The sequence below is a fragment of the Rhodopseudomonas rhenobacensis genome, assembly GCF_014203125.1.
Taxonomy (GTDB): domain Bacteria; phylum Pseudomonadota; class Alphaproteobacteria; order Rhizobiales; family Xanthobacteraceae; genus Rhodopseudomonas_A; species Rhodopseudomonas_A rhenobacensis.
This window is the reverse complement of the sequence record NZ_JACHIH010000030.1, coordinates 2,217-58,387: the sequence shown is the minus strand read 5'-3', so window position 1 is coordinate 58,387 and position 56,171 is coordinate 2,217. Positions and strand designations below refer to the sequence as shown.

53 protein-coding genes and 1 pseudogene (1 of these 54 only partly in view) are annotated in these 56,171 nt (G+C 65.7%); 28 read left to right on the top strand and 26 right to left on the bottom strand.

The annotated features are described in order from the left end of the window. From HNR60_RS19230 to HNR60_RS19180, 11 genes are all read left to right on the top strand, one after another. Window positions 1-810, top strand: the final stretch of a protein-coding gene (locus tag HNR60_RS19230; RefSeq protein WP_184260885.1) for an ATP-binding protein. The gene continues 942 nt to the left of window position 1, outside the view; 810 of the gene's 1,752 nt are visible here — the last part of the coding sequence; its start codon lies off the left edge, out of view; the stop codon is at window positions 808-810. 77 nt (window positions 811-887) lie between these two features. Then, entirely contained in the window at window positions 888-1,466 is a 579-nt protein-coding gene (locus HNR60_RS19225) for a peroxidase-related enzyme (RefSeq protein WP_184260881.1), read from the top strand. A 36-nt stretch (window positions 1,467-1,502) separates the two neighbouring features. Beyond that, window positions 1,503-2,024, top strand: a complete 522-nt coding sequence (locus tag HNR60_RS19220; RefSeq protein WP_184260878.1) for an MgtC/SapB family protein — start codon at window positions 1,503-1,505, stop codon at window positions 2,022-2,024. A 57-nt stretch (window positions 2,025-2,081) separates the two neighbouring features. Next, window positions 2,082-2,270, top strand: coding sequence for a hypothetical protein (locus HNR60_RS19215; protein ID WP_184260875.1), 189 nt, complete (start codon window positions 2,082-2,084; stop codon window positions 2,268-2,270). A gap of 27 nt (window positions 2,271-2,297) precedes the next feature. Next, entirely contained in the window at window positions 2,298-2,645 is a 348-nt protein-coding gene (locus HNR60_RS19210) for a hypothetical protein (protein WP_184260872.1), read from the top strand. A gap of 178 nt (window positions 2,646-2,823) precedes the next feature. Continuing rightward, window positions 2,824-3,105 (top strand): acyl carrier protein, encoded by a 282-nt coding sequence (locus tag HNR60_RS19205; RefSeq protein WP_011472564.1) that lies wholly within the window; start codon window positions 2,824-2,826, stop codon window positions 3,103-3,105. Between the two features lie 11 nt (window positions 3,106-3,116). Further along, window positions 3,117-3,590: a 3-hydroxyacyl-ACP dehydratase FabZ family protein gene (locus HNR60_RS19200; RefSeq protein ID WP_184260869.1), complete on the top strand. Its 474-nt coding sequence runs from the start codon at window positions 3,117-3,119 to the stop codon at window positions 3,588-3,590. Continuing rightward, entirely contained in the window at window positions 3,583-4,791 is a 1,209-nt protein-coding gene (locus tag HNR60_RS19195) for a beta-ketoacyl-ACP synthase (RefSeq protein WP_184260866.1), read from the top strand. The genes HNR60_RS19200 and HNR60_RS19195 overlap by 8 nt, the downstream gene beginning before the upstream one ends. A gap of 25 nt (window positions 4,792-4,816) precedes the next feature. Next, a complete protein-coding gene (locus tag HNR60_RS19190; protein WP_184260863.1) occupies window positions 4,817-6,097 on the top strand; it encodes a beta-ketoacyl-ACP synthase in 1,281 nt (426 codons plus the stop codon). A 292-nt stretch (window positions 6,098-6,389) separates the two neighbouring features. Continuing rightward, window positions 6,390-7,412, top strand: a complete 1,023-nt coding sequence (locus HNR60_RS19185; protein ID WP_184260860.1) for a zinc-binding dehydrogenase — start codon at window positions 6,390-6,392, stop codon at window positions 7,410-7,412. Then, window positions 7,412-8,344 carry a lipid A biosynthesis lauroyl acyltransferase gene (locus HNR60_RS19180; protein ID WP_184260856.1) on the top strand — a complete coding sequence of 311 codons (933 nt, stop codon included), beginning with the start codon at window positions 7,412-7,414 and terminating at the stop codon, window positions 8,342-8,344. The genes HNR60_RS19185 and HNR60_RS19180 overlap by 1 nt, the downstream gene beginning before the upstream one ends. Window positions 8,345-8,549: 205 nt before the next feature. On the opposite strand, the gene HNR60_RS19175 is transcribed toward HNR60_RS19180, so the two are convergent. From HNR60_RS19175 to HNR60_RS19150, 6 genes are all read right to left on the bottom strand, one after another. Then, entirely contained in the window at window positions 8,550-9,665 is a 1,116-nt protein-coding gene (locus HNR60_RS19175; protein ID WP_184260853.1) for a polyamine ABC transporter substrate-binding protein, read from the bottom strand. 10 nt (window positions 9,666-9,675) lie between these two features. Further along, window positions 9,676-10,830, bottom strand: coding sequence for an aminotransferase (locus HNR60_RS19170; protein WP_184260850.1), 1,155 nt, complete (start codon window positions 10,828-10,830; stop codon window positions 9,676-9,678). Between the two features lie 7 nt (window positions 10,831-10,837). Further along, the gene (locus HNR60_RS19165) at window positions 10,838-11,164 is read right to left on the bottom strand and encodes a rhodanese-like domain-containing protein (RefSeq protein ID WP_184260847.1); all 327 of its coding nucleotides are present in this window, start codon (window positions 11,162-11,164) and stop codon (window positions 10,838-10,840) included. 278 nt (window positions 11,165-11,442) lie between these two features. After that, window positions 11,443-13,335: a potassium transporter Kup gene (locus HNR60_RS19160; protein ID WP_184260844.1), complete on the bottom strand. Its 1,893-nt coding sequence runs from the start codon at window positions 13,333-13,335 to the stop codon at window positions 11,443-11,445. A 257-nt stretch (window positions 13,336-13,592) separates the two neighbouring features. Continuing rightward, window positions 13,593-14,420: an OmpA/MotB family protein gene (locus tag HNR60_RS19155; protein WP_184260842.1), complete on the bottom strand. Its 828-nt coding sequence runs from the start codon at window positions 14,418-14,420 to the stop codon at window positions 13,593-13,595. A 30-nt stretch (window positions 14,421-14,450) separates the two neighbouring features. Then, complete coding sequence (locus HNR60_RS19150; RefSeq protein WP_184260840.1) at window positions 14,451-15,224, bottom strand: motility protein A; 774 nt, start codon at window positions 15,222-15,224, stop codon at window positions 14,451-14,453. Between the two features lie 367 nt (window positions 15,225-15,591). On the opposite strand from HNR60_RS19150, the gene HNR60_RS19145 reads away from it, so the two are divergent. The 3 genes from HNR60_RS19145 to HNR60_RS19135 are packed head-to-tail and all read left to right on the top strand — an operon-like array spanning window position 15,592 to window position 18,628. Further along, window positions 15,592-16,746 (top strand): 8-amino-7-oxononanoate synthase, encoded by a 1,155-nt coding sequence (locus HNR60_RS19145; protein ID WP_184260838.1) that lies wholly within the window; start codon window positions 15,592-15,594, stop codon window positions 16,744-16,746. Next, window positions 16,743-17,369 (top strand): dethiobiotin synthase, encoded by a 627-nt coding sequence (bioD, locus tag HNR60_RS19140; protein WP_184260836.1) that lies wholly within the window; start codon window positions 16,743-16,745, stop codon window positions 17,367-17,369. The genes HNR60_RS19145 and bioD overlap by 4 nt, the downstream gene beginning before the upstream one ends. Then, complete coding sequence (locus tag HNR60_RS19135) at window positions 17,366-18,628, top strand: adenosylmethionine--8-amino-7-oxononanoate transaminase (RefSeq protein WP_184260834.1); 1,263 nt, start codon at window positions 17,366-17,368, stop codon at window positions 18,626-18,628. The genes bioD and HNR60_RS19135 overlap by 4 nt, the downstream gene beginning before the upstream one ends. Before the next feature lie 238 nt (window positions 18,629-18,866). On the opposite strand, the gene pssA is transcribed toward HNR60_RS19135, so the two are convergent. The 3 genes and pseudogenes from pssA to HNR60_RS19120 all read right to left on the bottom strand — a co-directional run bounded on the left by pssA (window position 18,867) and on the right by HNR60_RS19120 (window position 22,720). Further along, a complete protein-coding gene (gene pssA / locus HNR60_RS19130) occupies window positions 18,867-19,748 on the bottom strand; it encodes a CDP-diacylglycerol--serine O-phosphatidyltransferase (RefSeq protein ID WP_184260922.1) in 882 nt (293 codons plus the stop codon). A gap of 147 nt (window positions 19,749-19,895) precedes the next feature. Next, window positions 19,896-20,609, bottom strand: a pseudogene (locus HNR60_RS19125) (phosphatidylserine decarboxylase); the annotation flags it as partial. A gap of 128 nt (window positions 20,610-20,737) precedes the next feature. Then, a complete protein-coding gene (locus tag HNR60_RS19120; RefSeq protein ID WP_184260829.1) occupies window positions 20,738-22,720 on the bottom strand; it encodes an ABCB family ABC transporter ATP-binding protein/permease in 1,983 nt (660 codons plus the stop codon). A gap of 243 nt (window positions 22,721-22,963) precedes the next feature. Here HNR60_RS19120 and HNR60_RS19115 point away from each other — a divergent pair, with 243 nt between their 5' ends. Continuing rightward, on the top strand, window positions 22,964-23,569 hold the full coding sequence (locus HNR60_RS19115) for an LOG family protein (protein ID WP_184260827.1): 606 nt from the start codon (window positions 22,964-22,966) through the stop codon (window positions 23,567-23,569). A 250-nt stretch (window positions 23,570-23,819) separates the two neighbouring features. Here the strand turns inward: HNR60_RS19115 and HNR60_RS19110 are convergent, their stop codons facing one another. From HNR60_RS19110 to cysS, 5 genes are all read right to left on the bottom strand, one after another. Next, on the bottom strand, window positions 23,820-25,235 hold the full coding sequence (locus tag HNR60_RS19110) for an FAD-binding oxidoreductase (RefSeq protein WP_184260825.1): 1,416 nt from the start codon (window positions 25,233-25,235) through the stop codon (window positions 23,820-23,822). A gap of 10 nt (window positions 25,236-25,245) precedes the next feature. Next, the gene (locus HNR60_RS19105; RefSeq protein ID WP_184260823.1) at window positions 25,246-26,790 is read right to left on the bottom strand and encodes an acetolactate synthase large subunit; all 1,545 of its coding nucleotides are present in this window, start codon (window positions 26,788-26,790) and stop codon (window positions 25,246-25,248) included. Window positions 26,791-27,079: 289 nt separating this feature from the next. After that, window positions 27,080-28,678: a citramalate synthase gene (cimA, locus tag HNR60_RS19100; RefSeq protein WP_184260821.1), complete on the bottom strand. Its 1,599-nt coding sequence runs from the start codon at window positions 28,676-28,678 to the stop codon at window positions 27,080-27,082. After that, window positions 28,675-29,187, bottom strand: a complete 513-nt coding sequence (locus HNR60_RS19095) for a GNAT family N-acetyltransferase (protein ID WP_184260819.1) — start codon at window positions 29,185-29,187, stop codon at window positions 28,675-28,677. Before HNR60_RS19095 ends, cimA begins: the two co-directional genes overlap by 4 nt. Window positions 29,188-29,302: 115 nt before the next feature. Continuing rightward, window positions 29,303-30,721 (bottom strand): cysteine--tRNA ligase, encoded by a 1,419-nt coding sequence (cysS, locus tag HNR60_RS19090; RefSeq protein ID WP_184260817.1) that lies wholly within the window; start codon window positions 30,719-30,721, stop codon window positions 29,303-29,305. Between the two features lie 319 nt (window positions 30,722-31,040). Between cysS and HNR60_RS19085 the strand changes: the two genes are divergently transcribed. Both HNR60_RS19085 and HNR60_RS19080 read left to right on the top strand, forming a co-directional pair. Further along, window positions 31,041-31,349: a hypothetical protein gene (locus HNR60_RS19085; RefSeq protein WP_184260815.1), complete on the top strand. Its 309-nt coding sequence runs from the start codon at window positions 31,041-31,043 to the stop codon at window positions 31,347-31,349. A gap of 110 nt (window positions 31,350-31,459) precedes the next feature. Continuing rightward, complete coding sequence (locus HNR60_RS19080; protein ID WP_184260813.1) at window positions 31,460-32,641, top strand: DUF2865 domain-containing protein; 1,182 nt, start codon at window positions 31,460-31,462, stop codon at window positions 32,639-32,641. A gap of 186 nt (window positions 32,642-32,827) precedes the next feature. Here HNR60_RS19080 and HNR60_RS19075 read toward each other — a convergent pair whose 3' ends face one another. The 4 genes from HNR60_RS19075 to HNR60_RS19060 form a co-directional block, all read right to left on the bottom strand. Beyond that, entirely contained in the window at window positions 32,828-33,898 is a 1,071-nt protein-coding gene (locus HNR60_RS19075; protein WP_184260810.1) for an AI-2E family transporter, read from the bottom strand. A gap of 77 nt (window positions 33,899-33,975) precedes the next feature. After that, window positions 33,976-35,739 (bottom strand): NAD+ synthase, encoded by a 1,764-nt coding sequence (locus HNR60_RS19070; RefSeq protein ID WP_430694995.1) that lies wholly within the window; start codon window positions 35,737-35,739, stop codon window positions 33,976-33,978. A gap of 33 nt (window positions 35,740-35,772) precedes the next feature. Next, window positions 35,773-36,126, bottom strand: a complete 354-nt coding sequence (locus HNR60_RS19065; protein WP_184260804.1) for a diacylglycerol kinase — start codon at window positions 36,124-36,126, stop codon at window positions 35,773-35,775. A gap of 1 nt (window position 36,127) precedes the next feature. Further along, the gene (locus tag HNR60_RS19060) at window positions 36,128-37,516 is read right to left on the bottom strand and encodes a class II 3-deoxy-7-phosphoheptulonate synthase (RefSeq protein WP_184260801.1); all 1,389 of its coding nucleotides are present in this window, start codon (window positions 37,514-37,516) and stop codon (window positions 36,128-36,130) included. A 177-nt stretch (window positions 37,517-37,693) separates the two neighbouring features. Here HNR60_RS19060 and HNR60_RS19055 point away from each other — a divergent pair, with 177 nt between their 5' ends. Then, window positions 37,694-38,596, top strand: coding sequence for an alpha/beta hydrolase family protein (locus HNR60_RS19055; RefSeq protein WP_184260797.1), 903 nt, complete (start codon window positions 37,694-37,696; stop codon window positions 38,594-38,596). A gap of 198 nt (window positions 38,597-38,794) precedes the next feature. Here the strand turns inward: HNR60_RS19055 and gor are convergent, their stop codons facing one another. From gor to rpiA, 3 genes are all read right to left on the bottom strand, one after another. Further along, on the bottom strand, window positions 38,795-40,180 hold the full coding sequence (gor, locus tag HNR60_RS19050; protein ID WP_184260794.1) for a glutathione-disulfide reductase: 1,386 nt from the start codon (window positions 40,178-40,180) through the stop codon (window positions 38,795-38,797). A 100-nt stretch (window positions 40,181-40,280) separates the two neighbouring features. After that, window positions 40,281-40,802, bottom strand: a complete 522-nt coding sequence (locus HNR60_RS19045; RefSeq protein WP_184260790.1) for a DUF2059 domain-containing protein — start codon at window positions 40,800-40,802, stop codon at window positions 40,281-40,283. 22 nt (window positions 40,803-40,824) lie between these two features. Then, window positions 40,825-41,523, bottom strand: a complete 699-nt coding sequence (gene rpiA / locus HNR60_RS19040) for a ribose-5-phosphate isomerase RpiA (RefSeq protein WP_184260787.1) — start codon at window positions 41,521-41,523, stop codon at window positions 40,825-40,827. 141 nt (window positions 41,524-41,664) lie between these two features. Here rpiA and gph point away from each other — a divergent pair, with 141 nt between their 5' ends. The 5 genes from gph (at window position 41,665) to HNR60_RS19015 (ending at window position 46,700) form a co-directional block, all read left to right on the top strand. Beyond that, window positions 41,665-42,348 carry a phosphoglycolate phosphatase gene (gene gph, locus HNR60_RS19035; RefSeq protein ID WP_184260784.1) on the top strand — a complete coding sequence of 228 codons (684 nt, stop codon included), beginning with the start codon at window positions 41,665-41,667 and terminating at the stop codon, window positions 42,346-42,348. Window positions 42,349-42,495: 147 nt separating this feature from the next. Next, complete coding sequence (locus HNR60_RS19030) at window positions 42,496-42,939, top strand: hypothetical protein (RefSeq protein WP_184260766.1); 444 nt, start codon at window positions 42,496-42,498, stop codon at window positions 42,937-42,939. Between the two features lie 108 nt (window positions 42,940-43,047). Further along, entirely contained in the window at window positions 43,048-44,082 is a 1,035-nt protein-coding gene (gene moaA, locus HNR60_RS19025; protein ID WP_184260763.1) for a GTP 3',8-cyclase MoaA, read from the top strand. Window positions 44,083-44,229: 147 nt separating this feature from the next. After that, window positions 44,230-44,826, top strand: a complete 597-nt coding sequence (locus HNR60_RS19020) for a TRAP transporter small permease subunit (RefSeq protein ID WP_184260760.1) — start codon at window positions 44,230-44,232, stop codon at window positions 44,824-44,826. A 35-nt stretch (window positions 44,827-44,861) separates the two neighbouring features. Beyond that, window positions 44,862-46,700, top strand: a complete 1,839-nt coding sequence (locus tag HNR60_RS19015) for a TRAP transporter large permease (protein WP_184260757.1) — start codon at window positions 44,862-44,864, stop codon at window positions 46,698-46,700. Window positions 46,701-46,758: 58 nt separating this feature from the next. Here HNR60_RS19015 and HNR60_RS19010 read toward each other — a convergent pair whose 3' ends face one another. Further along, window positions 46,759-47,397: a TetR/AcrR family transcriptional regulator gene (locus tag HNR60_RS19010; RefSeq protein ID WP_184260754.1), complete on the bottom strand. Its 639-nt coding sequence runs from the start codon at window positions 47,395-47,397 to the stop codon at window positions 46,759-46,761. Window positions 47,398-47,544: 147 nt separating this feature from the next. Between HNR60_RS19010 and HNR60_RS19005 the strand changes: the two genes are divergently transcribed. Beyond that, window positions 47,545-48,729 carry a TCR/Tet family MFS transporter gene (locus tag HNR60_RS19005; RefSeq protein WP_184260919.1) on the top strand — a complete coding sequence of 395 codons (1,185 nt, stop codon included), beginning with the start codon at window positions 47,545-47,547 and terminating at the stop codon, window positions 48,727-48,729. A 104-nt stretch (window positions 48,730-48,833) separates the two neighbouring features. Here HNR60_RS19005 and HNR60_RS19000 read toward each other — a convergent pair whose 3' ends face one another. After that, a complete protein-coding gene (locus tag HNR60_RS19000) occupies window positions 48,834-49,922 on the bottom strand; it encodes a TRAP transporter substrate-binding protein (RefSeq protein WP_184260750.1) in 1,089 nt (362 codons plus the stop codon). Window positions 49,923-50,120: 198 nt separating this feature from the next. Continuing rightward, the gene (gene apbC, locus HNR60_RS18995; RefSeq protein WP_184260747.1) at window positions 50,121-51,239 is read right to left on the bottom strand and encodes an iron-sulfur cluster carrier protein ApbC; all 1,119 of its coding nucleotides are present in this window, start codon (window positions 51,237-51,239) and stop codon (window positions 50,121-50,123) included. A 348-nt stretch (window positions 51,240-51,587) separates the two neighbouring features. Here apbC and HNR60_RS18990 point away from each other — a divergent pair, with 348 nt between their 5' ends. After that, entirely contained in the window at window positions 51,588-52,457 is an 870-nt protein-coding gene (locus HNR60_RS18990) for an NAD(P)-dependent oxidoreductase (RefSeq protein ID WP_184260744.1), read from the top strand. A gap of 9 nt (window positions 52,458-52,466) precedes the next feature. Here HNR60_RS18990 and HNR60_RS18985 read toward each other — a convergent pair whose 3' ends face one another. Together HNR60_RS18985 and HNR60_RS18980 are read right to left on the bottom strand one after the other, a co-directional pair. Then, window positions 52,467-52,841, bottom strand: a complete 375-nt coding sequence (locus tag HNR60_RS18985) for a helix-turn-helix domain-containing protein (RefSeq protein ID WP_184260741.1) — start codon at window positions 52,839-52,841, stop codon at window positions 52,467-52,469. Further along, the gene (locus HNR60_RS18980) at window positions 52,838-53,122 is read right to left on the bottom strand and encodes a type II toxin-antitoxin system RelE/ParE family toxin (protein WP_184260738.1); all 285 of its coding nucleotides are present in this window, start codon (window positions 53,120-53,122) and stop codon (window positions 52,838-52,840) included. The genes HNR60_RS18985 and HNR60_RS18980 overlap by 4 nt, the downstream gene beginning before the upstream one ends. 381 nt (window positions 53,123-53,503) lie before the next feature. Between HNR60_RS18980 and HNR60_RS18975 the strand changes: the two genes are divergently transcribed. Genes HNR60_RS18975 through HNR60_RS18965 form a run of 3 tightly spaced genes read left to right on the top strand, consistent with a single transcriptional unit; the run spans window position 53,504 to window position 55,925 of the window. Next, complete coding sequence (locus HNR60_RS18975) at window positions 53,504-55,138, top strand: sensor histidine kinase (protein ID WP_184260735.1); 1,635 nt, start codon at window positions 53,504-53,506, stop codon at window positions 55,136-55,138. 42 nt (window positions 55,139-55,180) lie between these two features. Continuing rightward, window positions 55,181-55,402, top strand: a complete 222-nt coding sequence (locus HNR60_RS18970) for a DUF1289 domain-containing protein (RefSeq protein WP_184260732.1) — start codon at window positions 55,181-55,183, stop codon at window positions 55,400-55,402. A 10-nt stretch (window positions 55,403-55,412) separates the two neighbouring features. Next, window positions 55,413-55,925 (top strand): TIGR02281 family clan AA aspartic protease, encoded by a 513-nt coding sequence (locus HNR60_RS18965; protein WP_184260729.1) that lies wholly within the window; start codon window positions 55,413-55,415, stop codon window positions 55,923-55,925. Window positions 55,926-56,171 lie beyond the last annotated feature (246 nt).

Here is a 56,171-nt window from a genome sequence, read left to right as displayed (position 1 = left end):
CCGCGCTACGCCTTCATGTTCGACAACGCCAATGTCGGCGGCGACACCATGGCGGAAGTCATCAGCCATCTGTTCCGGCTGCCCGCCAACGGCCGGCCGATGACCATCATGCAGCTCGCCGGCTTCCCCGCCGAAGTCGTCGATTCGGTGGTGTCGGTGCTGTGCCGGATGGCGTTCGATTTCGGGCTGTGGAGCGACGGCGTGTCGCCCTTGTTGTTCGTCTGCGAGGAAGCGCATCGCTACGCTTCCGCCGACCGCAACATCGGCTTCGGCCCGACCCGCAAGGCGGTGTCGCGGATCGCCAAGGAAGGCCGCAAATACGGCGTCTATCTCGGCCTGGTGACGCAGCGGCCGGCCGAGCTCGACCCGACCATCATCTCGCAATGCAACACGCTGTTCGCGATGCGGCTGGCCAACGAGCGCGACCAGGCGCTGCTGCGCTCGGCGGTGTCGGACGCCGCCGCCAATCTGTTGTCGTTCATCCCCTCGCTCGGCACCCGCGAGGTGTTGGCGTTCGGCGAAGGCGTGGCGTTGCCGACACGGCTGCGCTTCAAGGAAGTGCCGGCGCATCAACTGCCGCGCTCCGAGGCGACCATCGCCACGGTGCCGTCGGCCGCCGCCGGCCACGACATGCATTTCGTCACCGCGGTGCTGGAGCGCTGGCGCGGCGCCACTTCGCACCGCGACGTGCCCAACGATCCCGGCCCGACCGAGCGGCCGATCGCGCGTGGCGTCGAGGCGCCGCTGCTGCAGCCCTCGCTCGGGCTCGATCCCGACCGCTTCTCGCTGCTGAAGAAGCCGCTGCGCTAATCGGCGCGGCGGTCCGCTTGCTTTCGCCGCGGCGGCGACCGACACTGCGCGCCCTTCAAGTACGCCGGATCTTGCCCATGCCGTCGCCGATCGCCCCGCGGTTTCCCCTCCCTGCTCTCGCCGAATTGCCCGCCGACATCCGCGACCGCATCCTCGCGGTGCAGGAGAAATCCGGCTTCGTGCCCAACGTGTTCCTGACGCTGGCCTATCGGCCGGACGAATTCCGCGCCTTCTTCGCCTATCACGACGCGTTGATGGAAAAGGACGGCGGCCTGACCAAGGCCGAACGCGAGATGATCGTGGTGGCGACCTCCGCCGCCAATCAATGCCACTACTGCGTGATCGCGCACGGCGCGATCCTGCGCATTCGCGCCAAGAACCCGCAGATCGCCGACCAGATCGCGGTGAATTATCGCAAGGCCGATATCACCGCGCGGCAGACCGCGATGCTCGATTTCGCTATGAAGGTGTCGCGCTCCGCCGAGACCGTCGCTTCGAAGGATATGGACGAACTCAGCCGCCACGGCTTTTCCGACGACGAGATCTGGGACATCACCGCGATCGCCGCGTTCTTCGCGCTGTCGAACCGGCTGGCCAACGTCACCGCGATGCGGCCGAACGACGAATTCTACCTGATGGGCCGGTTGCCGAAATAGCAGCGCGTAGCGCGGCGTCGAAGCGAGGCTGTTGAAGTGATCGAGTGGTCGGAGATCGTCCTGCGCCTCGGCGTCGCCACCCTCGCCGGTGGCGCGATCGGGCTCAATCGCGACCTGCACGGCAAGCCGATCGGGGTGCGCACGCTGGGGCTGGTCAGCCTGGCCTCCGCGGTGGTGGTGATGCTGGCCGATCCCGGCGACAGCGTCGGCCGCATCACCGACGCCACCAGCCGGGTGATCCAGGGCATCCTCACCGGCATCGGCTTTCTCGGCGCCGGCGTGATCATGCGCTCGCCGCACCGCGCCCGGGTGCGCGGCCTGACCAGCGCCGCCTGCACCTGGCTCACCGCCTGCGTCGGCATCGTCTGCGGCACCGGGCAATGGCGCATCGTCGGCGTGGCGCTGGCGATCGCCTTCGTCATCCTGCTGACCGGCGGCCCGTTGGAGCGGACGCTGCATCGGCTGCTCGGCGGCAAGGACGAGCAAGCGGCAAAGCCGAGCGCCGAACCGGGGCCGAACGATTCTGAAAATCCCGGCGAGCCGCCGATCGGCGCATAAGCGGCGCTCGCTCTGTTCGCCTATAGCGGTTGCCGCCGGCATCGGGGCTGGCGCTCGGTGCCGGATGACCAACTCGCCGCGCGGATCTCGCTATTCGGCCCCGGCATCAGCAAGGAGGCCCTCGCCACGGTCACTTCACCGGCCCCCGCAGCCCGTTTCAGCGTCATGCGCTTCATGCAAATTCCGCTGACGGTTTCCGGTTGTGGTCGACGAGGTTTTTCTCCAAACTGCGCCGATGCGCTGTGAGTAGCATCGCGTAGCGGATTAGCAGTCATGAAGGCCCAGCGACCCATCATTGCCGACGATGATCACCGCGTGCTGCAGTTCCGACCGCGCGCCGCCGCAGCGCTGTCGCCGGACCAGCACGCCGCGCCGCGGCGTCAGGGGACCACCGCGCCGACGACGCCCGCCGCCGACTCTGCGCAGCACCAGCCAAGCGTCCACCAGCCCGACGAGTTCCGCCATCGCATGCTGGCCAATCTGGCGGCCCTGGCCTTCACGCTGGCGCTGACCGGAATCGGCATTTGGCTGGCGATCAGTCTCGCCGACATGCGCAAGACGCAAGACTGCGTGCTGATGGGCCGGCGGGACTGCGCGCAGATCGGCGCTCCGCAGGGCTGACCCTCAAATCCCGACCGGATCAGGATACCACCCCGGCGTTTCGGTGCCATTGAACTCCGGGCAGCGCTCCGTTATACGGGCAAACGATCGCTTCCTTGCCGCGCGGAGCCGTCCGGGGGACGCTGGGTTCTGGATCCTGCAGCGAGCAGATTATCATCACAATATCAAAGGCTTCATGATGACTTCCACTTTTGATCGGGTCGCTACAATCATTGCGGAAACCTGCGACATTCCGCGCGACACGATCACGCCGGAAAGCCACGCGATCGACGATCTGGGGATCGACAGCCTCGACTTCCTCGACATCGCCTTCGCCATCGACAAGGCGTTCGGGATCAAGCTGCCGCTGGAAAAGTGGACCCAGGAGGTCAACGACGGCAAGGCGACCACCGAGCAGTACTTCGTGCTCAGCAATCTCAGCGCCCGCATCGACGAATTGGTCGCGGCCAAGGGCGCGTAGCGCCCACGCCGATGAACCTTGCTTATTTCCATCTGATCGATCGGATTGTCGCGCTCGACGTCGACAGCCGCAGCATCACGGTCGAAGCCCAGGTCCCGCAGGAGAGCACGATCTTCGAGGGGCATTTTCCCGGCTATCCGTTGATGCCGGGCGTGCTGTTGATCGAGACCATGGCGCAGACCTCGGGCTGGCTGTTGATCGCGCTGATGAAGTTCGAACGCATGCCGTTTCTCGCCGCGGTGAAGGAAGCCAAGATGCGCAGCTTCGTCACCCCCGGCGAACTGCTGACCATCGAGGCCAGCCTGGTTCACGAAGGATCCGGCTACAGCATGACCTCCGCCAAGATCTCGAGCGGCGGCAAGCTGGCCTGCAACGCCACCCTCACCTTCCGTCACGTGCCGTTCCCGAACCCGGATCTGCGCGGCCATATGGAAGTGATGGCTGAACGCATCGGTTTTCCGCAACAGGCGATCGCCCATGGCTGAGACGCACACGACCGCAACGCAACCTGTGGAAGCCTGGATCACCGGGATCGGGCTCGCCTCCTCGCTGAGCGAAGGGCTCGACGCGCATTGGCAGGCGCTGAACGAGCGCCGCGTCAACGCCGACGCCACGACGTTTGCGCCCTATGTGGTGCATCCTCTGGCGCCGATCAGCTTCGATCAGCAGATCCCGAAAAAGGGCGATCAGCGGCAGATGGAAGCCTGGCAGCGGATCGGCACCTATGCCGCCGGCCTCGCGCTGGATTCCGCCGGGATCAAGGGCAACAAAGATATTCTCTCGAAGATGGACATGATCGTCGCCGCCGGCGGCGGCGAGCGCGATCTGGCGGTGGATTCCGCGATTCTGAATTCCGAGGGCCAGGGCAATGCGTCGCCCGGCTATCTCAACGAACGGCTGATGAACGATCTGCGGCCGACGCTGTTTCTGGCGCAGCTGTCCAACCTGCTCGCCGGCAACATCGCCATCGTGCACGGCGTCACCGGCTCGTCGCGCACCTTCATGGGCGAGGAAGCCGCCGGCACCGACGCGGCGCGGATCGCGTTGGCGCGGATCGCCGCCGGCCAAAGCGACATCGCGCTGATCGGCGCCGCGCAGAACGGCGAGCGCAAAGACCTGTTGATGCTCTACGAGTTCGGCGACTTCAATCTGAAGAACGCCTACCAGCCGGTGTGGGCGCGCGACGGCCAGCCCGGCTTTGCGCTCGGCTCCGGCGCCGCCTTCGTGGTGATCGAATCCCGCCAGCACGCCGAAGCGCGCGGCGCCAAGCCGCTGGCGCGGCTGACCAACGTCGTCGCCGACCTGTCGCATCGCAAACAGCCCGGCGACGTCACCGCGACGCTGGAAAAGCTGTGGAAGAAACTCGGCTCCCCGGACAACGCCAGCGCCATTATCACCGGCGCGACCGGCGCGGCTCCGGCGACCGCCGAGGAGCGCGCGTTCCTCGAAAAGCATCCCGGCATCGCGGTGCGCGCCACCGGCACCAGCTTCGGCCATCTGATGGAGAGCCAGTTTCCGCTCGGTCTCGCACTCGCCGCACTGGCGATCTCGCGCGGCGCGCTGTTTCCGGCCAACGATCCGACCGGGCTCGAAATTGACACCTCGGCGCCGCCGACCCAGATCGTGGTGGTCGGCGCCGGGCATTGGCGCGGCGAAGGCATGGCGCTGGTCGAAGCCGTCAGCTAAGCGGCGCCGGACCCACGGAGACGACATGACAGCAACACGCGACAAATTCGGCCGTCCGATCGTCGTCGTCACCGGCATGGGCGTGGTGACCTCGCTCGGCGCCGGCAAGACCGACAATTGGGCCAAACTGACCGCGGGCGAATCCGGCATTCGCACCATCACCCGCTTTCCCACCGACGGCCTGAAGACCACGATGGCGGGTTCGATCGACTTCGTGCCGGTGGAGCCGTTCTCCTCCACCGTGCTCGGCGAACGGCTGGCCAATATCGCTACCGAAGAGGCGATCGCGCAGGCCGGCATCGGCCGCAAGGGCGATTTCCCGGGGCCGCTGTTTCTCGCGGTGGCGCCGGTCGAACTGGAATGGCTGCCGCGCCAGGAACTGGCCCGCGCCGTCGGCGCCGGCACCGAGATCAATTACGACTCCATGCTGCGCGTCAGCGGCGGCGGCCAATACAGCGCCTATCATCATCGCTTCCTGTTCGGATCGGTCGCCGATCATCTGTCGGAAACCTTCGGCACCAAGGGCTCGCCGATTTCGCTGTCGACCGCGTGTGCCTCCGGCACCACCGCGATCCAGCTCGGCGTCGAGGCGATCCGCCGCGGCGACGTCGACGCCGCGCTGTGCGTCGGCACCGACGGCTCGGTCAATCCCGAAGCGCTGATCCGATTCTCGCTGTTGTCGGCGCTGTCGACCCAGAACGATCCGCCGCAGGCCGCGGTGAAGCCGTTCGCCAAGAACCGCGACGGCTTCGTGATGGCGGAAGGCGCCGGCGCGCTGGTGCTGGAAAGCTACGCCTCGGCGACCGCGCGCGGCGCGAAAATCCTCGGCATCGTCGCCGGCTGCGGCGAACTCGCGGACTCCTTTCACCGCACCCGCTCCAGCCCCGACGGCAAGCCGATCGTCGGCTGCGTGCGCAACGCGTTGTCGGATGCGGGCCTGGTGGCCGAGCAGATCGACTACATCAATGCCCACGGCACCGGCACGCCGGAAAACGACAAGATGGAATATCTCGGCATCTCCACGGTGTTCGGCGAACGCGCCACCACGATTCCGGTGTCGTCGAACAAGTCGATGGTCGGCCACACGCTGTCCGCCGCCGGCGCCGTCGAGGCGATCTTCTCGCTGTTGACGCTGGAGCATCAACGAATCCCGCCGACCATCAATTACGACGTCCCCGATCCGGCAATTCCGTTCGACGTGGTGCCGAACGTAGCGCGCGACGCCCGCGTCACCGCGGTGATGTCGAACTCGTTCGGCTTCGGCGGCCAGAACGCCTCGCTGATCCTGACCGGCGAACCGGGCTAGTGGTTTTCGGCGGAGCCTCCGTCGCGCGTACGGCTTCACCTCTCCCATTGGGAGAGGTCGGATTGCGCAGCAATCCGGGTGAGGGGTTCAGGTCCCACGAGAAGTCGTACCCCCTCACCCCGACCCTCTCCCCATGGGAGAGGGAGCGCCCTGCCGATGCCGCGGCCACGGTGCAATGGCCCAGCCGCCCGCGCATCCGACCTTGAGTTAACGCGCCTGCCGGTTGACGCCTTGGCTTCCAGGCGCGATACGCAACCGGCGGAGCCCCCGCCCTTTTCCGGAACCCCATCCCATGCGCGCGCTCACCCTCGTCGCCGACCGCCAATTGGTGGTTGCAGAACTTCCCGATCCGCCGCAGCCGGCCGCTGGCGAGGTGCAGATCCGCGTCGGCGCGGTGGCGCTCAATCATATCGACGTCTGGGGCTTCCGCGGCATGGCGTTCGTCAAGCGTAAGCTGCCGATCGTGGTCGGCGCCGAGGCCGCGGGCGAGATCGCCGCGGTCGGCGACGGCGTCACCCGCTTCAAGGTCGGCCAGAAGGTCGCGATGTACGGCGCGCTGACCTGCGGCCACTGCAAGCCCTGCGTTGAGGGCCGCGACAATTTCTGCGAGAACGTCGGCGGGCTGATCGGCTTCCACGTCGACGGCTTCGCCCGCGAACTATTGAACATGCCGGAGCGGCTGGTGATCCCGGTGCCGGATAGCGTCAGCGTGCGCGACGCCGCCTGCGCGCCGATCGCGTTTTCCACCGTGCAGCACATGCTGTTCGACAACGCCAAGCTGCAGCCCGGCGAAACCATCCTGGTGCACGCCGGCGGCTCCGGCATCGGCACCGTGGCGATCATGATGGCGAAGGCGATCGGCTGCACCGTGATCACCACGGTCGGCGACGATTCCAAGATCGAAGGCGTGAAGAAGCTCGGCGCCGACTACGTCATCAACTATCGCAACGACCGCTTCGAGCACGAGACCCGCAAGATCACCAAGAAGAAGGGCGTCGACGTGGTGTTCGAACACGTCGGTGCCGACACCTTCAACGGCTCGCTCTTGGTGATGAAGCGCGGCGGACGCCTCGTCACCTGCGGCTCGACCTCGGGGCCGACCGCGACCATCAACCTGATGCAGCTGTTTCAGCAGCAATACCGCATCTTCGGCTCGTTCGGCGCCAGCATCCGCAACATCGAACAGAGCCTGGAGAAGATCGCCGGCGGCATGCATCCGGTGATCGACACCGAGGTGCCGATCGAGGACGTCGAAGTGGCCTTGAAACGCATGGAAAGCCGCCAGGTGTTCGGCAAGATCATCGTCAAACTGTGATGAACCGGCTCGTCCTCCGCAGTGCCGCGATCGCCCGCAAGCTGACCAAGTCGGCGCTTGGCGCCGTGGTCGGCGCGCTGGCAGTCGGGCTGTTACGCACCACGCGGCATTTCGATCCGATCGCCACCGCGAACTTGTTCGGCCGGGTGACTCGCAAGATCGGGCCGCATCTGCCGGAGCACAAAATCGGCCGCGCCAATCTGGTCGCCGCATTCCCGGACAAATCGCCGGAGGAAATCGCCGCCATTCTCGATGGGGTGTGGGACAATCTCGGTCGGGTCGCCGCCGAATTCGCCCATCTCGATCAGATCTGGGACTTCGATCCGGCGCATCCCAACCGCGGCCGCATCGAGCTTGCCCCCCGCACGCTGGAATTGTTCGAGCAATTGCAGCGCGACGGCAAGCCGGCGCTGGTGTTCGCCAGCCACATCGCCAATTGGGAATTGCCGGCGGTGGCCGCGGTGGCGCATGGCCTCGACTCCGCGGTGCTGTATCGCCCGCCCAACATCGCCGCCGCCGATCGCATCGTGCAGCAATTGCGCGCGGTGAAAATGGGCACGCTGATCGCCGCCGGCAGCGGCGCACCGATCCGGCTCGCGCATGCGCTGCAGAGCGGCCAGCATGTCGGCATGCTGGTCGATCAATGGTTCTCCAACGGAGTCGAGGTGACGTTCTTCGGCCGCAAGACCAGGGCCAATCCGCTATTGGCCCGGCTGCTGCGGCAGATCGACTGCCCGATCCACGGCGTCCGTATCATCCGGCTGCCGAACCACCGCTTCCGCGTCGAACTCACCGAAGAGATTCCGCCGATCCGCAACGCCAAGGGCGAGATCGACATCCAGGGCACCATGCAGGTGATCACCTCGACGATCGAAGGCTGGGTCCGCGAATATCCCGATCAGTGGCTGTGGTTGCACCGGCGGTGGCGGTAGCGGCTCGTCCGGGCGATCAGCGCGATCGCGCAATTCAACAATGACCGTCATCCCGGGGCATGAGCAGCGAAGCTGCGAATGAACCCGGGATCCAGTACTCACCGCCCTGGAATACTGGATTCCGGGTTCGCTCGTTCTGACGAACTCGCGCCCCGGAATGACGGTCTATTGTGATATCAGGCGCTGCAATCAATCTTGGAGAAGCCTACATCCCCGTCTTCACCTTGGTCCACAGCCGGTTGATGACGCGCTGGGTGGCGGCGTCGCGAGCGGTGATGATGAACAGCCGCTTCTCCGTCGCCTGGTCCGGATACACCATCTTGTTGCCGATCACCTTGGGATCGATCAGCTTCTGGCTCGCCAGATTGCCGTTGGCGTAGGACAGGAAATCCGAATTCTTCGCAGCGACTTCGGGACGATACAGATAGTTGATCAGTTCGTGCGCCTCGGCGACGTTGTTGGCATCGGCCGGGATCGCCAGATTGTCGAAGAACATCTGCGCGCCCTCCTTCGGAATCGTGTAGCCGATCTCGACGCCGTTGTTAGCCTCGGCGGTGCGGCTGCGCGCCTGCATGATGTCGCCGGACCAGGCGACCACCAGGCAGATCTCGCCGGTCGCCAGCGCGTTGAGATATTCCGAGGAATGAAACTTGCGGACATAGGGACGGATTTTGCTGACCAGATCGGCGGCTTTCTCTAGATCCGCCGGCTTGGTCGAGTTCGGGTCAAGGCCGAGATAGCTCAGCGCCGCGGGCAGAATGTCGTCCGGCGAATCCAGCATGTGCACGCCGCAGTCCCGGAATTTGGCGAGATTCTCCGGCTTGAACACCGTGGCCCAGCTGTCGATCACCGCGCCCTCGCCGAGGATCCTGCGCACCGCGGCGACGTTGTAGCCGATCCCGGTGGTGCCCCACATGTAGTTCGCGGCAAAGCGGTTGCCGGGGTCGTAGATGGCGAGCCGCTTGGTCACCACATCCCAGGCATTGGCGAGGTTCGGCAGCTTCGCCTTGTCGAGCTTCTGGAAGATGTTGGCGGCGATCTGCCGCTGCAGGAAATACGCGGTCGGCACCACCACGTCATAGCCGGATTTGCCAGCGAGCAGCCGGGTCTCCAGCGTCTCGTTGCCGTCGAAGGTGTCGTAGATCACCTTGATGCCGGTCTCGCGGGTGAAGTCGTCGAGCACCCCGGGCGCGATGTAGTTCGACCAGTTGTAGAAGTTGACGGTGCGCTGCTCGGCGCGCGCGGGCGCCAGCAGCAAGGCCGCGCAGCCGATCAGCGCTGCGGCAAAGCGGAATTTTTGCAAGCCGATCGAACAGCGCATCGTGAACGTCCTAGCGTCGGTGCACCGCGTCCGACAGCCGCTCCAGCGCGGTGTCGAGCGTGGCATCCTTCTTGGCGAAACAGAACCGCACCACCGAGGTCACCGCGTCCTCTTCGTAGAACGCCGACACCGGAATCGCGGCGACCTTGTAGTCGGTGACGATCCGCCGGCAGAACGCCTCGTCGGTCTCGTTGAGCCCGAGCGGCGCGAGGTCCACGGTGAGAAAGTAAGTGCCCTGCGACTGGATCACCGGAAAGCCGATGCTCTTCAGCCCGCTCGCCAGCCGGTCGCGGCTGACGGCGAGGTCGCGGCGCATCTGCAGGAAGTAATCGTCGGACTTGCCGAGCCCATAGGCCACCGCGACCTGCAGGTTCGGCGCGGTGGTGAAGGTGAGAAACTGGTGCACCTTGGCGGTGACCCGCAACAGCGGCGGCGCTGCGCAGACGAAGCCGACCTTCCAGCCGGTCAGCGAAAAAATCTTGCCGGCCGAGCCGATCTTGATGGTGCGGTCGCGCATCCCCGGGATCGAGATCAGCGGAATATGCGCGCGGCCGTCGAACACCACGTGTTCCCAGACCTCGTCGCAGATCGCGATGGCGTCGAACTGCTGGCAGAACCGCGCCAGCAGTTCGAGGTCTTCGCGCGGATAGACCACGGCGGCCGGGTTGAGCGGATTGTTGAACAGCACCGCGCGGGTCTTGTGCGTGAACACCGCGCGCAGCGCCTCTTCGGTGAGGCGCCAATACGGCGGCTCCAGCCGCACCAGCTTGGGAATGCCGCCGGCCTGGCGGATGATCGGCAGATAGGAGTCGTACACCGGCTGGAACACGATGACTTCGTCGCCGGGCTCGACCACCGCGAGGATCGAGGCGGTCAGCGCCTCGGTGCCGCCCGAGGTCACCATCACCTCGGTCATCGGGTCGAGATTCAGGCCGTGCCAATGCGCATAGTGCTTAGCCACCGCCTGCCGTAGTTCCGGAATCCCCATCATCGACGGGTATTGGTTGTTGCCGTGCAGCACCGCGTCCGCCGCGGCGCGGCGGATGTCTTCCGGTCCCGGATCGTCGGGAAAGCCCTGGCCGAGATTGATGGCGTTGTTGTCGCGCGCCAGCTGCGACATCGCCTCGAACACCGTGACCGGCAGATCGGCAAAGACCGGATTCATCGGCGGATCAGCGGCCCGGCTTGGTCGGCAGTCCCGACGCCTTCCAGCCGAGAATGCCGCCGGCGAGATGCTTGTCGTAGGCGAGGCCCGCGGCCTGCGCGGCGAGCGACGCCGTCACCGAGCGCTTACCGGACCGACAGGCGAACACCACCTCTTTGCCGTGCGGGTCGGGGATGCTCTTCGGATCGAAGCTCGACAGCGGCACCACCACGGCGTCGGGATAGGCCTCGGCGGCGACCTCGTTCGGCTCGCGGACGTCGACCAGCAGATAGCGGCCCTCCGCAATGCCTGCCGAAACCTGCTGCGGCGTCAAATCCTGAACCTGAGCTCCCACTCCACTCTCCCCCGCCGTCGCAGCTGTCGGACTGAATTGCACACCCAGGAGCACGGCGACGCTCGGCAAGGGCAAACTCAAAGTCGCGCCTTGCGCGATGAAAATCAAGCGCTTGAGCCATTTCGTCAGCATGGGAGTCCTCGTCGCGGCGGTTCAGTTATTCTGCGCAGGTCGACGTTGTGAGGCAAAATCCCACGGGATTCCTTGATCTGCATCGGTCTGCAGCGTCCAGGCGAATCCGAGGCGCAGACTTGCGGCTGGCACATCGGCAGCGCCGCTCAGATCGTCACCTGGGTGCCGACCTCGACCACGCGCCCGGTGGGGATCTGGAAGTAGTCGGTGGCGTCGTTGGCGGAGCGGCTCAGCGCGATGAACAGGTGATTCTGCCAGCGCGGCATGCTGGATTGCGCCGCCGGCTTCAGCGAGCGCCGCGACACGAAGAACGACGTCGACATGATGTCGAACTGCCAGCCGAGCTTGCGGGCGATCACCAGCGCCTTCGGCACGTTGGGCGATTCCATGTAGCCGAAGCGCAGCCGGACCTTGGAGAACTTGTCGCTGATGTTCTCCATGGTGACCCGCTCCGAGGGGTCGACCCGCGGGGTCTGCGCGGTCTGGATGGTGAGAATGACGTTGTGCTCGTGCAGCACTTTGTTGTGCTTGAGATTGTGCAACAGCGCGGTCGGCACATATTCCGGGTCGCTGGTGAGAAACACCGCGGTGCCCTTGACGATGTGCGGCGGCCGCTTCTCCAGGCTCTGAATCAGGTCGTTCAGCGGCACCTCGGTGCGCCTCGTCTTCAGGATCAGCATCGCCGAGCCGCGCCGCCACACCCAGATCATCGCCGCCATCAGGAAGCCGAACAACAGCGGCACCCAGGCGCCTTCCATCAGCTTCAACAGATTGGCGCTGAAGAAAATCGCGTCGACCGCGACGAACGGAAAGATCAACGCCGCCGCCGCCGCCGGGCGCCAGCCCCACAATTTCCAGATCACCACGAAGCCCATCACGCCGTCGGCCACCATGGTGGTGGACACCGCGATGCCATAGGCCGAGGCCAGCCCGCTGGAGCTGCGGAACAACAGCACCAACAGCAGCACGCCGATCAACAGCAGCATGTTGACCCGCGGCAGATAGATCTGGCCGGCGTGGGTCTCCGAGGTGTAGCGGACTTCGAAGCGCGGCAGCAGGCCGAGCTGCACCGCCTGGCTGATCAGCGAAAACGCGCCGGTGATCACCGCCTGGCTGGCGATCACCGTCGCCGCGGTGGCCAGCACGATCAACGGCACCAGGAAGTTCTCCGGCACCATGCGATAGAAGGTGTTCTCGACCGCCTCGGGATGCGACAGCACCAGCGCGCCCTGGCCGAAGTAGTTGACCAGCAGCGAGGGCAGCACGAAGAACAGCCAGCCGGTCTGGATCGGCTTGCGGCCGAAATGGCCCAAATCAGCATACAGCGCTTCGCCGCCGGTGACCGCGAGGAACACCGCGCCGATCGTCACCAGCCCGACCATGCCGTGCGACAGCATGAAATGCACCGCGTGCCACGGGTTGATCGCCGCCAGCACCGACGGATCGTCGTTGATGTGAATCAGCCCCATCACCGCGAGCGTGCTGAACCAGACGATCATCACCGGGCCGAACGCGGAGGCGACCTTCGCGGTGCCCCAGCGCTGAAATGCAAACAGCACCACCAGAATCCCGACCGTGAGCGGCACCACGTAATGTTCGAGCGCGGGCGCGGCGATCTTCAGACCTTCGACCGCCGACAACACCGAGATCGCCGGGGTGATCATCGAATCGCCGATGAACATCGAGGCGCCGATCACCCCCAGACTCATCAGGAACACGCTGCGGCGGCCCATTGCGCGCTGGCCGAGCGCCATCAGCGACAGCGTGCCGCCCTCGCCGTTGTTGTCGGCGCGCAGCAGCAGCAGCACGTATTTCGCGGTGACCACGATCAACAGCGACCACAGGATCAGCGACAGCACGCCGAGCACGATGACGCGGGTGACCACGGCGCCCTCGGCGGCGACATGCACCGCCTCGCGAAAGGCGTACAGCGGTGAGGTGCCGATATCGCCGAACACCACGCCGACGCCGCCGAGCGTCAGCGCCCAGAAGCTTGTTGTCGGGGGTGCGTCTGTCGACGCGGCGCTGGTGAGGGCCATGATGCTGGAAACGCTCTGATGATAGTTTTGATCCCGACCCTGCCGGCGGAGGACGGCGCGTGTGGTGACGCGGATTATAACACCGTTGACGCGATGTCACGCCCCTTGCGCGGCACTCCCCAACTGCACAATCGCCTCGCGAGACCATCGCGGTGGAAAATCTGCCGGATGGCGCGGATCGGTGACCGCGCTTACGGCTAGCCCGAAAGACGTTGAAAGACAACACATTAGGATCGAGCCGGGGGCCGCCGACAGGGCTAGGGCTTGAGCCCGGGCGGCAGCGGCGGGCTTTCCCGCATCAGGGTGATGGTGACGCGGCGATTGGCGGCCAGCATCGGATCGTCGGGAAACAGCGGCTGGCTGTCGGCTTTGCCGGTCACCGCGAAGACGTGGCTGGTCGGCAGACCCTCACGTTCCAGAATCTGCCGCACCGCGTTGGCGCGGTCGGACGACAGGTCGAAGGCGTTGTAGTCGGTGCGCCCCGGCATCAACCCCGCCGAGGTATGGCCGACGATCGACACCCGCAGCGGCGTGGCGCGCAGCGGCGCGGCCAGCCTCTGGATCAACAGCCGGGTGCGCTCGAACGGCACCTTGGAGCCGTCGGCGAACATCGAGCGGCCGTCCTGGTCGATGATCTCGAGGTTGAGGCCGTCCTTGGTCTCTTCGAACATGATGTTCTTCGACAGCTCGGTCAGTTCCGGCAGGTCCTGCAGCGCCTGGCGCAACGACGCCGACGCGAGCGCAAATTCCCGCTCGGCCTGGGTCTGGGCGCCGGCGGCTTTCGAGTCGCCGGCTTCGTCGGGATTGGGAGTGTTGCTCGCGTCCTCGATCGCAACATGCGCATTGTTCTTAACTTTGCCGCGGGTCGGGATGCCGTCGGTTTCCAGCACGCCCGAATAGCGCGAGTCGCTCTGCACGCCGAACGCATCCCGCATCGAACCGGCGACGATCTTCAGCTTCTTGGTATCCTGCGTCGAGAACGCCACCAGCATCACGAAAAACGCGAGCAGCAGTGCCATCAGGTCGGCGAAGGTCACGAACCAGCCATGACCGCCGTGGGCTTCTTCGCGTTTCTTTTTGGCCATTTGCCCTGATCCGCGATCCTATGCCGTGCGCTACGCCGGAACCATCTCGCCTTCTTCATGACGATGCTTCTCGGGCAGATAGGCCAACAGCATTTCGCGCACCAAGGTCGGGCTCTTGGAATCCCGGATCATCAGGATGCCGTCGATGATCAGCGTGCGGTTGGTCTCCTCGTCGATCAGCTTGCCGTGCAGCTTGTCGGCGATCGGCAGACAGATCAGGTTTGCCACCAGCGCGCCGTACAAGGTCGCCAGCAGCGCCACCGCCATGAATGGGCCGAGCTTCGACGGATCGGACATGTTGGAGAACATCTGCACCATGCCGAGCAGTGTGCCGATCATGCCGAAGGCCGGCGCGCAGTCGCCGATCGCGCGGTAGATCTTCGAGCCTTCGTTGAGATGCAGCAGGAAGTTGTCGCGGTCCCGCTCCATGTTGTCGCGGATGAATTCCAGGTCGTAGCCGTCAGCGACGTAGCGAATGCCCTTGGCGAGGAACGGCTCGTCGGTCTCGACCTTTTCCAGTCCCACCGGGCCGGATTTGCGCGCGATCTCGGCGATCCGCGCCAGTTCTTCCACCAGGTCACGAGCCGACAGGCTACTCAGCGTGAATGCGAATTTGGCGCCCAGCGGCAGGCCATGCATCATCGTCGAGAGCGGAAAGCGAATCAGAGTCGCGGCGAGGGAGCCGCCGAAAATGATGATGACGGCGTGAATGTCGTAGAACATCCGGAAATCGCCACCCATCAGGATGAGCGTCGACAGAACGATGCCGCCCGCGACCAGGCCAAGGAGAGTTGCGATATCCATTTTGAACTCCGGTACGCACGGACTCAGCCGCCAATCAGCATTGGCGACGCGCAACCCGTTCTGAGCAGCGTGGAACCACCGTAGCGTCGCCGCGATTAAAGACCCGTTACCGGATAAGTAATTATTAACAGCGGCCTAACGGCTAACAGCCGACGCCCCAGCGGCGCTGTGCGTGTTGCAAAGCACGCGGCGCCGGCCGGGCCTCGGGGCCGCGGCGCGGCAGCAAGAACAGTGGCCGACGGCAGGTCGCCCTGGCGCGGTAAAGGCGCTATAGAGTCCGCAACGACTCGACCGCGCCTCGCGCAACGAAACCCTGTTGGCAGCTCCGCCGATCCGTGCCGGCGCGACCACGCCGCGATAAGAAACCATGACCTTCGCACCCACCGACAAACTGGCGCCCTACCGGGCGGCCTTGCAAGCCTTGAACGACGACGGCCGACTGCGGCGACTGGTGCCGCGCGCCGGCATCGACTTCGTCTCCAATGATTACCTGGGGCTCGCCAACGCGCCGCAGATCAGGGAGGCGATGATCGCCGCGCTGCAATCCGGCACCTCGATCGGCTCCGGCGGCTCGCGCAGCCTGCGCGGCAACTGTGCCGAACACGAGAACCTGGAAGCCTACGCCGCGCGGTTCTTCGGCGCCGACGCCGCGCTGTATTTCCCTGCCGGCTATGTGGCGAATTTCGCCGTGCTGACCACGCTGCCGCAACGCGGCGATCTGTTGGTGCTGGACACCCTGGTGCACGCCAGCATCCATGAAGGCGCCCGCGCCGGCCGCGCCGATTATCGCGACGGCGGCCACAACGATGCCCAGGCGGTCGAGGATGCGATCCGCAAATGGCGCGGCGAAGGCGGCACCGGCCGGGTCTGGATCGTGGTCGAGAGCCTGTACAGCATGGACGGCGATTTCGCGCCGCTCGCCGAACTGATGCCGCTGGCAGAGCGCCACGACGCCTTCCTGATCGTCGACGAAGCCCACGCCACCGGGATCTACGGGCCGCAGGGCCGCGGCCTCACCGCGCCGTATGAGGGCCGCGAGAACCTGATCGTGGTGCATACTTGCGGCAAGGCGCTCGGCGCCGCGGGCGCGCTGGTCACCATGACCCGCGTGCTGCGCGATTTCATGGTCAACCGCTGCCGGCCGTTCATCTTCTCCACCGCGCCGTCGCCGCTGGTCGCAGTCGCAGTGCAGCAAGCCTTGGTACTGCTGCAGGACGAACCGGAGCGGCCGCAGCGATTGCTCGATCTGATCGCCTTCACGCATCGCGAATTCGAAGCCCGCGGCGGGCAGCGGCTGTCGAACTCGCAGATCCTGCCCTACATCGTCGGCGACAATACGCGGGCGATGACGCTCGCGGCGGCGATGCAGGCGCGCGGCTTCGACATCCGCGGCATCCGACCGCCGACGGTGCCGGCCGGCACCGCGCGGCTGCGGATCTCGCTGACGCTCAATGTCGGCGAGGCCGAAGTGCTGTCGATGCTGGACGCGCTCGACGAAGAAACCAAGGGCGCCGCGCGATGAGCCCGCGCATCGTCGTCACCGGCACCGATACCGAGATCGGCAAGACGGTATTTTCCGCCGGGCTCGCCGGCTTTCTCGGCGCATCCTACTGGAAGCCGGTGCAGGCCGGGCTCGACGGCGATACCGATTCCAGCCGCGTCGCGGCGCTGAGCGGGCTCTCCGCCGACCGCATCCTGCCGGAGCGCTTTCGTCTTAACACCCCCGCCTCGCCGCATCTTGCAGCCAGACTCGACGGCGTTCGCATCGACGTCGAGGCGCTCGAGCTGCCGCCGGTCGACGGCCCCTTGGTGATCGAGGGCGCCGGGGGGCTGATGGTGCCGCTCAATCCCGAAACGCTGTATATCGACGTGTTCGCGCGCTGGAATTTGCCGGTGGTGCTATGCGCGCGCACCGCGCTCGGCACCATCAATCATGCGCTGCTGTCGATCGAGGCGTTGCGCCGCCGCGACATTCCGATCTGCGGCGTCGCCTTCATCGGCGACGAAGTCCGCGACAGCGAGGACATCATCTGCGCGATCGGCAAGGTGCGACGGCTGGGCCGGCTGCCGCGGCTCGATCCGCTCGACCGCGCCTCGCTGAAGGCGGCCTTCGCAACGTCATTCAACCGGGAAGATTTCGCGTGACCAGCGCTGCACATTCGCCGATCTGGCATCCGTTCACCCAGCACGCGCTGCACGGCGCCATGACCAAGGTGGTGCGCGGCGACGGCGCCTATCTGTACACCGAAGACGGCGCGCGGATCATCGACGCGATCGCGTCGTGGTGGGTGGTGACGCACGGCCACTGCCATCCGCATATCGTGGAGGCGATCCAACAGCAGGCTGCCGAGCTCAACCAGATCATCTTCGCCGGCTACACCCACCAGCCGGCGGAAGACGTCGCCAAGGCGCTTTTGAAGCTGACGCCCAAGGGGCTGGACTACGTGTTCTTCTCCGACTCAGGTTCGACCGCGGTCGAAGTGGCGCTGAAGATGGCGCTCGGCTATTGGCGCAACATCGGCGAGCCGCGCTCGCGCATCGTGGTGATGCAGCACTCCTATCACGGCGACACCGTGGGCACGATGTCGGTCGGTGCGCGCGGCGTGTTCAACGCCGCCTATGAGCCCTTGTTGTTCGACGCCACGGTGATCCCCTTCCCCGCCGCAGGCCACGAGCAGGCCACGCTGGACGCGCTGCAGGCGGCCTGCCGCGCCAAGCCGGCGGCGTTCATCGTCGAGCCGCTGGTGCTCGGCTCGGGCGGCATGCTGATCTATTCGCCGTCGCTGCTGCGCGAGATGAAGCGGATCTGCGAGGCGGCGGGCGTGCTGTTCATCGCCGACGAGGTGATGACCGGCTGGGGCCGCACCGGCACGCTGTTCGCCTGCCAGCAGGCCGACATCTCACCGGACATCGCCTGCTATTCGAAGGGCCTGACCGGCGGCTCGCTGCCGCTGGCGGTGACGCTGTGCCGCGGCGAGATCTACGAGGCGCATTACTCGCAGGACCGCACCCGCACCTTCTTCCATTCCAGTTCCTACACCGCAAATTCGGTGGCCTGCGCCGCCGCGCGCGCCAACCTGGATCTGTGGCAGGACCCGCAATGCATGACGCGGATCGAGGCGGTCGCGGCGATGCAGGCGCAACGGCTCGCGCCGTTCGAAAGCGATCCGCGATTCGAGAATGTGCGGCGGATCGGCACCATCACCGCGCTCGATCTGAAGGCGCCCGACGGCGGCTATCTCGCCGGCATCGGGCCGAAGCTGTTGGGCTTTTTCGCCAGCCGAAATCTGCTGCTGCGCCCGCTCGGCAACACCATCTATGTGATGCCGCCGTATTGCGTCACCGCCGACGATCTCGATGAGATCTACGCAGCGATCAGCGAGGCCGCGGATTTGCCGGGGTAGAGTATTTTGGGCTGAGATCGAAGCATCCAACCCAAATGCCGTCGTCATTCCGGGGCGCGAGTTCGTCAGAACGAGCGAACCCGGAATCTCGCAACACGAGCGGATACGGGCTCCTGCAGCGAGATTCCGGGTTCGCTCGCAGCTATCGCTGCTCGCGCCCCGGAATGACGGCCTGCGAATTTGCAGCGCATCAATCCAACGCGAAAAGCCCGCAGAGGCGTGAAGCAGCGCCGCGGGCTCAGTTCAGCCGCGGCGGACGCTCGTCATGCGCGGGATCGGCCGTCGGCGTCAGCGACGACGTCGGATGCGGCCCATGGGTGCCGGGCGCGGGTCCGTGCGCCGCTGCCGCGGCGGCGCTACGCGCGCGCTCGCGATACGACCGCATCCCGAGCGGCAGGCTGATCAGATACAGCAGCGTGCCGACCGACAGCATGTACCAGGGATAGCCGATCAGCAGCGCGATGATGAACACCACCGAGACGAACACCGGCAGCACCATCTCCGGCGGCACCCGCATCCGCACCGCCTTGCCGGAGAACACCGGCAGTCGCGACACCATCAGCCCGGCGATCACCAGGGTGTACAGCGCGGTCAGCACCGCCGGCAGCGACGGTGCGCCGAGGAACGACATGTAGACCGGCAGCAGCACCGCGATGGCGCCGGCCGGCGCCGGCACGCCGGTGAAGTAATTCGCCGCGAAGGCGGGCTTGTTGGGATCGTCCATCGTCGAGTTGAAGCGCGCCAGCCGCAGGCTGCCGCTGATCGCGAAGATCATCGAGGCGATCCAGCCGACATTGTGCAGTTCGTGCAGCTGCCAGAAATACAGGATCAGCCCCGGCGCCACGCCGAAATTGACGAAGTCGGCCAGGCTGTCGAGCTCGGCGCCGAATTTCGACTGTCCCTTGATCATCCGGGCGACCCGGCCGTCGAGGCCGTCGAGCACCGCGGCGAACACGATCGCCGCCACCGCGAGCTCCATCCGCCCCTCGGTGGAGAGCCGGATCGCGGTCAGGCCGGCGCAGATCGCCAGCAGCGTGATCACGTTGGGGACCAACATCCGCACCGGGATCGGGCCGAACCGGCGCCGCGGCGGGTCGTTGAATTTCGGATCAAAGGGCATCGACATCGCCTTCACAGCAAGTTCGAGGTTGAGCCGCAACCGCGATCCACGTGATCATGCTCCGGCCCAGCCTGATGATATAGCCCCGCCCGAGCCGCCACGCCATCGGCCTGCCGCGGCCGATGGCCTCACTGCCCGCGCGATCGCTCAGGCGGCCCGATAGGTGCGGCCGCCGTCGCCCTGGCGGAAGTCGGCCAGCACGGTTTCGCCGGCGATCGAGGTCTGTCCCGGCGACACCAGCGCCTTGGCGCCGTCCGGCAGATAGACATCGAGCCGCGAGCCGAACCGGATCAGGCCGAAGCGTTCGCCGGCGCCGAGCGTCTGCCCGACCCGCACGAACGACACGATCCGCCGCGCCACCAGGCCGGCGATCTGGATCACGCCGATCTGGCCGCCCGGGGTCGAGATCACCATCGAGTTGCGCTCGTTGTCTTCGCTGGCCTTGTCGAGGTCGGCGTTGATGAACTTGCCGGGGCTGTAGACGATGCGCTCGATCCGCCCGGCCACCGGGGCGCGGTTCACGTGGCAGTTGAACACGCTCATGAAGATCGAGATCCGCAACAGCGGCTTGTCGCCGAGGCCGAGCTCGGCCGGCGGCACCATCGCCACCACCATCGAGACCCGGCCGTCGGCCGGGGCGATCACCAGATCGTCGCGCACCGGCGTCACCCGCACCGGGTCGCGGAAGAACAGCGCGCACCAGATCGTCAGCACCACGCCGATCCAGCCCAGCGGCGTCCACAGCCAGAACAGCAACAGACTGATCAGCGCGAAGCCGCCGATGAACGGATAGCCTTCGCGATGGATCGGCGGAATTTGCGCACGAATGGAATTGACGATCGACATCAGCTCACTGCTTCTGTTGTCCCCTCTCCCCTTGTGGGCGAGGGTGGCGCGCCACGAGCGGCGGGCCGGGGAACCGGGTTATATGAAGAATTCTAGGTCGCCGCCACGATTTGCTGCGCGGCCGCGCGATTGGCTTGCGTCACTCACTCCGCGGCATCGGGCGTGGCGAGCGTAACATGGTCCGCAGGCTCTGGTGCCACCGCCTCGTGGAGCGTCGGCGCGCGGGCGGCCGGGGCGACGTCGTCGCCGATCAGAGCCAGCTTTTCGCGCGCCTCCTGTGCCTCGCGCTGCCTGTTCCACATGCTGGCGTAAAGCCCGTTTGCGGCAAGAAGCTGGCCGTGCTTGCCGCGCTCCACAATGCGACCTTGGTCCAGCACGATGATCTCGTCGGCGCCGACGATGGTGGAGAGCCGGTGCGCGATCACCAGCGAGGTGCGGTTGCGGGATACCCGCTCGAGCGCATCCTGGATCTCCTGCTCGGTGTGGCTGTCGAGCGCCGAGGTGGCCTCGTCGAGCAGCAGGATCGGCGGCGCCTTCAGCACGGTGCGGGCGATCGCCACGCGCTGCTTCTCGCCACCGGACAGTTTCAGGCCGCGCTCGCCGACCTCGGTCTCGTAGCCCTTCGGCGAGGCCTGGATGAAGGCGTCGATCTGCGCGGTGCGCGCCGCCTCCTCGACCTCGGCGTCGCTGGCGTCCCAGCGGCCGTAGCGGATGTTGTAGCGGATGGTGTCGTTGAACAGCACGGTGTCTTGCGGCACCATGCCGATCGAGGCGCGCAGCGAACTCTGGGTGACTTTGCGGATGTCCTGGCCGTCGATCAGGATCTTGCCGCCGGAGACGTCGTACAGCCGGAACAACAGCCGCGAGATCGTCGACTTGCCGGCGCCCGAAGGCCCGACGATCGCCACGGTCTTGCCGGCCGGCACCTCGAAGCTGAGCCCCTTCAGGATCGGCCGCTCCGGGTCGTAGGCAAACCGCACGTCGTCAAAGCGGACATTGCCGCTGGAAACAACCAGCGGCTTGGCGCCCGGCAGATCCTTGACCTCGGGGTTCTTGGTCAAAACGCCGAACATCTTCTCGATGTCGACGATCGCCTGCTTGATCTCGCGATACACCATGCCCATGAAATTCAACGGCTGGTAGAGCTGGATCATCATGGCGTTGACCATGACGAAATCGCCCACCGTATTGGTGCCGTTGCGCACGCCGATCGCGCACATCAGCATGGTGGCGGTGAGCCCGCAGGTGAAGATCACCGCTTGGCCGGCGTTGAGCACGGCGAGCGATGTGTAGGTCTTGACGCTGGCGTGCTCGTACCGCGCCATGGTGCGGTCGTAGCGCTCGGCCTCGCGGGTCTCGGCGCTGAAATATTTCACCGTCTCGTAGTTCAACAGCGAATCGATCGCCTTGGTATTGGCCTCGCTGTCGGACTCGTTCATGTTGCGGCGGATGCCGATCCGCCATTCGGTGGCGATGTAAGTGTAGTACATATAGATCACCACCGTGATCAGCGTGACCAGCACGTAGCGCCAGTCGAACTGCCACAGCAGCACGCCCATCAGCAGCGAGACCTCGACGATGGTCGGCACCAGCTGCAGGATCACCATCCGCACGATGACTTCGATGCCGTTGCGGCCGCGCTCCAGCACCCTTGTCAAGCCGCCGGTCTTGCGCTCGAGATGGAACCGCAGCGACAATTCGTGCATATGCACGAAGGTCATGTAGGCGAGCTTGCGCACCGCGTGCATCGCCACCTGGGCGAACATGCCGTCGCGCCATTGCGTCAGCACCGCCATGATGATCCGCACCGCGCCGTAGCTCGCGGTCATGATCAGCGGCGAGGCGATCAGCCACAGCGTCCAGTTCGACGGCTCGACCGGCGCGGTGTCGGCGCCGGTCAAGGCGTCGATCGCCCATTTGAAGGTGAACGGCACCACCATGGTGGCGAGCTTGGCGATCAGCAGCAGCACCATCGCCCACACCACCCGCATCTTCAGGTCGAAGCGGTCGCCGGGCCAGATATACGGCCACAGGTGCACCAGCGTGCCCAGCATGGTCGCCTTGGGCGCCGAATCGTCGGGAGTTTGCGGCGCTTGGTCAGCCGGCCGCGCGTGGTGAGGTGTCATCAACAATGCCTGAGGAATGCCTGCAACGACGCGCCACGGCAAAGCCGCCGCATCGCGCGGATCGGAGTTCGGTCAGCCCGAGATATAGTGCCTTTGCACGGGTCATGCACCCTTGCTGTCGATTCTTTTCAACCCCGCAGAACCACCAGTTGCCGCGGCCCTGCGCTGCGATTCGCGGTTTTGCAGCGCGGCACGCGACGGCGATGTCTTGACGATGTGATCTTGCGGTGCCACATCGCCGGCATGGGCGACATCAAAACGGTCTGTGTCTATTGCGGCTCCGGAGCCGGCAGCAACCCGCGGTTCATCGAGGCGGCGACCGCTTTCGGCCGGCAGCTGGCGCTGAACAAGGTCGGCCTGGTCTATGGCGGCGGCTCGATCGGCCTGATGGGCGCGGTGGCGAAAGCCACGCTCGACCACGGCGGCACCGTCACCGGAATCATTCCGAACTTTCTCACCAAGAAGGAGCATATGCTCGATCGGGTGCAGGAACTGATCGTCACCGACGACATGCACGAGCGCAAGCGGCTGATGTTTGAGCGCTCCGACGCCTTCGTGGCGCTGCCGGGCGGCGTCGGCACGCTGGAGGAACTGGTCGAGCAATTGACCTGGCAGCAGCTCGGCCGCCACAAGAAGCCGATCCTGATCGCCAATATCGGCGGCTTCTGGGAACCGCTGCTGGCGCTGCTCGACCACATGCGCGACACCGCCTTCATCCGCAAGAATCTCTCCGTCGAGCTGTTGCAGGCCGAGGCGGTCGAACAGATCCTGCCGATGCTGCGCGAGGCTGCGGCGGCAACGCCCGCCGAGGCCGACGCCGTGGTTCCGGAAATCGCCGAGCGGTTTTAGGGCGCTGTTCGCTGGTTGGAGGCGTCCAACCAACAACGAAGCCGTCATTCCGGGGCGCGAGAGCGTCAGCTCGAGCGAACCCGGAATCTCGCAACGCGCCCGGCGCTTTCACCCGCAGCAAGATTCCGGGTTCGCTCGGCCTTTCGGCCTCGCGCCCCGGAATGACAACTCCGCAATTGGCGCAGCGCTGCAACTCAGCTTCAACTCAGCAACTCAAACGTAACTCAACTCCAAAATCCGAACCGCAGGTTCAGGCCGACGCGCGCTGCGCCGCAGCAGCCACCTCGAAAATCTTGCCGGGGTTGAGGATGCCCTTGGGGTCGAGCGCGGCTTTCAGCGTACGCATCAGCGCGATCTCGGCGGCGTTGCGGCTGATGTGCAGATATGGCTTCTTCTCGAGGCCGATGCCGTGCTCGGCCGACACCGAGCCGTGGCAGGCGGCGAGCGGCCGATACACCAACGCTTCGATCTTCGGCCGCAGCGCCAGGTAGTTCTGCGGCTTGACCTGCACCACGACGTGCAGATTGCCGTCGCCGAGATGGCCGAAGATCCACAACTTGTGATCGCCGATCTCGGCGGCCAGCGTCTCGCGCAACCCCTCGGCATAGGCCTCCATCGCGGCGATCGGCAGCGAGATGTCGAACACCACCGGCAAGCCGCCCTGCATCACCTGGCCGACGTCGTCGCGCAGCGCCCAGAACGCCTGGCAATCGGCATCGGACTGCGCGATCGCCGCGTCCGCGATCAGCCCGGCCTGTAGCGCCCCTTCCAGCGCCGCCTGAAACCGCTGGGTGTCGAGTTCCCGGTCGGCGCCCTGGCTTTCGATCAGCACGTAATACGGATAGTTCTGCGCGATCGGCGGCTGGCCCTTGGCGGGCGCGGTGGTGACCAGCTGATAGAACGACTGCCACATCACCTCGAACGCCGACAGCGTGCCGCCGAGCGCGCGGTCGGCGTGCTTGAGGAATTTCGCCACCGCGTCGAAACTGTCCAGCCCGACGAAGGCCATGTTGGTGGCGAGCGGCTTTTCCCGCAGCCGCAGCACCAATTTGGTGATCACGCCGAGCGTGCCCTCCGAGCCGATGAACAGCTGTTTGAGATCATAGCCGGCGTTGTTCTTGATCAGTTGATTCATCGACGACACGATGCTGCCGTCGGCCAGCACCACCTCGAGCCCAAGCACCATGTCGCGGGTCATGCCGTAGCGGATCACCCGGTTGCCGCCGGCATTGGTCGCAGCGTTGCCGCCGAGCGTGGCGCTGCCGCGCGCGCCGAGATCGAGCGGGAACGAAAGATCGTGCTGATCGACCGCCTCCTGCAGCGTCTGCAGCACCACGCCGGCCTCGACCGTCGCGGTGCGCTGCACCGGATCGATCGCCTCGATGGCGCGCATCCGCTCCAGCGACAGGATGACGTCGTTGGCGCCGGCGTCGCCGCCATGCACCAGGCCGGTGAGACCGCCCTGGGTGACCACCGCGATGTTGTGGGCGTGGCACCAGCGCAGCACGTCGGAGACCTCCTTGGTGTTGGCCGGCCGCACCAGCGCCGCGGCGCGCAGATTGTCGAAGCGGTAGGCGCCGGCAGAGCGCTTTCCGAGTTCGGCCGGCTCCAGCACGGCGCTCTCGCCGACGATGTGACGAAGCGCAGCGACGATGGCCATCGACATGCAAACCTCCCTAGATCATCGCTTCGATCAGGCGCGGGCCGCGCTGCGCCATGGCGTCGGCATATTGCGCGGCGAACTCTTCCGCCGTGGTGGCACGGCTGGCTTCGACGCCGAGGCCGGACGCGACCTGCACCCAGCTGATTTCCGGATTGTGCAGATCGAGCATCGACAGCGCCTTGGTGCCGGCGGTGCCGACGCCGACCCGCTGCAGCTCGATGTTCAGAATCGCGTAGGAACGGTTGGCGAAGATCACCACGGTGACGTCGAGATTTTCCCGCGCCATGGTCCACAGCGCCTGCAGCGTGTAGGCGGCGCCGCCGTCGCCCGAGGGGCACACCACCTTGCGGTCGGGCGCCGCCAGCGCCGCGCCGACCGCGAGCGGCAGCCCCTGCCCGATCGAGCCGCCGGCCAGCGGCAGATGCGTGTAGGGCCGCGCCCGGGCCAGATGGATCATCAACGCCAAGCCGGAGGTGGCGGATTCGTCGGCATAGATCGCGTTGTCGGGGGTGTAGTGCGCGATCACCTGCGCCACGCCGAGCGAGTTCAGCTTGCCCTTCGGCAACTCGGGCAACACCAGCGGTGTCCGCGTCGCGGGCGCGGCCGGCGCATCCAGCGCGTCGGCGAGATCTTGCAGCGCGCGGGCGCCGTCCTCATGCGGCTGCGCCAGATAACTGAACACGCAGCCCTCAGCCGCGCCCCAGCTCGGCTTGCCGGGATAGGCGAAGAACGACACCGGCGGCTTGGCGCCGACCAGGATCAGTTGCTCGACGTCCTTCAGGAACATCACGATCTGCTCGGCGAAATACGGAATGCGCTCGACCGGCACCCGCCCGGCGCCGAACTCGCCATGCGGTGCGAAGGTGTCGCAGAGCAGCCGCGCGCCGGTCTTGGCCTGAATGCGGCCGGCGGCCTCCAAGCCTGTGCCGCGCAAGCCCTCACCGCGGATCAGCAGCGCCGATTTCTTGCCGTTGCCGAGCAGCGCCGCGACGCTCTCGATGCTGTCAGCGGCGACCCGCGCCGGGCCGATATCGTCGAGCTTGTGCGCCGCGAACGCCGCTTCGTTCCAGGCCACATCCGCCGACATGATCAGCGTGGCGATGCCGCCCGGCGCCGAGCGCGCCGCCTGCACTGCGCGCGCGGCGTCGGAGCCGACGCTGCCGGCGCTGGTCGATTGGTGAATCCACGACGACACCGGCCGGGCGAAGCCGGCGATGTCCGAGGTCAATAGCGCGTCGTATTGCAGGTGATAGGTGGCGTGGTCGCCGACCACATTGACGATCGGGCTCGAAGCCCGCCGCGCGTTGTGCAGATTGGCGAGGCCATTGGCGAGGCCGGGGCCGAGATGCAGCAAGGTCGCCGCCGGCTTGCCGGCGATGCGGCCGTAGCCATCGGCGGCGCCGGTCGCCACCCCTTCGAACAGGCACAGCACCGGCCGCATCCCGCCGACCGCGTCGAGCGCCGCGACAAAATGCATTTCCGAAGTGCCGGGATTGGCGAAACAGACTTCAACGCCGCAATTGACCAGGGTCTGCACAACCGACTGTGCGCCGTTCATGGCGTGGCCCAAACTGACGTCTCCTCATGGTATCGCCCCGGATCATTACCTGCGGACATTTTTGCTGTCCTGCAGTCGGCGGGGTCGTATCGGCAAGCGGCGCGGCGATCGAAGGCCGGCGGCCGAGCAAAAGCTCAGTCGCGGCTTCGAACAGCAGCGCCGTTGTCGCTCAGTGTGGGAGTGTAGCCACGGCGCCCGCATTGATTCAAGTCAACGCAGGACGCGGCGCTAATTTCTTGAGGCGAAATCGCCTACCGCAACTGCGAGATGCCGCGGTCAGTTTTGGGCATCACGCCTGGGCGTTGCACTTCACCAGCTTGTAGACCACCGAGTCCATCAGCGCCTGGAACGAGGCGTCGATGATATTCGGCGACACCCCGATGGTGGTCCAGCGTTCGCCCTGCTCGTCCTCGCTCTCGATCAGCACCCTTGTCACCGCCTCGGTGCCGCCATTGAGGATACGGACGCGGTAATCGATCAGCTTGAGGTTCTCGATGTACTTCTGGAACTTGCCGAGGTCCTTGCGCAGCGCAACATCGAGCGCGTTGACCGGGCCGTTGCCTTCGGCGGCCGAGATCAGCACCTCGCCGTCGACATTCACCTTGACCACCGCCATCGCCATGGTGACGCGGTTGCCGTGCGAATTGTAGCGTTGCTCGACATTGACGTCGAACTGCTCGACCCGGAAGAACTCCGGGACCTTGCCGAGCGTGCGCCGCGCCAACAGATCGAACGAGGCGTTGGCGGATTCGTAAGCGTAGCCGGCGGCCTCGCGCTCCTTCAATTCCTCGACCAGCCGGTTCAGCTTCGGATCATCCTTGTCGAACGGGATGGTGGTGCGCGACAGTGCCGCCAGCACGTTGGAGCGGCCGGCCTGATCCGACACCAGCACCTTGCGGTGATTGCCGACCGTCTCCGGCGTCACGTGCTCATAAGTATGCGGATCCTTCATCACCGCCGAGGCATGGATCCCGGTCTTGGTGACGAAGGCGCTGGCGCCGACATAGGCGGCGTGCGGATTGCTCGGCCGATTGAGGATATTGTCGAGCGCGCGCGACACCTGCACCAGCGTCGCGAGCTTCTCCTCCGACACGCCGATGTCGAAGGCGGCGGCGAATTCCGGCTTCAGCTTCAAGGTCGGGATCATCGAGCACAGATTGGCGTTGCCGCAGCGCTCGCCGAGCCCGTTCAGCGTGCCCTGGATCTGCCGCGCGCCGGCGCGCACCGCGGCGAGCGAACAGGCCACCGCCTGCTCGGTGTCGTTGTGGGCGTGGATGCCGACATGGCTGCCGGGGATCTGCTTGACCACCTCGCCGACGATCGCCTCGACTTCATCCGGCATGCTGCCGCCATTGGTGTCGCACAGCACCACCCAGCGCGCGCCGGACTCATAGGCGGCCTTGGCGCAGGACAGCGCGAACGCCGGATCTTCCTTGTAGCCGTCGAAGAAATGCTCGCAGTCGACCAGCACTTCGCGGCCACGAGCCTTGGCGGCGCCGACGCTGTCGCGGATCGAGGCGAGGTTTTCCTCGTTGGTGGTGCCGAGCGCGACGCGGACCTGGTAGGCCGAGGACTTTGCCACGAAGCAGATCGCGTCGGCCTTGGCTTCGAGAAGCGCCGCGATGCCGGGATCGTTCGACGCCGAACGGCCGGGCCGCCGCGTCATGCCGAACGCCGTGAAGGTCGCGGCCTTCAGGCCGGGATCGGCGGCGAAGAATTCGGTGTCGCTCGGATTGGCGCCGGGATAGCCGCCTTCGACGTAGTCGATGCCGAGATCATCGAGCATCGCCGCGATCAGCCGCTTGTCGTGCAGCGTGAAATCGACGCCGTTGGTCTGCGCGCCGTCGCGCAGCGTGGTATCGAATAGATAGAGGCGTTCGCGGCTCATGACTTGGCTCCTGCGGCCGCGGCGTCGGCCAGATTTTTCTGCATGGTGGTGTTGGCGAGCCATTCCCCGTTCAGCGTCACGGTGTTGCGCTGGGTGGCGATATAGCCGCGCTTGGCGAAGAACGGCTCGGCATTGTCGCTGGCTTCGACGGTGAGCATCTTGGCGCCGCGGGCGCCGGCGAGCTTTTCCAGCGCGTCGCACAGCATCGACGCCACGCCCTGCCCGGCGGCGTTCGGATGCACGTACAATAGATCGATCAGGTCGGCGCCCTTCAGCGAGGCGAAGCCCACGGGCGAGCTCTGCAGCGTCGCGATCAGCGTCAGCTGCTCGCCCAACCGCTGGCCGAACGCCGCTTCGTCGTCGACGGCGGCGATCCAGGCCTGCTGCTGCGCTTCGTTGTAATCCTCGGCGGTCAGTTCCTCGACGCTGGCGGCGAAGATCGCGGCCAGCACGGCGGTGTCGGCCGGCAGGAACGGCCGCAGCGCCGGCCGTGGCATGGCTTGTCCCATCGCGCTCACCAGAATCCGTAGAGTTTCAACACCAGCGCGATGGCGCCAGCCAACAACCCGACCTTGATGGCGATGTAATACAGCCAGTGCTTCGGGAACGGCGTGTCGGGCTTGCTCATCGGGCGATCTCCCAAGTTGTTACCGGCTTGCCGTCGGCGTCCTTGCCGTCCTTAATGGCGATGCCCATGGCGGCGAGTTCGTCGCGAATGCGATCGGATTCCTTGAAATCTTTTCGCGCACGGGCGGCGGTGCGGGCATCGATCAGGGCGTTGACCTGCGCGGCATCGACATCGCTGGCCTGCTGCTTGCGCCCGTTCCATGTGGCCGCGCTCTCCGACAACAGCCCGATCATTCGCAGCGATGCGGCGAATGCGCTGCGATCCTGATCGCTGCCGGAGGCCGCCTTGTTGCGCAGGCTATGCAGCGCCGCGATCATCTGCGGCGTGTTGAGATCGTCGGACAACGCGTCGACCACGGTCTTGGCCGCGCGATCACCCGTGGCGTCGGCCGCGACCCAGTACCAATCATCCAGCGTCTTGGCGCTCTCTTCGAGGCCGTTCAGCGTCCAATCGATCGGCGAGCGATAATGCGTCTTCAGCATGTTGAGGCGCAGCACCTCGCCTGGCCAATCCGCCAGCAACTGCCTGATGGTGACGAAATTGCCGACACTCTTCGACATCTTCTCGCCTTCGACCTGCAGGAAGCCGTTGTGCATCCAGGTGGTCGCCATGCGGTCGGTGTGGAAGGCGCAGCAGCTTTGCGCGGCCTCGTTCTCGTGATGCGGAAACACCAGGTCGATGCCGCCGCCGTGGATGTCGAAGGTTTCGCCGAGATGCTTCCAGGCCATCGCCGAGCATTCAATGTGCCAGCCCGGCCGGCCCTGCGTGGCGATGCCGGCCGGCGACGGCCAGGACGGCTCGCCCGGCTTCGACGGCTTCCACAGCACGAAATCGGTGGCGTCGCGCTTATACGGCGCGACGTCGACCCGGGCGCCGGCGATCATTTCGTCGAGCGAGCGATTGGCCAGCGACCCGTAGCGCGGCAGGATCGTGTTTGCGGCGTTCATCGCCTGCGGCGAGAACAGCACGTGGTCCTCGGCGACATAGGCGAAGCCGCCTTCGACCAGCCGGTCGATGATCTCGCGCATCTCGCCGATATGCTCGGTCGCGCGCGGCTGCACAGTCGGAGCAAGGCATCCGAGCGCCGTCACATCGTCTTGAAACTGCTTCTCGGTCTGCTCGGTGACCTTGCGGATCGCCTCGTTCAGCGGCAGGCCGGGGAAATCCCGCGCGGCGCGGTCGTTGATCTTGTCGTCGACGTCGGTGATGTTGCGGACATAGGTGACGTGGCTCTCGCCGTAAAGCTGCCGCAGCAGCCGGAACAGCACGTCGAACACGATCACCGGCCGGGCATTGCCGATATGGGCAAAGTCGTAGACCGTCGGGCCGCAGACATACATCCGCACATTCGACGGATCGAGCGGCGCAAAGTCGCGCTTCTCCTTGGTCAGCGTATCGTAAAGGCGCAAAGCCATGGATATCCCGTCCCTTGCGGCCGGGCGTCCAGTGATCTCGTATGAGAAAAGACGGCCTCAGCCAGCGGTGAGCTAGCTAATAATCTCGCGGCAAAGGCCACAAATCGAGAAAAGACCGTTCATCGCGGCACCATGGAACAGCCGGCGAATCGCGTCAAGCCCGCCAAGCGTCGGGAGCGCGGAGATTCGGGAACCGACCGATTTCGGCCATGTTCGGGTCCTACGCCGCTGCCGCCTGGCCAAACCGCCATGGTTAATGATTCTTAACCCTTCCGGGCTAACAGAATGGGAGCTGGTTTCTCTCATTCATTGGTGCGTTATGACATCCTTTCCTGCCTTGCTGGCCGCGGCTTTCCTGCTGTCGGCCTCGGCTGCCGTCGCCGACAGCCGCGTCTTCATCGTCCCCAACCATTCCGACGGCTACGGCATCGATCAATGCCTCGCCAAGGGCGAGAAGTGCGGCGCCTACGCCGCGCAATCCTACTGCCAGTCGCGGGATTTCGCCGAGGCGACCTCGTATCGGCAGATCGACGCCGACGAAATCACCGGAACCGTGCCCGCCTCGGTCGGCAACAGCTGCGCGCACGGCGCCTGCAACGAATTCCTCGCCATCACCTGCACCCGCTAGTGGGGCGGGGCGGCGTTGCGCCGATGCTTCCACTTGCCACACCGGCGCCTCGGAAACGACGTGACGGTGCCGCCAGAAGCGGCTAGACGGATCGCGCCTACCGCCGAGAAATGGTTGAGACCTTGATGCGATTCCCGATCCGCCGGATTTTGGCCGGCGCCGTGTTGTTCGGCCTCGGAGCCGGTCTTGAAGCGGCGGCGCAGGGCTATCCGCCCCCGCCGCCTCCCCAGCAGGGCTATCCGCAGAGCTATCCGCCCGGGCAGAGCCCGCAGGGCGGCGTCGCGACCAATCCGATGTGTCAGCGGCTGGAAGCGCAACTGGCCAGCGTCGACCGCGGCGGTGGTGGCGATCCGGCCAAGGCCGAGCAGGTCCGCCGCTTCGAGGACGCCGCCGCCCGGCAGCAGGGCGAGCTCGACCGCGTCACCACCCAGGCCAAGCGGATGGGCTGCGACAGCTCCGGCTTCTTCTCGCTGTTCAACAACCAGTCCGCGCAATGCGGCCCGATCAACAACCAGATCCAGCAGATGCGCGGCAATCTGGACCAGATCACCAACAATCTGGAGCGGCTGCGGATGGGCGGCGCCGGCACCTCGGACCGCGACAACCAGCGCCGCTCGGTGCTGCTGGCGCTGGCGCAGAACAATTGCGGCCCGCAATACGTCGCCGCAGCCCGCAATGGCGGCGGCAATTTCCTCGACAACCTGTTCGGCAACAACAACAATCCCGGCGGCAACGACAATCCCGGCGCGGCCCCCGGCCCCGCCGAGGCCGGGCCGCCGTCCGGCACCTATCGCACGGTCTGCGTGCGAAGCTGCGACGGCTTCTATTTCCCGATTTCCTTCGCCACCGTGCCGGGCCGGTTTCCCGACGACGAGAAGACCTGCAAGAACCAATGCCCCGCCGCCGAAGCCACGCTGTTCACCTATCGCAATCCCGGCGAGGACATGAACCAGGCGGTGTCGATCAACGGCCAGCCCTATTCGTCGTCGCCCAACGCGTTCCGCTATCGCCAGGAGTTCAACCCGTCCTGCGCCTGCAAGGCCGCCGGCCAGACCTGGTCCGAAGCGCTGAAGGGCATCGACGACAAGGGCTCGGTCGAACAGGGCGACATCATCGTCACCGAGGAGCGCGCCAAGAAGATGTCGCAGCCGCTGGCGAAGCCGGCCGCGGCATCGAAGAAGGGCGCGGCACCCGCGGCAGCGGCGGCCCCGACCGAAGCCCCGGCGGCGGACGCCGGAGCCGAAACCGGCAAGATCCGCTCGGTCGGCCCGACCTTCATCCCGGCGCGGTAACAATGGCCAGGCGTTCCCCGGACGCGGCGCAACCCGCCGCGTTTGCGGCGTGGTGCGCCGCAGAGCCGGGGCCGTTACGGAACGCAGCGCTTGGAACGGTCCCGGTTCTGCGGGGCAGCGCTTCGCGCTGCGCCGCGCCCGGGACACCAGGCCTCATTTGCCTTCTCAGTCAAACGAGGTTGTGAGTCACGCCTCGGCGGCCGGCCGCTCATCCTGTTGCCGGGACGTCGCGAAAAGATCCCACACCGCGATGAACAGCGCGGCGATCACCGGCCCCAGCACGAAGCCGTTGATGCCGAACACTTCGATGCCGCCGAGCGTGGAGATCAGCACGATATAGTCCGGCATCTTGGTGTCCTTGCCGACCAGGATCGGGCGCAGGATGTTGTCCACGAGGCCGATCACCAGCGCCCCATAGGCGATCAGCAGCACGCCCTTCCAGATCGAGCCGATCGCCAGCAGATAGATCGCCACCGGCACCCAGATCAGCCCGGCGCCGACCGCGGGCAGCAGCGACAGGAACGCCATCAGCACCGCCCATAAGAGCGAGGCGCTGATGCCGAGAAACCAGAACATCAGCCCGCCGAGCGCGCCCTGCAGCAGCGCCACAAGCATGTTGCCCTTGATCATGGCGCGCACCACGACGGCGAATTTGCTCAACAGCGCCTTCTGCTGCTCGGGACGCAGCGGGATCGCAGTGCGCAACCGCCGCGAGAGCGCGGCCTCGTCGCGCAGCAGGAAGAACAGCAGATAGATCATGATGAAGAGTTCGAGCACGAAGTCGAAGGTGCTCTGCCCGACATTGAGCGCCTGGGTGGCGATGAACTGGCTGCCCTTCAACAGCCCCGCCGACAGCTTGTCCTGCACCGCGCCGAGGCTGGCGAGGCCGAAACGCTCCAGCAGCGAGGTCGCCCAGCTCGGCAACACGTTCAGTACCTGCTGGAACGAGCCCACCAGATCGAGATCCTTCGACTGGATCTTCTCGTAGACGCTGGCGGCCTCCTGCGCCAACGAGGCGATCACCAGCGTCAGCGGCAGGATGACGATGAAGATGATGATCAGCACCGTGATCAGCGCGGCCAGCGTCGGCCGCTCCGGCATCATCGCGGCGAGCCGCCGCGACAACGGCGCGAACACCACGGCGATCACCACGCCCCACAGGATCGCGCCGTAGAACGGCAGCAGGACCCAGCCGAACGCCAGCGAGATCAGCGCCACCAAGAGCAGGAAGGACTTGTCCTCGATCGAGCGTCGCATGCAGAAATCCCGCCAGATGGTCTGTTATGGGTCGCTGCGACGATTGCCGCCGACGCCGCATCAGTCAAGGCGCGACGTCAGCCCTCGAACGCCTCACTGGTGGTACGCTGGCTGCGCGACAGCAACGTGGCATCGGGCTCGCGCAGCGGCGCGCCGGAATCGCGGAACCGGTTGGTGATCGGATAACGGCGGTCGCGGCCGAAGTTCTTCCGCGTCACCTTGACCCCCGGCGCTGCCTGCCGGCGCTTGTACTCGGCGATGTTCAGCAAGCGGTCGATCCGCACCACGGTGTCGCGCTCATAGCCGGCCGCGACGATGTCCGCCAGCGGCTGTTCCTGCTCCACCAGCCGCGCGAGAATGCCGTCGAGAATCTCATAAGGCGGCAGCGAATCCTGGTCGGTCTGGTTTTCGCGCAATTCCGCCGTTGGTGGGCGCGTGATGATGTTGACCGGGATCACCTCGCCGCTTGGTCCCAGTGCACCGTCGGGCTTCCAGGCGTTGCGCAGGCTGGAGAGCCGGAACACCTCGGTCTTGTAGATGTCCTTGATCGGGTTGAAGCCGCCGTTCATGTCGCCGTACAGCGTAGCGTAGCCGACCGACATTTCCGATTTGTTGCCGGTGGTGACCACCATGGCGCCGGTCTTGTTGGAGATCGCCATCAGCAGCGTGCCGCGGGTGCGCGCCTGCAAATTCTCTTCGGTGATGTCGCGCGGCAGGCCCTTGAAGGTGCCGGCCAGAATCTCCTCGAAGCCGTTGACAGCTTGGGCGATCGGCAGCACTTCGTAGTTAAATCCGAGCGCGCCCGCGAGCTTGGCGGCGTCGTCGAGCGAGACCTGCGCGGTGAAGCGGAACGGCAGCATCACGCCGCGCACCCGCTCGACGCCGAGCGCATCGACCGCGATCGCCGCGCACAGCGCCGAATCGATGCCGCCGGAAATCCCGAGCAGCACGCCGGGAAAGCCGTTCTTGTTGACGTAGTCGCGCAGGCCGAGCACGCAGGCGGCGTAATCGGCTTGGTCGCCGTCCAGCACCGGGGCGATCGGACCGTCGCAGCGCCAGCCGGCGTCGCCGTTGACCCAGCGCAGCGTGGCGAGGCTCTCTTCGAACGCCGGCAGCTGCGCCGCCAGCGTGCGATCGGCGTTGAGCGCAAACGAGGCGCCGTCGAACACCAGTTCGTCCTGGCCGCCGACCTGGTTGACGTAGATCAGCGGCAGATCGCTTTCGGTGACCCGCGCCACCTGCACCGACAGCCGCAGATCGGCCTTGTCGCGCGCATAGGGCGAGCCGTTCGGCACGATCAGGATCTCGGCGCCGGTCTCGGCCAGGCACTCGACCACGTTCTCGTAATCGGCGGATTCCTCCATCCAGGTGTCTTCGCAGATCGGCACGCCGACGCGGACGCCGCGGATCGTCACCGGACCGGCCACCGGGCCGCGGCAAAACACCCGCTTCTCATCGAACACGCCGTAATTCGGCAGATTGACCTTGAAGCGGATCGCCGCGATGGCGCCACCGTCGAGCAGCGCGCAGGCGTTGTACAGCTTGCCGCCGTCGACCCAGGGCGAGCCGATCAGCATCGCCGGGCCGCCGTCGGCGGTGTCGCGCGCCAGCTCCTCGACCGCGGCGCGGCAGGCCGCCTGGAACGCCGGCTTCAGCACCAGATCCTCCGGCGGGTAGCCGGAAATGAACAGTTCGGGAAACACGATCAACTGGGCGCCATCGGCCGCGGCGCTCGCCCGCGCGGTGCGTGCCCGGGCGACGTTGCCGGCGATATCGCCGACCGTCGGGTTCAATTGCGCCAGCGTGACGGTGAATTCAGCGGGGTCGGTCATGAAAAACATCTAGCCGCGACCGCGCTGCGGCGCAATGTCGAGCTAGACCAGTCCGACCCGCTCGGCCAAGGCGAACAGCCAGAACAGCCCGGCCATCACCAGGGCGACGCCGACCGCGGCCGAGCCCATGTCCTTGACCCGGCCGATCTGCGGATCGTGCTCGGTGGTCAGCCGGTCGGCCAGCTTCTCGATCGCGGTGTTCAAGAGCTCGACCACCAGCACCAGCACCACCACCGCGATCAGCTCGACCCGGCGCATCGCGGTGGAGCCGACCAGAAACGCCAGCGGCAAAGCCAGCGCCAGCGCGATCAGCTCCTCGCGAATCGCGGCTTCGGAGCGGATCGCGAAGGCGAGACCATTCTTGGTGTTGATGGTCGCCCGCCAGAACCGCAGCACATCACAGCCCTGCGGCCACCGGCAACGGGTTGGCCTTGCCGACGCGGCCCTGCTTCAACAGTTCCGCGATCAGGAACGCCATGTCGATCGACTGCTCGGCGTTGAGCCGCGGATCGCAGGCGGTGTGATAGCGGTTGTTGAGGTCCTCGTCGGTGATCGCGCGCGCCCCGCCGATGCATTCGGTGACGTCCTGCCCGGTCATCTCCAGGTGGACGCCGCCGGCATGGGTGCCTTCCGCGGCGTGGATGGTGAAGAACGACTTCACCTCCGCCAGGATGCGGTCGAACGGCCGGGTCTTGTAACCCGAGGTCGAGGTGATGGTGTTGCCGTGCATCGGATCGCACGACCACACCACGGCGCGGCCCTCGCGCTGCACCGCTCGGATCATCCCCGGCAGGTTGTCGCCGATCTTGTCGGCGCCGAACCGGCCGATCAGCGTGAGGCGTCCCGGCTCGTTGTCCGGATTGAGCACGTCGATCAGCTTCAGCAGTTCGTCGGTCTTCAGCGACGGGCCGCATTTCAGCCCGATCGGGTTCTTGATGCCGCGGAAATATTCGATATGGGCGTGGTCGAGCTGGCGGGTGCGGTCGCCGATCCACAGCATGTGGCCGGAGGTCGCGTACCAGTCGCCGGTGGTGGAATCCACCCGGGTGAAGGCCTGCTCGTAGCCGAGCAGCAGCGCTTCATGGCTGGTGTAGAACTCGGTGGCGCGCAGCTCCGGATGGCTTTCCAGGTTGAGCCCGCAGGCGCGCATGAAGTTCAGCGCGTCGGAAATCCGGTCGGCCAACTCCTTGTAACGCCGCGACTGCTGGGAATCCTTCAGGAAACCAAGCATCCACTGATGCACGCTGCCGAGATTGGCGAAGCCGCCGGTGGCGAAAGCCCGCAGCAGGTTCAGCGTCGCCGCCGACTGCCGATAGGCCATCAGCTGGCGCTGCGGATCGGGCACCCGCGAAGCCGCGGTGAAGCCGACGTCGTTGACGATGTCGCCGCGATAGCTCGGCAATGCGACGTCGCCGCGCTTTTCCGTCGGCGAAGACCGCGGCTTGGCGAATTGCCCGGCGATGCGGCCGACCTTCACCACCGGCAGCGCGCCGGCATAGGTCAACACCACCGCCATCTGCAGCAGCACGCGGAAGAAATCCCGGATATTGTTGGCGCCATGCTCGGCGAAGCTCTCGGCGCAATCGCCGCCCTGCAGCAGGAAGGCCTCACCGGCGCACACCCGCGCCAGCGCCTTCTTCAGATTGCGCGCCTCACCTGCAAAAACCAGCGGCGGAAACGTGGCCAGCTGCGCCTCGACATCGGCCAGAGCTTTCGCATCCGGATAATCCGGCATCTGCTGCACCGGCTTGCTGCGCCAACTGTCGAGTGTCCACCGCTCGGACATGAGATCAACTCCTGAGGAAAAACCGCGGGTTAGGGTACCCGGCGGCGGGCGGGTTATACACAGGGTTCTGCCGCACCGCCATTGGAATTCATGCGCAGAACACAACCCCTTGCGGTGAAAGCCGAATTCGCCTCTGTTGGGGCCATTCCAACAGCTTTTCCGGAATTCGCCTTGGCAATGGCCGCGCCCGACGACGTGTTTTCCGACGACATCACCTTTCCTGCGACCGATGGATTTGTGCTGGCGGCGACGCTGTATCTGCCGCGCGGCGCCAAAACCCACGCGGTGCTGATCAATTCGGCAACCGCAGTTCCGCGCAAGATCTATCGCGGCTTTGCCAGTTATCTGGCGCGCCGCGGCAGCGCGGTTTTGACCTATGACTATCGCGGCACCGGCGGCTCCCGGCAGCCGTCGCTGCGGGCCGCCGGACGACCGCGCTCGCTGGCCGGCTTTCAGGCCACCATGGCGGATTGGGCGGAACGCGACGTCGCCGCTGCGGTGGCGTGGATGCGGCAGCGCTACGACACGATGCCGCTGCGCTATGTCGGCCACTCGTTCGGCGGCCAGGCGCTCGGGCTGTTGCCGAACAATCAGGAGGTGTCGCGGGCGCTGTTGATCGCCGCGCAGGCCGGCTCCTGGAAACTGATGACGGCGCCGGAACGCTACCGCGTGCTGCTGCTGCTCAATCTGGTCGGCGTGCCGCTCACCCATCTGATGGGCTATGCACCGGGCCGCGCCGGGCTCGGCGAAGACCTGCCGAAGGGCGTGTTCCTGCAATGGGTCGATTGGGTGATGCGCGAGCGCTACATGTTCGACGACGAAGGGCTGATCGCACTGGCGAACTTCCCGTTCTTCCGCGGCGCGCTGCGCGCGCTGTGCATCGCCGACGACCCCTGGGCGACGCGGCCGGCGGTCGAACTGCTGTGCGAAGGCTTCACCTCGATCAATCCGGAAATCATCGACATCCACCCGGCGGATTCGGGCGCGACCAAGATCGGCCATTTCGGCTTCTTCCGGCCCGAGCATCGCGACACGCTGTGGCGCGACGCGGCGGAATGGCTGTTGGAGGAATCCGAATAGCGCCGCCTCGGCGATTGCATTCCACTCGATGCAAGGACGTCATTCCGGGGCGCGAGCAGCGCAAGCTGCGAGCGAACCCGGAATCTCGCTGCAAATGCAGGGTGAAGACCGTGCCTGGCGCGAGATTCCGGGTTCGCTCGGCCTGCGGCCTCGCGCCCCGGAATGACGGCTCAATTCGCTGAAATTACTTCGCTGAAATTACTCCGCCGCTTCCCGCACGTAGCGCGCGAAGGGCGTGCGCATGGTGACGAGCTCTTCGGCGGCGGTCGGATGCAGCGCCATGGTGGCGTCGAAATCCGCCTTGGTGGCCTTCATCTTCACCGCGATGGCGACCACCTGAACGAGTTCGGCGGCCTCGTCGCCGACGATGTGGCAGCCCAGCACGCGATCGGTCAGGCCATCGACCACCAGCTTCATCAGGATGCGGGTGTCGCGGCCGGACAGCGTCGCCTTCATCGGCCGGAAGCTCGCTTTGTAGATATCGACATGGGTGTAACGCGCCCGCGCCTGCGCCTCGGTCAGCCCCACGGTGCCGACCTCCGGCTGCGAGAACACCGCGGTCGGGATCGAATCGTAGTCGACCTGCACCGGCCGCTTGCCGAACACCGTATCGGCGAAGGCGTGGCCCTCGCGAATCGCCACCGGCGTCAGATTGATGCGGTGGGTGACGTCGCCGATCGCGTAGATATGAGGCACCGAGGTCTGCGAGTAGCCGTCGACGGCGATGCCGCCGATCACCGGGTCGATGGCGACGCCGGCCTTTTCCAGCCCGAGATTGGCGACGTTGGGATGCCGCCCGATCGCGAACATCACCTGATCCGATGCGACGCTGGAGCCGTTCGACAGATGCGAGGTGAACTCCTCGGTGTGCTTGTCGACCGCGGTCACCGTGCAGCCGGTGAGAACGGTGATGCCCTGCTTCTCCATTTCGCCGCGGACATGGGCGCGAACATCATCATCGAAACCGCGCAGAATATTGTCGCCGCGATAGACCACGGTGACGTCGCAGCCGAGCCCGGCAAAGATGCAGGCGAATTCCAGCGCGATGTAGCCGCCGCCCTGGATCAGGATGCGCTTCGGCAATTCCGGAAGATGAAACACTTCGTTGGAGGAAATGACGTGCTCGATGCCCGGAATGGCGAGGCCATGGTTCGGCGCGCCGCCGGTGGCGATCAGCACGTAGCGGGCCCGCACCGTCTCGCCGCTGTCGAGCCGCAGCGTATGCGGATCCTCGAACACCGCGCGCGACTTCACGGTCTTGGCGCCGGATTTTTCCACGTTGGTCGCGTAGATCGACTCCAGCCGGGCGATCTCGCGGTCCTTGTTGGCGATCAGCGTCGCCCAGTCGAAGCTGGCGGACGGAATGCTCCAGCCGAAGCCGGCGGCGTCCGCAATCTCGTGATGCACCTGCGAAGCATAGACCAACAGCTTCTTCGGCACGCAGCCGCGGATCACGCAGGTGCCGCCGAAGCGATATTCTTCGGCGATCATGACGCTGGCGCCGTGGCCGGCGGCGATCCGCGCGGCGCGTACGCCGCCCGAGCCACCACCCACCACAAACAGATCGACGTCGAAATCGCTCATGTCGCCTCGCGCCTGATCAAGTCGTTGTCAGCTGGATTGAGCATCATCGTCTCCGAAAACCGGCCTCCACTTTTCGGGATCATGCTCCAGCCATCGCGGTTCAGATTTCCTTGCCGCGCTTGCGCATCTCGGCGCGAAACTGGCCGTTGACTTCTTCGGCGAAGCTCTGCGCCCACTGGTTCATGTACTGCATGCTGGCCGAGATGGTCTTCGGCTCCTGCGCCAGCAGCTTCTGGCCGAGCGGCGACTTGTAGAACGTCACCAGGTCCTTCAGCTCCTGCTCGGTGAAATCGCTGGCGTAGATCTTCGCCATCTGCTCGCCGATGTCCTTTTCGCGGCCGGCCAGCGCCTGCGCCACCACCACCGCGACCTCGTTCAGATCCTTCTGATAGTTGAGGTTGTTCTGCAGCAGCGTGTCCTTGGTGCGCTGCACGATGTTCGGCACCGCGGAGGCGTACATCGCGCTGACGTTCTTCATTGTCAGGATTTCCTTCGCCGCCGCGATCGCCGCGGGCGACGCCGGCTTCAACGGTGCGGGCGCCGGCGCCTGAGCGGAAGCCGCCGACAGCGACAGGCCGAACGCAAGGCCGGCTGCAAGCAGCGCGTTGACAAGATATCTCATTACGATTCTCCAGGATTGCGGCTCAAGGCCGTTCGATAATGCGGATTCCATCGGGGCCCGCCAGCACCGCCATGCTTGCCAGACCAATAAACAGCCCGTTCTCGACGACGCCCGGGATCGCGTTCAGCGAGTCGGCCAGACCGGGAGCATCGGGGATTCGCCCCAGATGGGCGTCGAGGATCCAGTGCCCCCCATCGGTGACGAAAGCATGGCCGCCGCTGCCCTTGCGCAGCGAAATCGATCCAAAAACGCCACATTCCGCGCAGGCTTCCTCGACCGCGCGCCGCGTCGCCGCGAGCCCGAAGGGAATCACTTCGATCGGCAGCGGAAAGCGGCCGAGATTGGCGACCAGCTTGCTTTCGTCGGCGATCACGATCATGCGGTCGGACGCCGCCGCGACGATCTTCTCGCGCAGCAGGGCGCCGCCGCCGCCCTTCACCAGGTCGAGCGCGGCATTGATCTCGTCGGCGCCGTCGACGGTGAGGTCGAGCCGGTCGACCTCGTCGAGCGTGGTCAGGGCAATGCCGTTGGCCTGCGCATCCGCCCGCGTCGCCTCCGAGGTCGGCACCGCGATCACCTTCAGGCCGCCGCGCACCCGCTCGCCGAGCAACTCGACGAAGTGCTTTGCGGTCGATCCGGTGCCGAGGCCGAGCTTCATGCCGTCGCGGACGTGCTCCAGCGCCGCCGCCGCCGCCTGCCTTTTCAAATCATGCGAACTCATGAACCGTCGCCCCTTTGACCGCGCCCTGCCGCCTTGCGCGGCGCGCATATCTAGCGTCGTTTGCCGGCGGCGAACAGGGCGGATTCACTTTGCCGGCGACAGATGGTTGCGCAATCGCGCCGGGGCCTGTAGCGAGGGCAAATGACAACATCCGGCATCATCGTCTTCGATCTCGACGGCACCCTGGTCGATACCGCCCCCGACCTGATCAGCGCCTTGAATTACATGCTGGTCCGCGAGGGCATGGCCCCGGTCGCGTTCCCGGCCGCCCGCAACATGATCGGCGCCGGCGTCCGCAAGCTGATCGAGCGCGGCCTGGAGATCGACGGCCGGGTCATCAGCGCCGACGATATCACCCGTCTGACCAATGACTTCGTCGACTATTACGCGGCGCATATCGCCGACGCCTCGCGGCCCTTCGAGGGGCTGCACGAGGCCCTCGATCAGCTCGAAACCGACGGCTATCGCTTCGCGGTCTGCACCAACAAGCTGGAGTGGCTGTCGAAACTGCTGCTCGACAAGCTCGATTTGACCAAGCGCTTCGCGGCGATCTGCGGCGGCGACACCTTCGGGGTGTCGAAGCCCGACCCGGTGATCCTGCGCCAGACGGTGGCGCGGGCGGGCGCCGAGATGGCGGGCGCCATCATGGTCGGCGACGCCGGCCCGGACGTCGGCGTGGCCCGCCGCGCCGGGATCCCGGTGATCGGGGTGGAGTTCGGTTATACCGACGTGCCGATCGCCGAGCTGAAGCCGGACCGGCTGATCGGTCATATGCGCGACCTGCCGGCCGCGGTGGCCAGCCTCAACGCCAAGGCAAACGGCTAAGTCTTTGATTGCGCATCAAGTTGTCGATCGGCCACAGCCGTTAACCAAACATTAACGGTTGCGTTCGGCGCGGTTGCCAGGGGCGCGGGACGCTCCTATGGTCGCTTTGGGACTGTGGCTGTTAGTCGCAAATGTAGTGGATAGATCATGCGTCGTGTCATTGTGATAGCGGCAGCGAGCCTCGGCTTGGCTGGCTGTTCGTCGTTTTCGTTGGATGCCTTCAAGTCGGCTCCGCCCCCAGTGACCGTGCAGCTGGATTCGGTCCCGCAAGGCGCCGAGGCCCGCACCTCGACCGGCTCAAGCTGCAAAACCCCCTGCTCCGTCGAAGTGCCGGGCGCCGACAGCTTCAGCGTGACCTTCACGCTGCCGAAATTCCAAGTCGCGACGGTGCCGGTCACGGTGACGCGCACGCCCGGCGACTTCACCTCGCCGCCGACCACCACCATCGATCCGAATCCGATCGTGGCGGAATTGCAGGCGTTGGGTCCGGTCAAGAAGCAGTCCAAGAACGTCCGTAAGCGCAAGCCGAAGCCCGCGGCGGCGCCGGCGGAATCCCCGTTCCCGGAGCCCGAGGCCGCCCCGGCGCAATAACGGGTCCGCGCCGCAACGCAGCACGCTGCGTGATTGTGCGCAGCTGCCGTCATGCCTACATTACGAGAACACCGCCGGCTAAGCGGCGCTCTCGTAAGGGTTTGACGGATGACCGGATCAACGCTGACCGCAACGGCCCCGAACGGCTCGGCGATGACCGACCCGTTCGGCCGCACCATCAGCTATCTGCGGGTGTCGATCACCGACCGCTGCGATCTGCGCTGCGTGTATTGCATGTCCGAGGACATGACCTTCCTCCCGCGGGCCGATCTCTTGACGCTGGAGGAGCTCGACCGGCTGTGCTCGGCGTTCATCAAAAAGGGCGTGAAAAAGTTGCGGCTAACTGGTGGCGAGCCGCTGGTGCGCCGGAACATGATGTCGCTGGTGCGATCGCTATCCCGCCACCTGCACACCGGCGCGCTGAACGAGCTCACCCTCACCACCAACGGCTCGCAGCTCGAACGCTATTCTGCGGAACTCGCCGACTGCGGCGTCCGCCGCATCAACGTCTCGCTCGACACCCTCGACCCGGACAAATTCCGCGCCATCACCCGCTGGGGTGACCTTGGCAAGGTGCTGGCCGGCATTGAGGCGGCGCGAAAAGCCGGGCTCGCGGTGAAGATCAACGCGGTGGCGTTGAAGAACGTCAATGAGGACGAAATCCCCGCGCTGATGCAATGGGCGCACGACAAGGGCATGGCTCTGACTCTGATCGAAGTGATGCCGATGGGCGAAATCGGCGAAGGCCGCATCGATCAATATCTGCCGCTGTCGCTGGTGCGCGCCCGGCTCGGCAATCACTACACGCTGATCGACCTCGACGACGACACCGGCGGCCCGGCCCGCTACGTCCGCGTCAGCGAGACCGGCGGCAAGCTCGGCTTCATCACCCCGATGACGCATAATTTCTGCGAGTCCTGCAACCGGGTGCGGGTCACCTGCACCGGCACGCTGCACACCTGCCTCGGCCACGAGGACGCCTCCGACCTGCGCCGGCCGCTGCGCGCCTCGGCCAGCGACGACGAACTCAGCGCCGCGATCGACCGCGCCATCGGGCTGAAGCCGAAGGGCCACGACTTCATCATCGACCGCCAGCACAACCGCCCGAGCGTCAGCCGGCACATGAGCGTCACCGGCGGCTGAGCCGCCGCCCCGCCCCTCTCCCATAACGACTTGATACTGCGCCCGATTGTCGAATTTCCAATTGACGGCGACAAGCCGCGCTGAAATGGTGCCGACGCTTCGCAATCCCCGCGTGTCAATCGGGGAGGCAAAACGGGAGGTCGCACATTGCAGGCGTTGCTTGGGGTGAGCCGGGCGATCGACGCGTTCAACACGCTGATCGGGCGATGGGTGTCCTGGCTGATCGTGGTCGCGGTGATCATTTCCGCGACCAACGCGATCATCCGGAAGATCTTCGACGTGTCGTCGAATTCGTTCCTGGAATTGCAGTGGGTGCTGTTCAGCGTGGTGTTCCTGCTGTGCTCGCCTTGGACGCTGCTCAACAACGAACACATCCGCATCGACATCATCAATCATTCGCTGCCGCTGAAACTGCGCGGCTGGATCGACATGATCGGCCACGTGCTGTTCCTGCTGCCGTTCACGCTGATCCTGCTCTACATGTCGGTGCCGTTCTTCCTCACCTCGCTCAGCCAGAACGAGCAATCCTTCAGCGCCGGCGGCCTGCCGCAATGGCCGGCGAAGTCGCTGATCATGATCGCCTGCGTGCTGCTGCTGCTGCAGGGCATTTCCGAGATCATCAAGCGCGCCGCGATGATGCGCGGCATCATTCCGGACTCCAACGCCACGGCGATCAGCGCCCACCGCGCCGCCGAGCTGGAAGCCGAACGCCTCGCCGCGGTGATCACCGCGGAAAAACACTGAACCATCCTGGTCATCGAACTGAAGGGCAAAACTGAATGACCGCGATGTTCATTCACTACATGGCGCCGATCATGTTCGCGTCATTGGTGCTGTTCCTGCTGCTGGGTTATCCGGTGGCGTTCTCGCTGGCGGCGAACGGCCTGTTGTTCGCCTTCATCGGCATCGAGCTCGGGCTGTTTCGCCCCGACTTCCTGCAGGCTTTGCCGGAACGCGTCTACGGCGTGATGAACAACGACACGCTGCTGGCGATTCCGTTTTTCACCTTCATGGGGCTGGTGCTCGAAAGATCGGGCATGGCCGAGGACCTTCTGGAAACCATCGGGCAGTTGTTCGGCTCGATCCGCGGCGGCATCGCCTATGCGGTGGTGTTTGTCGGCGCATTGCTCGCCGCCACCACCGGCGTGGTCGCCGCCTCGGTGATCTCGATGGGGCTGATCTCGCTGCCGATCATGCTGCGCTACGGCTACGACCGCCGCGTCGCCACCGGCGTGATCGCCGCCTCCGGCACGCTGGCGCAGATCATTCCGCCGTCGCTGGTTCTGATCGTGATGGCCGACCAGCTCGGCCGCTCGGTCGGCGACATGTACGAAGGCGCATTCATTCCCGGCATCGTGCTGGCGCTGCTGTATGCCGGCTATATCTTCCTCGTCACCCTGATCGCGCCGAAGGCGGTGCCGGGGCTGCCGCTCGAAGCGCAGACGCTGCGCGAGCTGGAAACCGCGAAACATCCGTTGATCCTGCCGCTGACCGCGCTGTCGGCGGCGGCGGCCGGCTATTTCTTCGTGGTCCATGTCGGGCTGTTCGACTGGACGCAGCCGGCATTCGACAAGATCGGGCTCGGCAAGCTGGTGCAGCATGGCTTCTGGTTCGTGATTCTGCTGGGGATCCTGACGCGCCCCTTCATCGGCATCATCCGCACCATGACGATGTCGCTGTTCCTGGTGATCGTGGTGTCGAGCGCGATCGGCATCGTGACGATGTCCTTCACCGAGGTGAAATCCGGCGCCGACTACGTGGTGCTGACGATGTCGATCACGGTGGCGCTGTCGTTCGTGCTGGCGGTGATCAACCGCGTGCTTGGACTGCATCTGCTGTCGAAGCTGGCGCAGCAGGTGGTGTTCGTGATGGTGCCGCCGCTCGGGCTGATCTTCCTGGTGCTCGGCACCATCTTCATCGGCGTTGCCACGCCCACCGAAGGCGGCGCGATGGGCGCCGCCGGCGCGATCATCCTGGCGCTGATGAAAGGCCGGCTGACCTTCGACCTCACCCGCCAGGCCACCGAGGCGACCGCGAAACTCTCGGCCTTCGTGGTGTTCATCCTGGTCGGCGCCCGGGTGTTTTCGCTGACCTTCTACGGCGTCGACGGCCACCGCTGGGTCGAGGAGCTGCTGGTCGGGCTGCCCGGCGGCCAGATCGGCTTCCTGATCTTCGTCAACGCCTTCGTGTTCATCCTGGCGTTCTTCCTCGACTTCTTCGAGCTCGCCTTCATCGTCATCCCGCTGCTCGGACCCGCGGCGGAAAAGCTCGGCATCGATCTGATCTGGTTCGGCGTCATGCTCGGCGTCAACATGCAGACCTCGTTCATGCATCCGCCGTTCGGTTTCGCGCTGTTCTATCTGCGCTCGGTGGCACCGAAAGAATCCTACATCGACCGGGTCTCCGGCAAGCGCATGGAGCCGGTCACCACCGGGCAGATCTATTGGGGCGCGGTGCCGTTCGTGATCATCCAGGTGATCATGGTCGCGCTGGTGATCACCTTCCCGGCGATGGTGATGCACTACAAGGGCGCGGCATCGACCGTCGATCCGTCCAAGATCGAATTCGACCTGCCGCCGATGGACCAGGCGCCGCTGGACTTCGGGCCGTCGAAGTAGCGGGCACGCTCCTCATCGCGCGCAGCAGACATGCGCAACCGCAGCCGGAGGTGATGGCTCAGGCGTAGGGCGTGCCGGCCATGGCGGCTTTGAGAGCGCTGCTTCCCTTATCGACAAGTGCGAGAAAGGCGGCGTTCGCTTGCTCGGTATCGCGCGTCTGACGAAAGGTCCGATGCGCCTGAATAAAGGCCACGGTCCACACCGCCAACAGCAGCCCGGCGGCCAATTGGGCGTCGGGATCGCCCGGTTCTCGGCCTGCGCATTCGGAGAGCGCCAACGCTACGACTTGCGCGCACTCGTCACGGATCGCCCTCGCCCGCGCCTTGAGGGTTTCGCTGGCCTCGATCGCCTCTATGAAGCTCTGGCTCCGCGCAGAAAATTCGACGACGGGGCTGTGTTCGGCAATCAGCCGGTGAGCGAGCAGACCATAGGTGTCGATCAGACTGACGCGGGGATCACGCTGCAGCAAGGCTTCGCGCAGCATCTGGCGACCCTCCTCGTCGCGATCAAAGAACATGTCCTCTTTGCGGGAGAAATGGTTGAACACCGTCATCCGCCCGACGTCAGCGGCGGCCGCAATGTCGTCGACCGTCACATGATCGAAGCCCCGCTCGATGAAGAGGCGCGTTGCCGCGTCGGAGATGCCCTCTCGCGTGGCGAGACGCTTCCGCGATCGGCGGTCGGACGGAATTGACATGGCGCTCCTGATGGCCTAATGAAACTATACTGAGTACATATTTGGACCAAGTATATGAAAAATCGGGCGCGGCCACAAGGCGATATTCGAGGCGGAGCCATCGCCCCTGACCGCAGCCCGGGCGGGCGCTTGCTCTCTGGGCTCATCATGAACAGACCGCTTGTCGTTATTTTTGCCACCATCTGCCTGGACGCCGTCGGCATCGGCCTCGTCTTCCCTGTTCTGCCGCGGCTTCTTGAGGATGTCACACACAACCCGAACATTGCGCCCTATATCGGGATCATGATCGCGCTCTATGCGGTGATGCAGTTTGTCTTCGCCCCCGTGCTCGGCGCTTTGAGCGATACCCTCGGCAGGCGTCCCGTGCTGCTGATTTCGCTCGCGGGAGCGGCAATCAACTATGTCATCATGGCGTTCGCACCGCAGCTTTGGATGCTGGTGCTCGGTCGCGCCATTGCCGGCCTGACCAGCGCCAACGTCTCCGTGGCAACGGCCTACATCACCGACATTTCGTCCGAGGACCAGCGAGCCCGCAGATTCGGCCTGTCCAACGCCATGTTCGGTATCGGCTTCATCATCGGGCCGGTTCTTGGCGGCCTGCTCGGCGACACCTGGCTGCGGCTGCCTTTCATCGCTGCCGCCGCGCTGAACGCCGGCAATCTCCTGCTGGCTGTGTTCGTGCTGCCGGAATCCCGCGCGCCGGCCCGTGAGAAGATCGATCTGGCCGCGCTCAACCCGCTTCGGCCGCTGCGTTGGGTGTTCTCGATGAAGGGGCTTTTGCCCGTCGTCTTTGTGTACTTCATCTTGAGCGCTACCGGAGAGGCCTACGGCGTCTGCTGGGCGATGTGGGGATTCGACACGTTTCAATGGAACGGCCTGTGGATCGGGCTTTCGCTCGGCGCCTTCGGTATCTGCCAAACGCTGGTGCAGGCCTTCCTGCCCGGCCCGGCGACGAGACTGTTCGGCGAACGCATGGCCGTTGTCGTTGGCATTGCCTGCGCCTGCATCGCTCTTGTCGCGCTGGCCTTCGCCAATCAGGGCTGGATGGTATTCGCCATCATGCCGTTGTTCGCTCTCGCCGGAATCGGCACGCCGGCGTTTCAAGCCCTGGCCACCGAGCAGGTTGATCCGGACCGTCAAGGTCAGCTGCAAGGCGTGCTGTCATCGGCCGTCAGCCTGGCGTCGATCGCAGCGCCGCTCGCCTTCTCGACGTTCTACTTTGTCGTTCAAAACGACTGGCCCGGAGCCATCTGGCTCGCGGTGGTCGTCATTTATGCAATCGCGATTCCGCTGGTTCTTCTCGGCACCCGGACTGCCCGCGCTGCAACGTGACGGGCAAGCTCATCCTGCCCGGCCCCGCCCTCGACTTGCCCACCGCACACAAAAACGCCCGACCTTTGGGCCGGGCGTTTCGCTGTCGTTGATACGTCGATCGATCAGCCGCGGGTGCGCGAGCGGATCATGAAGCTGTCGAAGGTGTATTCGGCGACCTGCCACCACAGATACTGGTCGGAGCGGTAGGCCTGCATCGCGTCGATGCCCTTCTTGAAGTCGGCGTTCTTGGCGGAGATTTCCGCCCACAATTCGTTGGTCGCCTTCAGGCAGGCGTCCAGCACCTCGTTGGAGAACGGCCGCAGCTGGGTGCCGCCGGCCACCAGCCGCTTCAGCGCCGGCGGGTTCTGCATGTCGTAGCGCGCCGCCATCCAGCTGTTGGTGGCCTGCGCGGCGTTGGTCAGCACCGACTGATAATTCTTCGGCAGCGAATTGAATTTTTCCAGGTTGGCGAAGGCGTGCACGGTCGGGCCGCCTTCCCAGAAACCCGGATAGTAATAGTACTTCGCGACCTTCTGGAAGCCGAGCTTCTCGTCGTCATAGGGACCGACCCACTCGGCGGCGTCGATGGTGCCTTTTTCCAGCGCCGGATAGATGTCGCCGCCGGCGATCTGCTGCGGCACCACGCCGAGCTTCTGCAGCACCTGGCCGGCGATGCCGCCGATGCGGAATTTCAGGCCCGACAGATCGGCCACGGTCTTGATCTCCTTGCGGAACCAGCCGCCCATCTGGGTGCCGGTGTTGCCGCAGGGGAAGCCGATCACGCCGTATTTCTTGTAGAACTCGGCGGCGAGTTCGTTGCCGCCGCCCTGATACAGCCAGGAATTCTGCTGCCGCGCGTTCAGCCCGAACGGCACCGAGGCATAGACCGCGAAGGTCGGATCCTTGCCGACGTAGTAGTAGGAAACGGTGTGGCTCATCTCGACGGTGTTGTTCGAAGTGGCGTCGAGCGCCTGCAGGCCGGGGACGATTTCGCCGGCGGCGAACACCTGGATCTGAAACTTGTTGTCGGTCATCTCGGCGACTTGCTTGGCGAGATATTCCGCGCCGCCATAGATGGTGTCGAGCGACTTCGGGAAGCTCGATGTCAGCCGCCACTTGATCTCCGGCGAGGACTGCGCGATCGCGGGCGATGCCACCGCGGCCACCGCAGCGCCGGTGGCGGATACTTTCAAAAAGTCACGACGTTTCATCAAGCCATCTCCTTGGTTGCCGGCGTTTCCCGGAATTTCCCTTGAACGTGTCGGCGGCGAGGCCAATCACGCGCCGATACGCTCTGGTGGGTGCGTCTGTATCACGATGCACGGCCGCGGGAAAACGCTGCGACGTCGCGGAGCCGCGACATGCAACCAAAGTTGCATGCCGGCGCCGCAACCGCAGTGCGGAAAAATTCAGGCCGTGACCGCGGTGAGCTGATCCCGCACCTTGCCGGCGATCTCGCCATAGATCGCCGCGTGGGGTCCGGTGGGCTCGCTCTCCACCACCGGCGTGCCGGCGTCGGAGTTGGCGCGGATCGACATGTGCAGCGGCACTTCGCCGAGGAACGGCACGCCGAGCCGCTCGGCCTCCTGCCGGGCGCCGCCATGGCCGAAAATATCCGACCGCGCGCCGCATTCCGGGCATTGGAAGTAGCTCATGTTCTCGACGATGCCGAGCACCGGCACGCCGACCTTGCTGAACATCGCCAGCCCGCGGCGGGCGTCGATCAGCGCCAGGTCCTGCGGCGTCGAGACGATCACCGCGCCCTGCAGCGGCACGTTCTGCGCCAGCGTCAGCTGGGCGTCGCCGGTGCCGGGCGGCATGTCGACCACCAGCACGTCGAGCGTGCCCCAGGCGACGTCGCGCAGCATCTGGGTGATCGCCGACATCACCATCGGGCCGCGCCAGATCATCGCGCTGTTTTCTTCGACCAGAAAGCCGATCGACATGATCGACAGGCCGAACCGCATGATCGGAATCATCTTGCGGTCGTCGTCGAGCTGCGGCCGCTCGTTGATGCCGGTCAGCTTGGGAACCGAGGGGCCGTAGATGTCGGCGTCGAGCAGCCCGACCTTGAGGCCGAGGTTGCGCAGGCCGAGCGCCAGGTTGAGCGCGGTGGTCGACTTGCCGACGCCGCCCTTGCCCGAGGCGACCGCGATGATCGAGGTGATGCCGGGGATCGCCGCCTGCTTCGACATCGGCGAGGCCGGACCGGGACCCGGCGGCGGCCGATGCGCGGCCGCGGGCGCCACGCCCGGACGGGCCGCGGGCGGGCTCATGCCGGGCTTGCGCTCGGCGGTCAGCGCCACCAGCGCGGTCGTGACCCCGGGGATCGCCTTCACGACGGCTTCCACCTCGGCGCGAACCGGCTCCCAGGCCCGCACTTCGCCGGCCTCGACGTTGATGGCGAAATACACCTTGCCGTCGTGGACGGAGATTTCCGACAACACGCCGGCCTTGGTCAGGGCGACGCCGCGCGGCGAGGCCAGCTGCGCCAGGCGATCAAGAATTTGCTGCTGCGTCACGCTCAAGGGATTCTCCTGTCACCCGCTCGGCCCGAATTCGAATTGGCGATGCACCGGCGCGGTCTTCGCAGCGGTCAGCCATCTGATGCCGCGGAGGCGGCCAGGCTCGTTGCTCCGGCGCAAAGCGTTTGCCGAGCGGCAATCCTCGCGTTGCGCCGTGACGACCTTTTAGGCCGAATGGTTCGCAAGACAAGGTACCTCGCTGCAGGTCGGACTCCCGCGCCCGGCAGCCGGGGCTTGCCGCGGTGGCACCGCGGTTTATGCTCTCCGCCGCATCTTCCGCACTCTCCCACGACGATCCCCCTTCGGAAACTCGGCCTGGTGCGCGCGCCGAGCCAACTCAGGATTGAAGACATGGCCAAAGTCGCTTTTCTCGGTCTCGGCGTCATGGGCTTTCCCATGGCGGGGCATCTGGTCGCCAAGGGCGGCCACGAGGTCACGGTGTTCAACCGCACCCAAGCCAAGGCCGACATCTGGGCCGAGAAATTCGCCGGCCGCACCGCGGCGACGCCGCGCGAAGCCGCCGAGGGCCAGGACTTCGTGATGGCTTGTGTGGGCAATGACGACGACCTGCGCAGCGTCACGATCGGCGACGACGGCGCCTTCGCCGGCCTGAAGTCCGGCGCGATCTTCGTCGATCACACGACTGCTTCCGCCGAAGTCGCCCGCGAGCTCGATGCCGAGGCGAGTAAGCGCGGATTCCAGTTCATCGACGCGCCGGTGTCGGGCGGCCAGGCCGGCGCCGAAAACGGCGTGCTGACGGTGATGTGCGGCGGCAGCGCCGAGGCCTACGCCCGGGCCGAGCCGGTGATCGCCGCCTATGCGCGGATGTGCAAGCTGATGGGACCTGCGGGTTCCGGCCAGCTCACCAAGATGGTCAACCAGATCTGCATCGCCGGGCTGGTCGAAGGGCTGTCGGAAGGCATCCACTTCGCCAAGAAGGCCGGGCTCGACGTCAACGCTGTGATCGACACCATCTCCAAGGGCGCGGCGCAGTCCTGGCAGATGGAGAACCGCCACAAGACCATGACCGAAGGCAAGTTCGATTTCGGCTTCGCGGTGGAATGGATGCGCAAGGACCTGGCGATCTGCCTCAGCGAGGCGCGGCGCAACGGCGCGAGCCTTCCGGTCACCGCATTGGTCGACGCGTTCTACGCCGAGGTCGAAAAACTCGGCGGCAAGCGCTGGGACACCTCCAGCCTGCTGGCGCGGCTGGAGCGCTAGGAAAATGGGCTAGCCGCCGCGCGCCGCAGGCTTTGTGGCCTTGCGACCGCGCGCGGCGCCGTCCCGCGCGTCCTTGATCCTGACGCTTTGGCCTTCGGGAAAGGTCACCACCAGATCGAGATGTCCACCGATCGCCTTGACGTAGTCGCGGAGCGTCGAGACCTTCATGTCGCTGCGCTTTTCCAGCCGGGAGACGTAGACCTGCTTGCCGCCGACGCGCCTTGCGACCTCGTCCTGCGTCAGTTTCCTAGATTGCCGCAGTTCCTGCAGCCCGAGTTGTTCGGCGATCAACACCGCGGCCCGGTCCTTGATCTTGGCGCGCCGGACCGGCGGAAACTTGCCGAACACTTCCGATGCCGGCACCGTTCGATAGTCCTTCGTCATGTCTTCCTCCGCATCGTCTTCAGTTCGGCAAGATGCTGCGAAAACCGCCGGTCCGCCTTCTCGATCAATATCTTGTAGAACCGCCTCCCCGAGCCGCCGGACTTGTCGCCGGCGACGAGCAGAATTGCCTTCCGCTCGGGATCGAAGGCGTAGGCGACACGCCAGACACCGCGATCGGCATCGAAACGCAATTCCTTCATGTTGGCGTGTGTCGAACCGTTCAACGTGTCGGACCGCGGACGTTTCAACTGCGGTCCGATGAGTTGCAGCAATTCCACCATGGGCCGAGCTCGTCCTGAACGGCGTCCGACAAGGCGTCAAATTCTTCGCGGAATTCCGGATGAAATTCGACCCGCCAATTCATGAGCCAAATACATATTTGAAGGTATAGTCATCCAAAGATATAGCGCGGTTCGCCGGCCATTCCAAGCCATCGATGCCGTGAGCCACAAGCCGGGGGGCGCAGCCCGCCCGCTCGGCCGCGCCGGTCGCCCTGGTTCGTGACCCGCCGGCAACACCGCGCTCAGCAGAGCACGCAGGCGGCGGTCCTTAGTGCTTTGTTAACCGGATTTGCCGTCCCTCTAAGCTTACTCTTAAGGATTTCGAACGAAAAATAGCCGATGGTAACCGCGCGCGTCTCTGCGCAGAAGTTGTAGTGGTCGATGAGTATCCCCGCCGATAGGCCAGAGGTGGTGCAGCTTCCGGCTGAGCCCCCGGTCGCGACCCCGGCGCGCAATCGCCGCGCGGCCGCGCAGCGGGTCCGCGAGGCGCGCGATCGGCTGACCTCGACCAGCGGCACCCGTCCGGCGTTCGATCACGAGCTGTTGCGGCAATACGCCCAGATGCGGCAATCCGCGTCGATCGTGGTGGTGCTGCTGGTGCTCGCCACCGGCGCGCTGTTCGGGATCTGGATCCAGCCCGTGGCGGCGGCGGCCTGGACCTGCGGGATGCTGTGCATCCACGCGGTGATCATCCGCAATTGCGACCGCTTCCTCGGCGAAGCGCAATCCCCCTCCCGCACCCGGACGTGGCGAACCCGCTTCGTGCTGCTCGATCTGCTGTACGGCGTGTGCTGGACCGCGATTCTGGTGCACGCGCCCGGCGTCGAGGTGGTGTCGAACACGCTGTTGATGTTCCTGATGCTGCTGGTGGTCGCGGTGTCGAGCATGCTGGCCGCCAATTTGCCGATCGCAGCGCTCGCGGCGACCGCGCCGGTGACCGCGGCGATCGCCACCAACTTCCTGCTCAGCGGCACCTTCGACAACTACATCCTGGCGCTGCTGACGGTGGCGTCCGAAGGCTATTTCGCGCTGCTGACGGTGGCGTCCGAAGGCTATTTCGCGCTGCTGGCGCACCGGCTGCACTCCACCACGCTGGCGACGCTGGAAGCCCGCGCCGAAAAGGACGCGCTGATCGGCGAACTCGAACAGGCCAAGGCGATTTCCGACGAGGCGCGGCATCGCGCCGAGGCCGCCAACGTCGCCAAGTCGCGCTTCCTGGCGCAGATGAGCCACGAATTGCGCACCCCGCTGAACGCCATTCTGGGCTTCTCCGAGGTGATGAAGAGCGAGATCTTCGGCGCCCACGCGGTCGCGGTGTACAAGGACTATTCCGCCGACATCCATAATTCCGGCGTGCATCTGTTGAACCTGATCAACGAGATCCTCGATCTGTCGCGGATCGAGGCCGGCCGTTACGAACTCAACGAGGAAGCCGTCTCGCTGGTCCACGTCGTCGCCGATTGCCATCATTTGCTGAAGCTGCGCGCCTCCAGCCGCGGCATCACCATCCACGAGGTGTTCGAGCAGGGCATGCCGCGGATCTGGGGCGACGAGCGCGCCGCGCGGCAGATCGTGCTCAACCTGTTGTCGAACGCGATCAAGTTCACCCCGCAGGGCGGCGAGATCTGGCTGAAGGTCGGCTGGACCGCGTCGGGCGGGCAATATCTCAGCGTCAAGGACACCGGCTCGGGCATCGCCGAAGACGAAATCCCGATCGTGCTGGCGTCGTTCGGCCAGGGCTCCAATTCGATCAAATCCGCCGAACAGGGCGCCGGCCTCGGCCTGCCGATCGCCAAGAGCCTGATCGACATGCACGGCGGCACCTTCACGCTGAAATCCAAGCTGCGGATCGGCACCGAAGTGATCGTCACCTTCCCGCCGGAGCGCGTAATGTCGGCGCTGGCGCCGATGGCCGACGAGGCACCGCCGCTGCAGCCGTCCTACGACGTCACCCTGTCGGACGAAAACCGCAGGGCGCGCAACAAGCCGATCATGAGCGCGGGAACCGGGCTGTGAGCCGGTGCCGCGCCAATCGCCCCATCACTACGCGAATGTCCCATGAGTAAAGCATCGCCCTGCGTCGCCGTGTGCATCATCGACCCCGACAGCAATCTCTGCATGGGGTGCGGCCGCACGATCGTGGAAATCACCGGCTGGCGTCGCCTCGACGACGCTGCGCGTGACGCCATCATGGCGGCGCTGCCGGACCGACTGATCGAAACCGGACTGCGGCCGCGGCCGCCCGCCGAGCCCGCGCTCGCCCCCGACGTCAACCGATGAGAGCCGCAAGATGAGCCGCATTCTGCTTGTCGTGATCGTGCTGGTGGCGACCGCGGGCGCCGTGGTGGCCTATGGCGATCCGGAACGCATCGCCTCCGCCGGCAACATGATCTCGCAGATGCTGCACCCGAAGGCCGCGCCGAAGCCGCGCGTGGTGCAGATCGAACGCGGCCAATCCGGTGACTTTACGCTGCGCGCAAAAGTCAACGGCGTCAGCGCGCCGATGGTGATCGACACCGGCGCGACCTCGGTGGTGCTCACCTACGAGACCGCGAAGGCCGCCGGGCTGCCGCTGGAAGTGCTCGATTTCAACGTCGACGTCGAAACCGCCGGCGGCCATACCAAGGCGGCGCGGCTGTCGCTCGACAGCCTGGCGATCGGCAAGCTGGAGGAGCGCTCGGTGCCGGCGCTGGTGGTGCCGCGCGGCCAGATGAAGACCAACCTGCTCGGCATGAGCTTCCTCGACCGGCTGGAGCGCTGGGAAGTCAGCGCCGACCGGCTGCGGCTGCACGGTTATCCGTAGCAAAAACGCGCGCGACACCAAGAACGATGCGGCATCTTCCCCTCGCCCCGCTTGCGGGGAGAGGGTGGCGTGACAAGCGAAGCTTGTCGCGGCCGGGTGAGGGGGCGTCGCGTAATGCCGAGACGCGGGCGGCCCCCCCCCCCCCCCCCCGGGGGGGGGGGCCCCCCCCCCCCACACCCCCCGGGGGGAGGTGGGCGGCGGACATAACGGGTCGGACCACGCCCAGCAAAAACAAACACAACCCCC

Excerpts from the sequence above, each read along its gene's own strand:
- HNR60_RS19225 (WP_184260881.1), top strand. The coding sequence starts at position 888 with ATGCCGTCGCCGATCGCCCCGCGGTTTCCCCTCCCTGCTCTCGCCGAA.
- HNR60_RS19210 (WP_184260872.1), top strand. The coding sequence starts at position 2,298 with ATGAAGGCCCAGCGACCCATCATTGCCGACGATGATCACCGCGTGCTG.
- HNR60_RS19205 (WP_011472564.1), top strand. The coding sequence starts at position 2,824 with ATGACTTCCACTTTTGATCGGGTCGCTACAATCATTGCGGAAACCTGC.
- HNR60_RS19200 (WP_184260869.1), top strand. The coding sequence starts at position 3,117 with ATGAACCTTGCTTATTTCCATCTGATCGATCGGATTGTCGCGCTCGAC.
- HNR60_RS19195 (WP_184260866.1), top strand. The coding sequence starts at position 3,583 with ATGGCTGAGACGCACACGACCGCAACGCAACCTGTGGAAGCCTGGATC.
- HNR60_RS19190 (WP_184260863.1), top strand. The coding sequence starts at position 4,817 with ATGACAGCAACACGCGACAAATTCGGCCGTCCGATCGTCGTCGTCACC.
- HNR60_RS19185 (WP_184260860.1), top strand. The coding sequence starts at position 6,390 with ATGCGCGCGCTCACCCTCGTCGCCGACCGCCAATTGGTGGTTGCAGAA.
- HNR60_RS19180 (WP_184260856.1), top strand. The coding sequence starts at position 7,412 with ATGAACCGGCTCGTCCTCCGCAGTGCCGCGATCGCCCGCAAGCTGACC.
- HNR60_RS19175 (WP_184260853.1), bottom strand. The coding sequence starts at position 9,665 with ATGCGCTGTTCGATCGGCTTGCAAAAATTCCGCTTTGCCGCAGCGCTG.
- HNR60_RS19170 (WP_184260850.1), bottom strand. The coding sequence starts at position 10,830 with ATGAATCCGGTCTTTGCCGATCTGCCGGTCACGGTGTTCGAGGCGATG.
- HNR60_RS19160 (WP_184260844.1), bottom strand. The coding sequence starts at position 13,335 with ATGGCCCTCACCAGCGCCGCGTCGACAGACGCACCCCCGACAACAAGC.
- HNR60_RS19155 (WP_184260842.1), bottom strand. The coding sequence starts at position 14,420 with ATGGCCAAAAAGAAACGCGAAGAAGCCCACGGCGGTCATGGCTGGTTC.
- HNR60_RS19150 (WP_184260840.1), bottom strand. The coding sequence starts at position 15,224 with ATGGATATCGCAACTCTCCTTGGCCTGGTCGCGGGCGGCATCGTTCTG.
- HNR60_RS19145 (WP_184260838.1), top strand. The coding sequence starts at position 15,592 with ATGACCTTCGCACCCACCGACAAACTGGCGCCCTACCGGGCGGCCTTG.
- bioD (WP_184260836.1), top strand. The coding sequence starts at position 16,743 with ATGAGCCCGCGCATCGTCGTCACCGGCACCGATACCGAGATCGGCAAG.
- pssA (WP_184260922.1), bottom strand. The coding sequence starts at position 19,748 with ATGCCCTTTGATCCGAAATTCAACGACCCGCCGCGGCGCCGGTTCGGC.
- HNR60_RS19120 (WP_184260829.1), bottom strand. The coding sequence starts at position 22,720 with ATGACACCTCACCACGCGCGGCCGGCTGACCAAGCGCCGCAAACTCCC.
- HNR60_RS19115 (WP_184260827.1), top strand. The coding sequence starts at position 22,964 with ATGGGCGACATCAAAACGGTCTGTGTCTATTGCGGCTCCGGAGCCGGC.
- HNR60_RS19110 (WP_184260825.1), bottom strand. The coding sequence starts at position 25,235 with ATGTCGATGGCCATCGTCGCTGCGCTTCGTCACATCGTCGGCGAGAGC.
- HNR60_RS19105 (WP_184260823.1), bottom strand. The coding sequence starts at position 26,790 with ATGAACGGCGCACAGTCGGTTGTGCAGACCCTGGTCAATTGCGGCGTT.
- cimA (WP_184260821.1), bottom strand. The coding sequence starts at position 28,678 with ATGAGCCGCGAACGCCTCTATCTATTCGATACCACGCTGCGCGACGGC.
- HNR60_RS19095 (WP_184260819.1), bottom strand. The coding sequence starts at position 29,187 with ATGGGACAAGCCATGCCACGGCCGGCGCTGCGGCCGTTCCTGCCGGCC.
- cysS (WP_184260817.1), bottom strand. The coding sequence starts at position 30,721 with ATGGCTTTGCGCCTTTACGATACGCTGACCAAGGAGAAGCGCGACTTT.
- HNR60_RS19085 (WP_184260815.1), top strand. The coding sequence starts at position 31,041 with ATGACATCCTTTCCTGCCTTGCTGGCCGCGGCTTTCCTGCTGTCGGCC.
- HNR60_RS19080 (WP_184260813.1), top strand. The coding sequence starts at position 31,460 with ATGGTTGAGACCTTGATGCGATTCCCGATCCGCCGGATTTTGGCCGGC.
- HNR60_RS19075 (WP_184260810.1), bottom strand. The coding sequence starts at position 33,898 with ATGCGACGCTCGATCGAGGACAAGTCCTTCCTGCTCTTGGTGGCGCTG.
- HNR60_RS19070 (WP_430694995.1), bottom strand. The coding sequence starts at position 35,739 with ATGTTTTTCATGACCGACCCCGCTGAATTCACCGTCACGCTGGCGCAA.
- HNR60_RS19060 (WP_184260801.1), bottom strand. The coding sequence starts at position 37,516 with ATGTCCGAGCGGTGGACACTCGACAGTTGGCGCAGCAAGCCGGTGCAG.
- HNR60_RS19055 (WP_184260797.1), top strand. The coding sequence starts at position 37,694 with ATGGCCGCGCCCGACGACGTGTTTTCCGACGACATCACCTTTCCTGCG.
- gor (WP_184260794.1), bottom strand. The coding sequence starts at position 40,180 with ATGAGCGATTTCGACGTCGATCTGTTTGTGGTGGGTGGTGGCTCGGGC.
- HNR60_RS19045 (WP_184260790.1), bottom strand. The coding sequence starts at position 40,802 with ATGAGATATCTTGTCAACGCGCTGCTTGCAGCCGGCCTTGCGTTCGGC.
- rpiA (WP_184260787.1), bottom strand. The coding sequence starts at position 41,523 with ATGAGTTCGCATGATTTGAAAAGGCAGGCGGCGGCGGCGGCGCTGGAG.
- gph (WP_184260784.1), top strand. The coding sequence starts at position 41,665 with ATGACAACATCCGGCATCATCGTCTTCGATCTCGACGGCACCCTGGTC.
- HNR60_RS19030 (WP_184260766.1), top strand. The coding sequence starts at position 42,496 with ATGCGTCGTGTCATTGTGATAGCGGCAGCGAGCCTCGGCTTGGCTGGC.
- moaA (WP_184260763.1), top strand. The coding sequence starts at position 43,048 with ATGACCGGATCAACGCTGACCGCAACGGCCCCGAACGGCTCGGCGATG.
- HNR60_RS19015 (WP_184260757.1), top strand. The coding sequence starts at position 44,862 with ATGACCGCGATGTTCATTCACTACATGGCGCCGATCATGTTCGCGTCA.
- HNR60_RS19010 (WP_184260754.1), bottom strand. The coding sequence starts at position 47,397 with ATGTCAATTCCGTCCGACCGCCGATCGCGGAAGCGTCTCGCCACGCGA.
- HNR60_RS19005 (WP_184260919.1), top strand. The coding sequence starts at position 47,545 with ATGAACAGACCGCTTGTCGTTATTTTTGCCACCATCTGCCTGGACGCC.
- HNR60_RS19000 (WP_184260750.1), bottom strand. The coding sequence starts at position 49,922 with ATGAAACGTCGTGACTTTTTGAAAGTATCCGCCACCGGCGCTGCGGTG.
- HNR60_RS18990 (WP_184260744.1), top strand. The coding sequence starts at position 51,588 with ATGGCCAAAGTCGCTTTTCTCGGTCTCGGCGTCATGGGCTTTCCCATG.
- HNR60_RS18985 (WP_184260741.1), bottom strand. The coding sequence starts at position 52,841 with ATGACGAAGGACTATCGAACGGTGCCGGCATCGGAAGTGTTCGGCAAG.
- HNR60_RS18980 (WP_184260738.1), bottom strand. The coding sequence starts at position 53,122 with ATGGTGGAATTGCTGCAACTCATCGGACCGCAGTTGAAACGTCCGCGG.
- HNR60_RS18975 (WP_184260735.1), top strand. The coding sequence starts at position 53,504 with ATGAGTATCCCCGCCGATAGGCCAGAGGTGGTGCAGCTTCCGGCTGAG.
- HNR60_RS18970 (WP_184260732.1), top strand. The coding sequence starts at position 55,181 with ATGAGTAAAGCATCGCCCTGCGTCGCCGTGTGCATCATCGACCCCGAC.
- HNR60_RS18965 (WP_184260729.1), top strand. The coding sequence starts at position 55,413 with ATGAGCCGCATTCTGCTTGTCGTGATCGTGCTGGTGGCGACCGCGGGC.